Source organism: Massilia sp. IC2-476 (assembly GCF_020707295.1).
GTDB lineage: Bacteria > Pseudomonadota > Gammaproteobacteria > Burkholderiales > Burkholderiaceae_D > Telluria.
Genome location: NZ_JAJFER010000002.1, coordinates 1 through 56,507 on the forward strand (window position 1 = coordinate 1; position 56,507 = coordinate 56,507).

Annotated in this window: 50 protein-coding genes, 2 rRNA genes and 1 pseudogene (1 of these 53 running past the window's edge); 29 read left to right on the forward strand and 24 right to left on the reverse strand. The window is 64.4% G+C overall.

Translation table 11 applies throughout. The annotated features are described in order from the left end of the window. Positions 1 to 1,158, forward strand: a 23S ribosomal RNA gene (locus LK539_RS04805); the annotation flags it as partial. Positions 1,159 to 1,294: 136 nt separating this feature from the next. Then, positions 1,295 to 1,407, forward strand: a 5S ribosomal RNA gene (rrf, locus tag LK539_RS04810). A 98-nt stretch (positions 1,408 to 1,505) separates the two neighbouring features. On the opposite strand, the gene LK539_RS04815 is transcribed toward rrf, so the two are convergent. The 7 genes from LK539_RS04815 to LK539_RS04845 form a co-directional block, all read right to left on the reverse strand. Beyond that, the gene (locus tag LK539_RS04815) at positions 1,506 to 1,898 is read right to left on the reverse strand and encodes a MerR family transcriptional regulator (RefSeq protein WP_227799783.1); all 393 of its coding nucleotides are present in this window, start codon (positions 1,896 to 1,898) and stop codon (positions 1,506 to 1,508) included. A 12-nt stretch (positions 1,899 to 1,910) separates the two neighbouring features. After that, on the reverse strand, positions 1,911 to 2,492 hold the full coding sequence (locus LK539_RS04820; RefSeq protein WP_227799784.1) for a hypothetical protein: 582 nt from the start codon (positions 2,490 to 2,492) through the stop codon (positions 1,911 to 1,913). 152 nt (positions 2,493 to 2,644) lie between these two features. Continuing rightward, complete coding sequence (locus LK539_RS04825; RefSeq protein ID WP_227799785.1) at positions 2,645 to 2,986, reverse strand: DUF1840 domain-containing protein; 342 nt, start codon at positions 2,984 to 2,986, stop codon at positions 2,645 to 2,647. Between the two features lie 72 nt (positions 2,987 to 3,058). Beyond that, complete coding sequence (locus LK539_RS04830; RefSeq protein WP_227799786.1) at positions 3,059 to 4,612, reverse strand: hypothetical protein; 1,554 nt, start codon at positions 4,610 to 4,612, stop codon at positions 3,059 to 3,061. Continuing rightward, positions 4,609 to 5,346 carry an ABC transporter ATP-binding protein gene (locus LK539_RS04835; RefSeq protein ID WP_227799787.1) on the reverse strand — a complete coding sequence of 246 codons (738 nt, stop codon included), beginning with the start codon at positions 5,344 to 5,346 and terminating at the stop codon, positions 4,609 to 4,611. Before LK539_RS04835 ends, LK539_RS04830 begins: the two co-directional genes overlap by 4 nt. Continuing rightward, complete coding sequence (locus tag LK539_RS04840; RefSeq protein WP_227799788.1) at positions 5,343 to 5,831, reverse strand: hypothetical protein; 489 nt, start codon at positions 5,829 to 5,831, stop codon at positions 5,343 to 5,345. Before LK539_RS04840 ends, LK539_RS04835 begins: the two co-directional genes overlap by 4 nt. Before the next feature lie 55 nt (positions 5,832 to 5,886). Beyond that, the gene (locus LK539_RS04845; protein ID WP_227799789.1) at positions 5,887 to 7,413 is read right to left on the reverse strand and encodes a YifB family Mg chelatase-like AAA ATPase; all 1,527 of its coding nucleotides are present in this window, start codon (positions 7,411 to 7,413) and stop codon (positions 5,887 to 5,889) included. A gap of 773 nt (positions 7,414 to 8,186) precedes the next feature. On the opposite strand from LK539_RS04845, the gene LK539_RS04850 reads away from it, so the two are divergent. The 5 genes from LK539_RS04850 (at position 8,187) to LK539_RS04870 (ending at position 15,790) form a co-directional block, all read left to right on the forward strand. After that, positions 8,187 to 9,680 carry a ComEC/Rec2 family competence protein gene (locus LK539_RS04850; RefSeq protein WP_227799790.1) on the forward strand — a complete coding sequence of 498 codons (1,494 nt, stop codon included), beginning with the start codon at positions 8,187 to 8,189 and terminating at the stop codon, positions 9,678 to 9,680. Between the two features lie 279 nt (positions 9,681 to 9,959). Then, the gene (locus LK539_RS04855; RefSeq protein WP_227799791.1) at positions 9,960 to 10,886 is read left to right on the forward strand and encodes an ABC transporter ATP-binding protein; all 927 of its coding nucleotides are present in this window, start codon (positions 9,960 to 9,962) and stop codon (positions 10,884 to 10,886) included. A gap of 9 nt (positions 10,887 to 10,895) precedes the next feature. After that, a complete protein-coding gene (locus LK539_RS04860; RefSeq protein ID WP_227799792.1) occupies positions 10,896 to 14,477 on the forward strand; it encodes a M1 family aminopeptidase in 3,582 nt (1,193 codons plus the stop codon). 85 nt (positions 14,478 to 14,562) lie between these two features. Beyond that, positions 14,563 to 14,970 carry a GNAT family N-acetyltransferase gene (locus tag LK539_RS04865; protein WP_227799793.1) on the forward strand — a complete coding sequence of 136 codons (408 nt, stop codon included), beginning with the start codon at positions 14,563 to 14,565 and terminating at the stop codon, positions 14,968 to 14,970. A 124-nt stretch (positions 14,971 to 15,094) separates the two neighbouring features. Continuing rightward, positions 15,095 to 15,790, forward strand: coding sequence for a hypothetical protein (locus LK539_RS04870; protein ID WP_227799794.1), 696 nt, complete (start codon positions 15,095 to 15,097; stop codon positions 15,788 to 15,790). On the opposite strand, the gene LK539_RS04875 is transcribed toward LK539_RS04870, so the two are convergent. Together LK539_RS04875 and LK539_RS04880 are read right to left on the reverse strand one after the other, a co-directional pair. Beyond that, positions 15,738 to 16,250: an adenine phosphoribosyltransferase gene (locus LK539_RS04875; RefSeq protein ID WP_227799795.1), complete on the reverse strand. Its 513-nt coding sequence runs from the start codon at positions 16,248 to 16,250 to the stop codon at positions 15,738 to 15,740. The genes LK539_RS04870 and LK539_RS04875 overlap by 53 nt on opposite strands. 88 nt (positions 16,251 to 16,338) lie before the next feature. Then, positions 16,339 to 17,100 (reverse strand): SDR family oxidoreductase, encoded by a 762-nt coding sequence (locus LK539_RS04880; RefSeq protein ID WP_227799796.1) that lies wholly within the window; start codon positions 17,098 to 17,100, stop codon positions 16,339 to 16,341. A 137-nt stretch (positions 17,101 to 17,237) separates the two neighbouring features. Here LK539_RS04880 and LK539_RS04885 point away from each other — a divergent pair, with 137 nt between their 5' ends. Beyond that, entirely contained in the window at positions 17,238 to 18,194 is a 957-nt protein-coding gene (locus LK539_RS04885; protein ID WP_227799797.1) for a GlxA family transcriptional regulator, read from the forward strand. On the opposite strand, the gene LK539_RS04890 is transcribed toward LK539_RS04885, so the two are convergent. The 4 genes and pseudogenes from LK539_RS04890 to LK539_RS04905 all read right to left on the reverse strand — a co-directional run. Beyond that, positions 18,179 to 19,834 (reverse strand): glycoside hydrolase family 43 protein, encoded by a 1,656-nt coding sequence (locus LK539_RS04890; protein WP_227799798.1) that lies wholly within the window; start codon positions 19,832 to 19,834, stop codon positions 18,179 to 18,181. The two genes, LK539_RS04885 and LK539_RS04890, sit on opposite strands and share 16 nt — an antisense overlap. Next, the gene (locus tag LK539_RS04895) at positions 19,831 to 21,114 is read right to left on the reverse strand and encodes an MFS transporter (RefSeq protein ID WP_227799799.1); all 1,284 of its coding nucleotides are present in this window, start codon (positions 21,112 to 21,114) and stop codon (positions 19,831 to 19,833) included. The genes LK539_RS04890 and LK539_RS04895 overlap by 4 nt, the downstream gene beginning before the upstream one ends. 82 nt (positions 21,115 to 21,196) lie before the next feature. After that, a complete protein-coding gene (locus LK539_RS04900) occupies positions 21,197 to 23,656 on the reverse strand; it encodes an adenosylcobalamin-dependent ribonucleoside-diphosphate reductase (protein ID WP_227800550.1) in 2,460 nt (819 codons plus the stop codon). Positions 23,657 to 23,810: 154 nt separating this feature from the next. Continuing rightward, positions 23,811 to 24,041 (reverse strand): annotated as a pseudogene (locus LK539_RS04905) (accessory factor UbiK family protein); the annotation flags it as partial. A 272-nt stretch (positions 24,042 to 24,313) separates the two neighbouring features. Here LK539_RS04905 and LK539_RS04910 point away from each other — a divergent pair. The 4 genes from LK539_RS04910 (at position 24,314) to gshA (ending at position 28,241) form a co-directional block, all read left to right on the forward strand. Further along, positions 24,314 to 25,042 carry a TorF family putative porin gene (locus tag LK539_RS04910; RefSeq protein WP_227799800.1) on the forward strand — a complete coding sequence of 243 codons (729 nt, stop codon included), beginning with the start codon at positions 24,314 to 24,316 and terminating at the stop codon, positions 25,040 to 25,042. 14 nt (positions 25,043 to 25,056) lie between these two features. After that, positions 25,057 to 25,395, forward strand: a complete 339-nt coding sequence (gene glnK, locus LK539_RS04915; RefSeq protein WP_036247637.1) for a P-II family nitrogen regulator — start codon at positions 25,057 to 25,059, stop codon at positions 25,393 to 25,395. 10 nt (positions 25,396 to 25,405) lie between these two features. Continuing rightward, complete coding sequence (gene amt / locus LK539_RS04920; protein ID WP_307729086.1) at positions 25,406 to 26,803, forward strand: ammonium transporter; 1,398 nt, start codon at positions 25,406 to 25,408, stop codon at positions 26,801 to 26,803. Positions 26,804 to 26,939: 136 nt separating this feature from the next. Then, positions 26,940 to 28,241, forward strand: coding sequence for a glutamate--cysteine ligase (gene gshA / locus LK539_RS04925; RefSeq protein WP_227799801.1), 1,302 nt, complete (start codon positions 26,940 to 26,942; stop codon positions 28,239 to 28,241). 162 nt (positions 28,242 to 28,403) lie between these two features. On the opposite strand, the gene LK539_RS04930 is transcribed toward gshA, so the two are convergent. Further along, positions 28,404 to 29,117, reverse strand: coding sequence for a class I SAM-dependent methyltransferase (locus LK539_RS04930; protein ID WP_227799802.1), 714 nt, complete (start codon positions 29,115 to 29,117; stop codon positions 28,404 to 28,406). A gap of 179 nt (positions 29,118 to 29,296) precedes the next feature. Here LK539_RS04930 and gshB point away from each other — a divergent pair, with 179 nt between their 5' ends. The 8 genes from gshB (at position 29,297) to LK539_RS04970 (ending at position 36,522) form a co-directional block, all read left to right on the forward strand. Beyond that, positions 29,297 to 30,247, forward strand: coding sequence for a glutathione synthase (gene gshB / locus LK539_RS04935; protein WP_227799803.1), 951 nt, complete (start codon positions 29,297 to 29,299; stop codon positions 30,245 to 30,247). Position 30,248: 1 nt separating this feature from the next. Continuing rightward, positions 30,249 to 30,656, forward strand: a complete 408-nt coding sequence (locus tag LK539_RS04940; protein WP_227799804.1) for a PTS sugar transporter subunit IIA — start codon at positions 30,249 to 30,251, stop codon at positions 30,654 to 30,656. Between the two features lie 45 nt (positions 30,657 to 30,701). Beyond that, complete coding sequence (locus tag LK539_RS04945; RefSeq protein WP_159696553.1) at positions 30,702 to 30,971, forward strand: HPr family phosphocarrier protein; 270 nt, start codon at positions 30,702 to 30,704, stop codon at positions 30,969 to 30,971. Positions 30,972 to 31,000: 29 nt separating this feature from the next. After that, positions 31,001 to 32,779, forward strand: coding sequence for a phosphoenolpyruvate--protein phosphotransferase (gene ptsP, locus LK539_RS04950; RefSeq protein ID WP_227800552.1), 1,779 nt, complete (start codon positions 31,001 to 31,003; stop codon positions 32,777 to 32,779). Positions 32,780 to 32,802: 23 nt separating this feature from the next. Continuing rightward, complete coding sequence (locus tag LK539_RS04955; protein ID WP_227799805.1) at positions 32,803 to 33,954, forward strand: homoserine O-acetyltransferase; 1,152 nt, start codon at positions 32,803 to 32,805, stop codon at positions 33,952 to 33,954. Then, complete coding sequence (gene metW / locus LK539_RS04960; protein WP_229520609.1) at positions 33,951 to 34,580, forward strand: methionine biosynthesis protein MetW; 630 nt, start codon at positions 33,951 to 33,953, stop codon at positions 34,578 to 34,580. The genes LK539_RS04955 and metW overlap by 4 nt, the downstream gene beginning before the upstream one ends. A 95-nt stretch (positions 34,581 to 34,675) precedes the next feature. After that, positions 34,676 to 35,581, forward strand: coding sequence for a M48 family metallopeptidase (locus LK539_RS04965; protein WP_227799806.1), 906 nt, complete (start codon positions 34,676 to 34,678; stop codon positions 35,579 to 35,581). Next, complete coding sequence (locus LK539_RS04970) at positions 35,581 to 36,522, forward strand: pseudouridine synthase (RefSeq protein ID WP_227799807.1); 942 nt, start codon at positions 35,581 to 35,583, stop codon at positions 36,520 to 36,522. Before LK539_RS04965 ends, LK539_RS04970 begins: the two co-directional genes overlap by 1 nt. Here the strand turns inward: LK539_RS04970 and LK539_RS04975 are convergent, their stop codons facing one another. Then, the gene (locus LK539_RS04975) at positions 36,523 to 39,885 is read right to left on the reverse strand and encodes an Ig-like domain-containing protein (protein WP_227799808.1); all 3,363 of its coding nucleotides are present in this window, start codon (positions 39,883 to 39,885) and stop codon (positions 36,523 to 36,525) included. Between the two features lie 195 nt (positions 39,886 to 40,080). After that, complete coding sequence (locus LK539_RS04980; RefSeq protein WP_227799809.1) at positions 40,081 to 40,851, reverse strand: exodeoxyribonuclease III; 771 nt, start codon at positions 40,849 to 40,851, stop codon at positions 40,081 to 40,083. Positions 40,852 to 40,989: 138 nt separating this feature from the next. Here LK539_RS04980 and pyrE point away from each other — a divergent pair, with 138 nt between their 5' ends. Beyond that, positions 40,990 to 41,649 (forward strand): orotate phosphoribosyltransferase, encoded by a 660-nt coding sequence (pyrE, locus tag LK539_RS04985; protein ID WP_227799810.1) that lies wholly within the window; start codon positions 40,990 to 40,992, stop codon positions 41,647 to 41,649. 2 nt (positions 41,650 to 41,651) lie between these two features. After that, on the forward strand, positions 41,652 to 42,353 hold the full coding sequence (locus LK539_RS04990; RefSeq protein ID WP_227799811.1) for a DUF6624 domain-containing protein: 702 nt from the start codon (positions 41,652 to 41,654) through the stop codon (positions 42,351 to 42,353). Here LK539_RS04990 and LK539_RS04995 read toward each other — a convergent pair. Further along, positions 42,350 to 43,000, reverse strand: a complete 651-nt coding sequence (locus tag LK539_RS04995) for a glutathione S-transferase family protein (protein ID WP_227799812.1) — start codon at positions 42,998 to 43,000, stop codon at positions 42,350 to 42,352. The genes LK539_RS04990 and LK539_RS04995 overlap by 4 nt on opposite strands. A gap of 106 nt (positions 43,001 to 43,106) precedes the next feature. Here LK539_RS04995 and LK539_RS05000 point away from each other — a divergent pair, with 106 nt between their 5' ends. Further along, the gene (locus LK539_RS05000; protein WP_227799813.1) at positions 43,107 to 43,706 is read left to right on the forward strand and encodes a TetR/AcrR family transcriptional regulator; all 600 of its coding nucleotides are present in this window, start codon (positions 43,107 to 43,109) and stop codon (positions 43,704 to 43,706) included. A gap of 214 nt (positions 43,707 to 43,920) precedes the next feature. On the opposite strand, the gene LK539_RS05005 is transcribed toward LK539_RS05000, so the two are convergent. The 6 genes from LK539_RS05005 to gatC form a co-directional block, all read right to left on the reverse strand. Next, on the reverse strand, positions 43,921 to 44,511 hold the full coding sequence (locus LK539_RS05005; protein ID WP_227799814.1) for a hypothetical protein: 591 nt from the start codon (positions 44,509 to 44,511) through the stop codon (positions 43,921 to 43,923). Between the two features lie 11 nt (positions 44,512 to 44,522). Beyond that, positions 44,523 to 44,966: a helix-turn-helix transcriptional regulator gene (locus LK539_RS05010; protein WP_227799815.1), complete on the reverse strand. Its 444-nt coding sequence runs from the start codon at positions 44,964 to 44,966 to the stop codon at positions 44,523 to 44,525. After that, positions 44,950 to 45,495 (reverse strand): type II toxin-antitoxin system RelE/ParE family toxin, encoded by a 546-nt coding sequence (locus tag LK539_RS05015; protein WP_227799816.1) that lies wholly within the window; start codon positions 45,493 to 45,495, stop codon positions 44,950 to 44,952. The genes LK539_RS05010 and LK539_RS05015 overlap by 17 nt, the downstream gene beginning before the upstream one ends. A gap of 158 nt (positions 45,496 to 45,653) precedes the next feature. Continuing rightward, entirely contained in the window at positions 45,654 to 47,114 is a 1,461-nt protein-coding gene (gene gatB, locus LK539_RS05020) for an Asp-tRNA(Asn)/Glu-tRNA(Gln) amidotransferase subunit GatB (protein WP_227799817.1), read from the reverse strand. 76 nt (positions 47,115 to 47,190) lie between these two features. After that, entirely contained in the window at positions 47,191 to 48,666 is a 1,476-nt protein-coding gene (gene gatA / locus LK539_RS05025; RefSeq protein WP_227799818.1) for an Asp-tRNA(Asn)/Glu-tRNA(Gln) amidotransferase subunit GatA, read from the reverse strand. Positions 48,667 to 48,703: 37 nt separating this feature from the next. Then, positions 48,704 to 49,003: an Asp-tRNA(Asn)/Glu-tRNA(Gln) amidotransferase subunit GatC gene (gene gatC / locus LK539_RS05030; RefSeq protein ID WP_036247667.1), complete on the reverse strand. Its 300-nt coding sequence runs from the start codon at positions 49,001 to 49,003 to the stop codon at positions 48,704 to 48,706. A gap of 311 nt (positions 49,004 to 49,314) precedes the next feature. On the opposite strand from gatC, the gene LK539_RS05035 reads away from it, so the two are divergent. The 6 genes from LK539_RS05035 (at position 49,315) to LK539_RS05060 (ending at position 56,388) form a co-directional block, all read left to right on the forward strand. Further along, a complete protein-coding gene (locus LK539_RS05035) occupies positions 49,315 to 50,358 on the forward strand; it encodes a rod shape-determining protein (RefSeq protein ID WP_036247668.1) in 1,044 nt (347 codons plus the stop codon). A 116-nt stretch (positions 50,359 to 50,474) separates the two neighbouring features. Further along, complete coding sequence (gene mreC, locus LK539_RS05040) at positions 50,475 to 51,701, forward strand: rod shape-determining protein MreC (protein ID WP_227799819.1); 1,227 nt, start codon at positions 50,475 to 50,477, stop codon at positions 51,699 to 51,701. Continuing rightward, on the forward strand, positions 51,691 to 52,209 hold the full coding sequence (gene mreD / locus LK539_RS05045) for a rod shape-determining protein MreD (RefSeq protein ID WP_227799820.1): 519 nt from the start codon (positions 51,691 to 51,693) through the stop codon (positions 52,207 to 52,209). Before mreC ends, mreD begins: the two co-directional genes overlap by 11 nt. Positions 52,210 to 52,231: 22 nt before the next feature. After that, complete coding sequence (gene mrdA, locus LK539_RS05050) at positions 52,232 to 54,235, forward strand: penicillin-binding protein 2 (protein WP_227799821.1); 2,004 nt, start codon at positions 52,232 to 52,234, stop codon at positions 54,233 to 54,235. 3 nt (positions 54,236 to 54,238) lie between these two features. Continuing rightward, positions 54,239 to 55,354 (forward strand): rod shape-determining protein RodA, encoded by a 1,116-nt coding sequence (gene rodA, locus LK539_RS05055; protein ID WP_227799822.1) that lies wholly within the window; start codon positions 54,239 to 54,241, stop codon positions 55,352 to 55,354. A gap of 65 nt (positions 55,355 to 55,419) precedes the next feature. Beyond that, positions 55,420 to 56,388: a septal ring lytic transglycosylase RlpA family protein gene (locus tag LK539_RS05060; RefSeq protein ID WP_373889514.1), complete on the forward strand. Its 969-nt coding sequence runs from the start codon at positions 55,420 to 55,422 to the stop codon at positions 56,386 to 56,388. 13 nt (positions 56,389 to 56,401) lie between these two features. Here LK539_RS05060 and LK539_RS05065 read toward each other — a convergent pair whose 3' ends face one another. Then, on the reverse strand, positions 56,402 to 56,507 hold the final stretch of the coding sequence (locus tag LK539_RS05065) for a helix-turn-helix transcriptional regulator (protein ID WP_227799824.1). It continues 221 nt past the right edge of the window; the window shows 106 of its 327 coding nt (coding positions 222-327); its start codon lies beyond the right edge, outside the window; the stop codon is at positions 56,402 to 56,404.

The window sequence follows — 56,507 nt, forward strand, 5'->3', positions numbered from 1 at the left end:
GAAGGGTGAAAGGGTTGCAATAAACTGGTGGCTGCGACTGTTTAATAAAAACACAGCACTCTGCAAACACGAAAGTGGACGTATAGGGTGTGACGCCTGCCCGGTGCTGGAAGATTAAATGATGGGGTGCAAGCTCTTGATTGAAGTCCCAGTAAACGGCGGCCGTAACTATAACGGTCCTAAGGTAGCGAAATTCCTTGTCGGGTAAGTTCCGACCTGCACGAATGGCGTAACGATGGCCACACTGTCTCCTCCCGAGACTCAGCGAAGTTGAAATGTTTGTGATGATGCAATCTACCCGCGGCTAGACGGAAAGACCCCATGAACCTTTACTGTAGCTTTGCATTGGACTTTGAACCAATCTGTGTAGGATAGGTGGGAGGCTTTGAAGCGGGGACGCCAGTTCTCGTGGAGCCATCCTTGAAATACCACCCTGGTTTGTTTGAGGTTCTAACCTTGGTCCGTTATCCGGATCGGGGACAGTGCATGGTAGGCAGTTTGACTGGGGCGGTCTCCTCCTAAAGTGTAACGGAGGAGTTCGAAGGTACGCTAGGTACGGTCGGACATCGTGCTAATAGTGCAATGGCATAAGCGTGCTTAACTGCGAGACCGACAAGTCGAGCAGGTACGAAAGTAGGACATAGTGATCCGGTGGTTCTGTATGGAAGGGCCATCGCTCAACGGATAAAAGGTACTCTGGGGATAACAGGCTGATTCCTCCCAAGAGTTCATATCGACGGGGGAGTTTGGCACCTCGATGTCGGCTCATCACATCCTGGGGCTGTAGCCGGTCCCAAGGGTATGGCTGTTCGCCATTTAAAGTGGTACGTGAGCTGGGTTTAAAACGTCGTGAGACAGTTTGGTCCCTATCTGCCGTGGGCGTTGGAAATTTGAAGGGGGCTGCTCCTAGTACGAGAGGACCGGAGTGGACGAACCTCTGGTGTACCGGTTGTCACGCCAGTGGCATTGCCGGGTAGCTAAGTTCGGAAGAGATAACCGCTGAAAGCATCTAAGCGGGAAACTTGCCTTGAGATGAGATTTCCCGGAGCCTTGAGCTCCTTGAAGGGTCGTTCGAGACCAGGACGTTGATAGGCTGGGTGTGGAAGTGCAGTAATGCATTAAGCTAACCAGTACTAATTGCCCGTACGGCTTGTCCCTATAACCTTGGTAGGCTATAGACGAGTCAAGAAATACAGCTGCAGTTTGTTGATACTGCTACCCAAGAACAAAAAGAACGATACTTCTTCCCGGATTGTGAGTGCTGGCCCCAAGCCAACGCTCAGACAAGTCAAAGCCTGATGACCATAGCAAGTCGGTCCCACCCCTTCCCATCCCGAACAGGACCGTGAAACGACTTTGCGCCGATGATAGTGCTGCAACCAGTGTGAAAGTAGGTTATCGTCAGGCTAGTTATATGCAAAGCCCGCTCAGTTAAGACTGAGCGGGCTTTTTGCTTTGTGCTTTCCCTTCAAGGTGAACCATGCCGGCCTGGGTCAACGAGTCAACTATGCGGGTCCACCAGCGCGACGCTGCTGCTCGATGAACGCAAGCCGCGCCGCCGCTTGTTCGCGCAGTGCAACCAGCGAAGCGATGCGTTCGTCCAGTTCCTCGAGCTTTGCGTGGTACAGACGGATCACGTCGCCGCAGACACTGCGGCGCGTCTCGAGCTCCAGGCCAAACACCGAGACCACGGGCTGGATTTGCGCCAGCGTGAAGCCGTTCTTCAACAGGACCTGAATGCGTTTGACGTGCTCCACGGCTGCCGGCATGAAAACGCGATAGCCGGACGCCGTGCGCTGGGCAGGAAGCACACCGATCTGCTCATAGTGGCGCAAGGCGCGCACGCTGACGCCTGTTAGGCGTGACAGTTCTCCGATCGAGTAGTGGTCTGCTTTCATCTGTTTCCTGGATCAATGGACTGGTTCGGCAGGCAGGCGCGCCCAGTCACGTATCGCAACATGGCGCGACGCCTCTCCATCCCAGGTAGCGGACACCACGCACCAACGCTTGCCATCATTTAGCAGCTGAAAGCTGTTGATGCCGTAGGCGTAAGGACGGCCGCCGGGGTGTTCGCTACTGGCATAGGCACTCCACACATGCGCCACGTGCCCGAATTTCTGCGTTTCCTGCCGGAGTTCGACTTCATAAAAACCGCGCTGTCCAAACAGCTTGTCGTTCAGCGCGGCGAACCCTTCCACATTGTAGGTCGTCGCATCGACCCTGTCCCCAACATGTTGAGGAACAGTAATGATCGCTCCAAGAGCGTGCAAGTCGCGCAGACGTGCCCAGTCCTTCCCTTTACCCGGCGGCCCAGAGACGAGGCGGTATAACTCACGCACCACTTCACCCGGCTCTGCATGTCCGGCTGCGTCCTGGACAACGGGGCAGGCCAGGCTGCCCCTGTTGGATACGTCCAGTGTTTCGGCGTGGATGGAGGCGGCCAATGGCAGGCAGGCCATCAGGGGCAGAGAAAGAGTTCTCCAGGAGCTCATGTGTCAGGTCCTTTCGTTGGTTAGTGTGAAAGGACTGTAAAGCCTGACATCAGTGTCAGAGTCAAGCGTTCCATGGAGCTGGGTCAGCGCTGCACCAGCGGATAAAAAAAGCGGGGCTTGCGCCCCGCTCATTCAGCCATTCGTAGAGAGCCTCAAACCCCCCAGAGCACATCCGTATGCTGGTCGCGTGCCGAGCGCAGCATCTCGAGCAGGGGATAGGCCCGCGTGGAGAAGGTGACCACCTCGATCGGCTCGTGTTCGTTGTCTTCGGTTTCACCATGGTGCGCCTGCACGTCGCGCTCGACCTGCTCCGAGATCTGGTGCTTGCGGCTTTCTTCGATTTCGCCCTCGAGCAGCGCCACCGCGCGCGGCGCCTCTTCCGCGGTGATGACACCGCGTTCGATATCCTTATGCAGCAGGTCCAGGATGCGCTTGGCGTGTTCCTGGTACATCAGGACCTCAGGATAGGATTTGCATTTAAATGTAATCAACATAACTATGCCCATTGATCTGTTAGTGACTAAACGATAACACGTCTTGAAAACCCGGTCATCCCGCGCACGCACTTAGGGCTGCGGCCGCCGCAGGAACCAGGACAGTGCGAGCACCACTAGCACCGCCGCGGCCGCGATCCAGGTCGCCACGATCAGCTTGTCGGACGCGCCCGCCACCAGCGCCGACAGCGCCCATGCCAGCCCGCCCCAGGCCAGGCTGTTGAGCATCTCGAGGATCGTGGTCAGCACGTCGCTCTTGCCGCGCGTCTGGAAATCGCTGCGCGATCCCGGCCGCCCGCACCAGTGCACGATCAGCGCCGCCGTGCAGACCGCACCGGTGACGCACAGGACCGTCACCAGGCCGGCCAAGGGCTCGCGCACCAGCAGCCAGGCCAGGGGGATGAGCACCAGCGCGAGTGGTGGCAAGACGGCCGCGCCCAGCTTGGCGAAGCGAATCGTACGTTGTGGCGACGGCGACAGGCGCAGCAGGTCGGGCGCATCTTCGGCCGACACCACGATCCAGGCCAGCGAGGCTGTCAGCGAACTGCACAGCAGCGTCAACCCGGCCCCCAGCGCCGTCAGGCGCAGCTCGCCGCGCTGGAAGATGACGAAGAACAGCGGCAGCAGGTAGATCAGCTGCAGCGCCACCTGCGAAATCAGGTGCGGGTCGCGCAGGATCAGCCGCCACTCCTTGAACAGCACGGTCGCCACCAGCCCGCGCCCGAAGCGATAGCGCACCCCGCCCGCGGGCCTGCGCGCCGCCCTCGACGAGGATGCCGCCTGCTGCAACCCGTGCACAAAGAAGCGGTGCGTACGGCCCGCCGTGAACGTAAAAGCGGCCAGCGCCAGCGCCGCGATCCCGAGCACCGGGAGCGGCTCGCCCAGCAGCGCACGGCCCGGCAGCCACAGCGGGCTGTCGACACCCAGCGGTCCATCGGAGGCGAAGGCCCGTGCAAACGCCGCCATGGCCTGCGCTTCCATGCGCGAGGCGAAGTGCGAGAACAGCTGCGACAGGATGAAGATCATCGCACCGGCCAGGGCGCCGATGATCTGCGCGATGACGCGCGTGCGGCGCGCGCCGATCGTGCGCACCAGGCCGAGCGTCAGCAGCATCGCGGCGCAGGCGATGATGGTCGCGGTGCCCAGCAGGACCGGATAGAGCGCGAGCCAGCCCAGGTGGCCGAGCACGGCCCCCATGTGCGCGAACGGCCCCAGGAAGAACAGGTAGGGCGCCGCCGTCCCCACGGCCACCGTGGCGAGGCGCACGGTGAAGATGCTGCGCGAGGGCAGGGGCGAGGACAGCAACAGGTCCAGGTCGCCGCGTTCGAACAGCACCATCACGCTCGACTTGAGTGCGCTGGAGAGCATGAAGGTCATGAGGCCGAACAGCAGGGCGCTCACCCCCACCATGATGCGCGGGTCGGCCATGCCGATGCCGGCGATCAGCCTGACCGCATACCAGGCCAGCGCATGCAGCGCCAGCCAGACCACGGCAATGGTTGCCAGTCCGGCCGTGCCAGGGCGGCGCGCCGCCTTGCCCGGCTTGCTGGACGCCGCGGCGTTGAACCACAGCAGCCGCAGCTCGTGGCGGAACAGCCAGGGAATGCTTCCCGGGACGCTCATCATGGCTGCGCGGTCAGCTGCAGGAACACGTCTTCGAGGCTCGCGCCGCTGGTGCGTGCGCGCAGCTCGTCGAGCGTGCCTTCCGCGATCAGGCGCCCCTGCCGGATGATGCCGATGCGTTGCGCCAGGCGCTCTGCCACTTCGAGGATGTGGGTGGTGAGGATCACGGTGCCGCCCTTGGCCACGTGCGACAGCAGCAGGTCCTTGACCTGGCGTGCCGCTGCCGCATCCAGGCCGGTGAGCGGCTCGTCGAGGATCAGCAGTTCGGGCTCGTGGATCAGCGCCCCGGCCAGCGCCAGCTTCTGCTTCATCCCGCGCGAAAAGCCTTCCGTCAGCTCGTGTGCGTGCGGGCTCAGGTCCAGCCAGTCGAGCAGTTCGCGCGCGCGCGGTTCGGCCGCCCCTGCATCGACGCCCCACAGTCCCGCCACGAACTCGAGGTACTCCGTCGGCTTGAGCTTCCCGTACAACATCGGATCGTCCGGCAGGTAGGCCATGCGGCGCTTGGCCTCCAGCGGCGCCTCTTCCAGATCGATGCCGAAGACCTCGATGCGGCCGGCGTCCGGCGCCAGCAGGCCGGTCACCATGCGCAGGGTCGTGGTCTTGCCGGCGCCGTTGGGGCCGAGCAGCGCATACAGTTCGCCGCGCCGCACCTGCAGCTCGAGCCCATCGACCGCCGGGCGGCCGAAGGATTTGGAGAGGCCTGCCGTGCGCAGGGCCGGGCTAGGGTCATTCATCATTGCGGCGCGAAGGAAGAAAGGAACTGTTCGGTGTGCTCGGGCGGCATCGCGCCCGGCTTGCCCACCACGATCACCTGGTACATGCGCGCTCCCTTGGCGGCGAAGCGCCCGACCAGGCGCACCGGACCGCCATTGCCCTTGCCGACCGCGTCGACGTCGAGCGTTTCCCCTAGAGGCGCGCTGGCCCCGATATTGCGCAGCAGCGCCTGGCGCATCGCGGGCAGGGTGGCCCGGGCCAGGGCCGCATCCGGCGCCACGGCGGTGCCGACCGCGAAGGTCGTGCCTTCCACTTCGGCGGCGGTCATCGTCATGTCGACCTTGATGCCGCCCAGGTCGATGGGCCGCGTGTGGGTCGAGGGTTTGGCAGGGAACAGGACGCGGAAGCTGCCGTCGCTGCTGGTGTAGTCGCGCCAGTTGTAGGTGGGCGAGCAGCTCGCCAGAGTAAGGACCGCAAGCGCTGCGTACGAGAGTTGTTTGAGGTGCATGCCACGATGGTAGCAGGCGGCGCGTCGAACGCAACCACTACCTGTGACGCATGGCTCAGCCCTCGCGCAGCGCGCGCCGGTACTGGATCGCCTGGGCGATGTGCTCCGCCGCGACATGCTCGCTGGCCGCCAGGTCGGCCACCGTGCGCGCTACCTTGAGCACGCGGTGGTAGGCGCGCGCCGACCAGTGCAGCTGCTGCATGGCCGCGCGCAGCAGGCGCTCGCCGGCCGCATCGGGACGGCAGTAGCGGTCGATGTCGCGCGGCTCCAGGCGCTGGTTCGGCTTGCCCTGGCGCGCCAGCTGCAGCGCATGGGCGCGCGCCACCCGCTCGGCGATCGCACTACTGGCTTCACCATCGGCCTGGCCCGCAATGCTCTCGGCCGGCATGGCCGCCAGCGTCAGCTGGATGTCGATGCGGTCGAGCAGGGGGCCGGAGACGCGGTCCTGGTAGCGTTGCGCGGTTTCCGGCGTGCAGCGGCATTTGCCGGAGGCGTGACCGAGCCAGCCGCAGGGACAGGGATTCATTGCCGCCAGCAGCTGGAAGCGGGCCGGGAAGTCGGCCTGGCGCGCCGCGCGCGAAATCGTGATGCGGCCCGATTCGAGCGGCTCGCGCAGCACCTCGAGCACGCGCCGGTCGAACTCTGGCAGCTCGTCCAGGAACAGAACGCCGTGGTGGGCCAGCGAGACTTCGCCGGGTCGCGGCAGGTTGCCGCCGCCGACCAGGGCGACGCCGGAACTCGTGTGGTGCGGACTGCGAAACGGGCGGCGGCGCCAGCGCTCGGGCGAAAAGCTGCCGGCGATCGACTGCACCGCGGCCGACTCCAGCGCTTCGTCCTGGCACATCGGCGGCAGCAGGCCGGGAAAGCGCGCAGCCAGCATGCTCTTTCCCGCGCCGGGCGGTCCGATCATGAGCACCGAGTGCAGGCCCGCCGCGGCCACTTCGAGTGCGCGCTTGGCGCTCTGCTGGCCCTTCACTTCGGCGAAATCAGGGTAGTCGGTCAGGGCCTGCGGCGCCTGTCCCTGGTGGCGCGACAGCCGCATATTGCCCGCGCCGTGGGCGAAGTGGGCGCACACCTCGAGCAGGGTGCGGGCCGGGTAGATGGCGGCGTCGCTCACCAGCGACGCTTCGTCGGCGTTGGCCAGCGGCAGGATGAAGGCGCGCACCCCGCCACGCCCGCCATCGGCATGGCGGTGCATTGCGAAGGTCATCGCCAGCGCGCCACGGATCGGGCGCAGCTCGCCCGACAGCGACAGCTCGCCCGCGAATTCATAACGCGCCAGGGCCTCGCCCGGGATCTGCTGCGAGGCGGCCAGGATGCCGAGCGCGATCGGCAGGTCGAAACGGCCGGACTCCTTCGGCAGGTCGGCCGGCGCCAGGTTGACCGTGATGCGGCGCGGCGGGATCGTGAAGCCCGAGTTCTGCAAGGCCGCGCGTACGCGGTCCTTGGCTTCGCGCACCTCGGCGTCAGGCAGGCCGACGATGGTCAGCGCCGGTAATCCATTGGCCAGGTGCACCTCGACGTTGACGGCGGGCGCCTCCATGCCGGCCAGGGCCCGGCTTCTCAACACGGCTAGACTCATCGGTTTCTTTCAGGGGACTGGGGCAGATTCGCCACATCTTAAGAAGTATTGAGGAGCTGCGTTTGCGAGCGAGCAGAGGTACGCATCGTGGTGGCGACGGCTACAATCCCGACAACGCAATTTCTGGTCAGAAGAGGGCCAGTTGAGCTGCATTCTCCGCATCGCAGGGGAGGCCTTGGATGTCGATTCCTTGCTGCTTCTCACCCCATTCGCGTTGACGGGACGTGGAAAAAAGGTGAGCCACGCATTTTGAAGAACAGATGCCACATCGATTCCCGGTTCAGCTTTGTCGTCAGCGAAGCCGAGCTGGATGACTTGGCCGGCGTTCAAGAGGCTTGCCTTGATTTCGCGGTCGCACTTGTTGAGGGCGTCGTTTCGCAAACTTCCTATTTGCCGGCAAGCTTCGTGCAGGCTGCGGGAACTGCCGGGATTGGCATAGCGATTTCCCACCACGCGTGCTGATTCCCGACCTGTACCAGATCCACAAGATGGTGCGTCGAGTGAAAGTCCGTTATTGAGCGCTTCCAGCCGTGCGCTGTCCGTGCAGACAGCGCGCTCGAAGCACGCAGTCTGCCTCTGCATAAATTAGTTATTGCAAATACAAATAGTTAAAATTACTATTAACCATTAGTTCATCCCGATGTGATGCGATCAAATGCTGTTGTCACTGTGCTGATCCGGGAAGTCCAATGCGTTGCAGTGGCGTATTCAACTTCGCCCTCCGAACTGTGTAGCGGTTCTACAAACTGAAGTCTTCGCTAAGGAGTCAACAGATGGCCGAATACCTGTACGCGGGATATCCCTCCGCAATTGTGTACGAGCGTGGCGACAGCCTCGATGGGCAGCCCCCTGAAGCACTCTCGCCAATAAAACATTTATTGTGGGGAGATGAACTGACTGTCCTTGATACCAGCGCGGATGGCAAGTACCACTTGGTAAAGGTACGAAAGGTGGAAGGATGGATCCGCGCTATCGACACACAAGCGCATCGCTTGCTGGAAATTGTGTTCGTCGATATCGGGCAGGGCGATGGCGCGCTCGTAGTGACACCTGGGGGCGAGCGCTATGTCGTCGACGCGGGGAAGGGTGACAACATGTACCGCTTCCTGCGCTGGCGCTTCGGCTTCAAGGAGGAGACAGTACTGGATGCGGCAGTGATTTCGCATTCGGACAGCGATCACTATGGCGGCTTCGAATATTTGTTCAAAGCACCCAACATTCGCTTCCGCACCGTGTACACCAACGGTTTGATGGAAAACGTAGCCGGCCGGCGAGCCGGAGTATTGGGCGCAATGAACGAAGCAGGCGACCACAAATACGTGACTGGCCTCGTCCGCAACAAGGATGAATTGCATGAATTCCTCGCCGACGCCGCTACCTCGGCAGGTAAACGATATCCCACGATGCTCCGGAATGCGTTGGACGCAGAAAAGTTCGACGACTTCCTCATGTTGAGCCATTCGGACCACTACATGCCCGGGCACGGCGAGGGAAGCGACTTGGTCATCGAGGTGCTGGGGCCCTATCTAGAAGATGTCGATGGGGAGCCGGGCCTGCGCTGGTTGGGCGACGCGGGCAGGACCAAGAATGGGCATTCGGTCGTGTTGCGGCTAAAGCTGAACAATGTCAGCGTTTTCCTCGGGGGCGATCTCAACATGGAATCGAGTCAGCTTTTGCTCGAGGCGCACACAGGAATCAAGGCGGATCCGTCAAATGCCGGGGAGATCGCTTTGCTCGTGGAAGCGGCGCGACCAATTTTTCAGAGCGATGTCGCGAAGGCATGCCATCACGGCAGCGCAGATACGCTACTGTCGCTTGTGAGGGCGATCAATCCCATCGCCACGGTCATCTCGAGCGGCGATGATGAGCCTTACGGCCACCCTCGTCCAGACGCCCTTGGAGCGATCGCGAAAAACAGCCGAGGCGACCGACCGCTGGTGTTCAGCACGGAACTGGCGAGGTCGACCAAGGAGTCGATCAAGCACCCGTCCGTGCTCAGGGAGCAGTTGAAAGAACTGGCAGCGAAGATCTCCGAGGCGGACACGGATGAGGAAAGAGACCGGGCACAAATCAAGTTCGAGGCACTTGTCGACAAGCTCGATCGCAGCATTGCCGTCTACGGCGCAATCAACCTGAGGACCGACGGCGAACGGGTTGTTCTGGCTTACAAGCTGGAGCGATCGACGCCCGCCAAGGGCTGGGATATCTACAAACTCGAGCCCGACCCGGCAACTGGCCGGCTGGGCTACACCAGCAAATTCGATTAATAGACCAGGTTTGCCGCTCTCCGGCATAAGAAGTTGACTGACAATTTTCGATAAAAGAAAGTCGGTCGGTTTCTCTTCGCCATGCGACTCGGATGAGAAGCGTATGCCATCTGCATGCATCTGGCAAAAACACGTCGTTCATTCCCGGAATCCTGCAGCCGGTCGCAAAAAACCTGGCATTCGCACTCCTTATCTGTACATTATCTTCTGGCAACACTTGCCTCGTTCCGCCGGTGGCGGGCGATTGCATTGATAAACAACGGGACCTGGAGAACACAGATGTTATCGATCAAGCAGCTCAACAAGACGTATGCGAATGGCGTCAAAGCCATCAACGATGTCAGCCTCGAGATTCCGAATGGGATGTTCGGCCTGCTGGGGCCGAACGGCGCCGGCAAATCCTCGCTGATGCGCACCATCGCCACGCTGCAGGATCCCGATAGCGGCAGCATCCATTTCAACGGTCTCGACGTCCTCAAGGACAAGGAAGGGCTGCGCCGCCAGCTCGGCTACCTGCCGCAGGACTTCGGGGTGTACCAGAAGGTCAGCGCCGAGCGCCTGCTGAACCATTTCGCGGTCCTGAAGGGCCTGACCGGCAAGGGCGAGCGCAAGGAAGCGGTCGAGGCCCTGCTGCAGCAGACCAACCTTTGGGAAGCGCGCAAGCGCGCCCTCGGCACCTATTCGGGCGGCATGCGCCAGCGCTTCGGCATCGCCCAGGCCCTGCTGGGTGCGCCGCGCCTGGTGATCGTCGACGAACCCACCGCCGGCCTCGATCCGGACGAGCGCAACCGCTTCCTGAACCTGCTGGCCAAGATCGGCGAGCAGGTGGTCGTGATCCTGTCGACCCACATCGTCGAGGACGTGACCGACCTGTGCCCACGCATGGCGATGATCGCGCGCGGCACCGTGCTGCTGCAGGGCGAACCGCAGGCGGCGATCGATACGCTCAAGAACCGCGTCTGGCGCCGCACCGTCAGCCAGGACGCGCTGGCGGAATACCAGGAGCGCTTCAACGTGCTGTCGACTCGCCTGGTGGCGGGCCGGCCGCAGATCAATGTGTTCGCCGAGTCCCAGCCGGACGAGGGCTTCGTGAGCGTCGAGCCGGACCTCGAAGACGTGTACTTCCTCCAGATCCGCAATGCCAGCCGGGCGCAATCGGCCACGGCAGGCGCCACCGCGCCGTCGGCGGCGATGGTGACTGCGTAAGGAGCGGCCATGTTAAGGGAATTCTTCAAGTTCGAGCTCAGCACCCAACTGCGCCAGCCGCTGTTGTGGGTGTGCGCGCTGATCTTCGGCGCGCTCGCCTTCGGCGCCAGCACCACCGACGCGATCCAGGTCGGCGGCAGCATCGGCAACGTCAACCGCAATGCGCCGGTCGTCGTCGCCCAGATGCTCGGCGTCTTCAGCCTGATGTCAATGTTCGTCGTCACCATCTTCATCGCCGGCACCGTCCTGCGCGACAGCGAAGTCGGGATCTCGGACATGCTGTTCGCCACGCCCATGAAAAAGCGCGACTACCTGGTCGGCCGCTTCGCCGCCGGCCTGCTGGCCTGCCTGGTGATCTTTGCAGGCATCGTGCTCGGCATGATGCTCGGGCCGCTGATGCCCTGGGTCGACGTGCAGCGTGTCGGGCCGTTCCCCGGTGCGGCCTTCCTGTGGGCGCTCGGCGTGCTCGTGGTACCGAACCTGCTGCTGATCGGCGCGCTCCTGCTGCTGCTGGCCGCGACCACCCGCTCGATCATGCTCGTGTACGTCGGCGTGCTCGCCTTCTTCGTGCTGTGGATCGTCGCCGGTACCTTCACCGTGAACATCGACAACGAATGGCTCGCCGTGCTGTCCGACCCGTTCGGCCTGCGTGCATTCTCGCGCTCCACGCGCTACTTCTCCACCGCCGAGTCGAATGCCGGCCTGCCCGACATTGCCGGCTACATACTGGCCAACCGCGCGCTGTGGAGTGCCGTGGCGCTGGTGCTGTTCGGGCTGACGCTGGCCCTGTTCAAGCCGCAGCGCGCCGGCACCGGCAAGCGCCTGTTCGGCAAGGCCAAGCTGCAGGCCCAGGCCGCGCCGGTACCGGCACAGCTCAAGCTGCCGCGCATCGAGCCGCGCTTCGGCGCTTCCACGCGCTGGATCCAGTGCTGGCACATCTTCAAGTTCGACGCGGCGGCCGTGTTCAAGAGCGTGCCCTTCCTCGTCATGTTGCTGTTCAGCGTGCTGAACCTGGTGGGCAGCTCGTCGCAGATGGGCGAAATCTTCGGCACCACCGTCTATCCGATGACCCACCTGATGGTCGAACTGATGAACGGCAGCTTCACCTTCATGCTGCTCATCATCGTCACCTTCTATGCGGGTGAGCTGATCTTCAAGGAACGCCAGGCGCGGATCGCGGACGTCAACGACGCCATGCCGATGCCGAACTGGGCGCCGTTGGTGGCCAAGAGCCTGGCGCTGACCGGCGTGGTACTGGCCTTCCTGTTCACCGGCGTGCTGGCGGCGATTGCGATCCAGCTGTTCAAGGGCGGCGCACCGATCGAGCCGATGGTCTACCTGAAGAGCACCCTGATCGCGGGCTTGCCTTTCATTCTGATGGGTCTCTTTGCCCTGGTGCTGCAGGTCGTGACCAACAACAAGTTCATCGGCTACCTCCTGATGATCCTCTTCATGGTGTGGCAGGTCACCGCCGGCATCCTGCACCTGGATCACAACCTGTACAACATCGCCGGCCTGCCCAGCACCCCGTACTCGGACATGAACGGCTTCGGCCACTTCCTCAAGGGATGGACCTGGTTCGCCATCTACTGGAGCCTGTTCATGGTGGCGGCGCTGATCGTGGCCCAGGCCTTCTGGGTGCGCGGCCTGTCCTTCGCCTGGCGCATCCGCGTGCGTGAAGCAGGGCAGCGCCTGAAAGGCGCTTCGGGTGCGGCGCTGGCCGTGTCCGTCGCTGCATTCGCCGCGACCGGCGGCTGGATCTTCTACAACACCAACACCCTGGCACGGTACGAAGCCGGCGACGTCGCGATGGACAAGCAAGCCCAGTACGAGAAGAACTACCGCAAGTACAAGGACCTGTCGCATGCGAAGGTGATCGACGTGCGTGCCGGTGTGGACATCTATCCGGAAGAGCGCCGACTGGCGATCCGCGGCAGCTACGTGCTGGAGAACCGCACCGGCAAGCCGGTCGACAGCCTGCCGCTGCAGGTCAATTCCGACGCCACCGTCACCTGGACCAGATTGCCGCCGCACCAGGTGGTGGTGAGCGACAAGGAGGCCGGGTTCAGTATCCTCAAGCTGGCGCAGCCGATGCAGCCGGGCGAGCGCATGCCGATCGCATTCACGGTCGACGTGCGCCGTCCGGGCTTCAGCAACGGCGGCAGCCCCGACACGATCAACGTGAACGGCAGCTTCTTCAACAATCGCCAATTCTTCCCGCAGCTGGGCTACCAGAGCGACATGGAACTGCGCGACCGCAACGAGCGCCGCAAGCGCGGCCTCGGCGAGCCGGAGCGCATGCCCAAGCTCGAAGACCAGGCCGCGCGCCGCCACTCGCTGTTCGGGGCGGACGCGGACTGGATCAGCTTCGAGACCACGGTCTCGACCAGCGGCAAGCAGACCGCGCTGGCGCCGGGCTACCTGCAGAAGTCGTGGCAGGCCAATGGCCGCAACTACTACCAGTACAAGATGGACCAGAAGATGATGCCGTTCTTCGCCTACCTGTCGGCCGACTGGCAGGTGAAGAAGGGTGAGTGGAAGGGCATCCCGATCGAGGTCTACCACGATCCGAAGCACACCTACAACGTGGAGCGGATGGTGACGGCCACCCAGAAGGCGCTGGACTACTTCACGACCCAGTTCACGCCCTACCAGCACAAGCAGGTGCGGATCCTGGAGTTTCCGAACTACGCGCGCTTCGCCCAGTCGTTCGCGAACACCATTCCGTTCTCGGAGTCGATCGGCTTCATCGCCGACCTGCGCGACAAGGATTCCATCGACTACGTGTTCTACGTGACGGCGCATGAAGTGGCGCACCAGTGGTGGGGCCACCAGGTGACGGCCGCCGACGTGCAGGGCGCGAGCATGCTGATCGAGTCGCTGTCGCAGTACTCGGCGCTGATGGTGATGGAGAAGGAGTACGGACGCCACCAGATGCGCCGCTTCCTGCGCTATGAGCTCGACCGTTACCTGAGTTCGCGCGGCGGCGAACGGATCGAGGAACTGCCGCTGTACCGCGTGGAGAACCAGGACTACATCCACTACCGCAAGGGCAGCCTGGTGTTCTACCGCCTGCGCGACGAGATCGGCGAAGAGGCCCTGAACCGTGCCTTGAAACGCTTCCTGCAGGACAAGGGCTACCAGGAGTCGCCGTTCACGACCTCGAGCGAGCTGCTGGACTACATCCGCGCCGAGGCGCCGCAGGACAAGCACGCCCTGATCGCCGACCTGTTCGAGAAGATCGTCTTCTACGATAACCGTGTGACGGAGGCGAAAGCCGTCAAGCGCAGCGACGGACAGTGGGACGTGAGCATGAAGCTGCACCTGGCGAAGATGGAGGCCGACGGCCACGGCAAGGAAACGCCGCGCGCCTATGACGAGCCGGTGGAGATCGGTGTCTTCGCGCGCGCTCCCGGCGCCAAGGAGAAGGACGAGCGCGTCCTGCTGCTCAAGAAGCTGGCGCTCACGGGCGACAATCCGGTGGTGACGGTCACCGTGAAGGAGAAGCCCTTCGAGGTCGGTGTCGATCCGTATAACAAGATGATCGACCGCGTCTCGCGCGACAACCGCAAGGAAGTCAGCGTCGACTAAGCGCACCTGGGCGCTTGCAAGGGGGAACCGGTAGCAGTCCGCTGCGCCGGTTCCCGTTTATTTTGTATGAACAGGGAGGAAAGACGTGGACATCGACGTATCGCTGGCGGACAGCATCGAGGAGGAGGAAGTGATCCGCCTGTACCGGGCCAACGGCTGGTCGTCGGCCGAGAAGCCGGCGCAACTGATGGCGGGCCTGCGCGGCTTGCATGCGCTCGTCACCGCGCGCATCGGGGGGCGACTGGTCGGCCTCGGGAATGCCATCTCGGACGGACACCTCGTCGTCTACTTCCCTCACATGCTCGTACATCCTGAGCAGCAGGGGCGGGGAATCGGCCGCCTGATGATGCGTGCCATGCTGGCGCGCTATGCAGGATTCCACCAGATGATGCTGACCGCCGACGGCGACGCGATCGAGTTCTACAAGGCCTTGGGCTTCGAGCGCGCCGGCCGGACGGAACCGATGTGGATCTATGCCGGCGGCGAGCATTGAGGCGGTGTGCGGCAAATAGCCGCAGTTCGTTCCCGGATTCCCGCAACCGGTGACAAACACCAGGACATCCTTCCTCCTGGTTTGTACAGTGGCCCTGATCCGATTCTTCCACACAGGGCCAATCATGACGCTGTCTCCGCCGCACCTGGTCAACCTCGCCGCGCATGTCGGCGCCGGCATTGCCGCCATCGCTATCGGCATGGCGTTGCTGGCCCGGGCCAAGGGAACGCCGCGCCATCGCAGATGGGGGCGGGTGTTCGTCGCATTCACCCTGGTGGTGTGCGCTACCGCGGTCGCCGGTAACCTGCTGTTCCGCTTCATCCCGCTGTTCGCCGTGCTGACCCTGCTGGTCACCTACCAATTGCTGAGTGGCTGGCACGTCCTGTACACCCGCGCCGCCGGTCCCAACCGGGTCGATGTGCTGCTGTGGGGCTGCGCCCTGGCCTGGGCCTTGGGCCTGTTGCCGATGCTGCTGGCAAGGAGCGCCATGCCTGGCGCCACGTCCGGTGTCGTGTATGCGTCGCTGGGGACGCTGGCGCTGCTGCTTGGATACGACCTTGCGCGCTGGTGCTTCCCGCGGCATTGGCATGCCAGGCTTTGGCGCATCGAACACATCTACAAGATGGTGGCCTCGCTGTTCGGCATGCTCTCCTCGGCGGCCGGCAACCTGTTCAGGGACGGGCAGCCCTGGTCTCAGCTGCTGCCTTCCGTGCTGGGCATGTTCGTCATCGCGCTGCTGATCCGGCGCGAGACACGCCCAGGGCGGCTCAGACTTCGCGCAGGCACACCACCGGCATCGTCAGGGAGCGCTTGTCCTTGAAAAAGGCGATGTCGAACAGGGCCGCGGCGCCGACTACCTCCTTGCCGAGCTGGCGCAGCAGGGATGCCGCCGCTTCGATGGTGCCGCCGGTGGCCAGCACGTCGTCGACGATCAGCACGCGCTGCCCCTTGATGCGTTCCGGCTGGATCTCGATGGTGGCGCTGCCGTATTCGCGCTTGTAATCGATGCTGATCGCCTGGCCGGGCAGCTTGCCCGCCTTGCGCGCCATGGCGAAGCCGACCTCGTGGCGGTAGGCGAGGGCGCCGGCGATCATGAAGCCGCGTGCATCCATGGCCAGGATGAAGTCGAAGTGCAGGTTGTCGGTCCGCTCGTGCAGGGTGTCGATGGCAAGGCGCCAGTGCTCGGGCTGGTCGAAGATGCAGCCAACGTCGATGAAGTTAACGCCCGGTTCCGGGTAATCCTGGAAGAACTCCAGCGGAACATTGTTGAAATCGTCCATGGGTATGCGGGAAGCGAATGGTGGAGACGACGATTATCCCCTGTTTCCGGGAAGGCGGCGCGGCGCTCGCCGCGCCGCCCTGTCCGGCTCAGCCTACCGGGATCGGGTTGGCAACGATGGACTCGTTGAAGCCCATGACCAGCGCATGCTCGCCTGCGCCCGGATTGTCGCGCAGCGGACGCACGCTCTCGACCAGCACTTCTTCCGCGTCGGTGGCGAGCGCCGCCATGGTCTGCTCGATGAAGGCGTCGAGCGGCATGGCACGCGGGTCGTCGCCCTTGTAGATCAGGTCCGTGTTGACCCAGGGCGGCGCGATTTCCTGCACCTGGATGTTCGTGTGGCGCAGGGCGAAGCGCTGCGACAGCGTGTACGAGTGCAACCCGGCTTTCAGCGCAGAATACACGGCGTTGGTCGCCAGCGGCAGATAGGCCAGCACCGACGTGTTGTTGATGATGTGGGCGCGCGGCTGCTTCTTGAGGTGTTCGACCAGCGCCGCTGTCATGCGGATCGGGCCGAGCAGGTTGGTATTCACCGACGCCAGCATGGTGTCCTCGTCGATGGCGCCTGCGGGGTCGTCGAAGGGCATGATGCCGGCGTTGTTGACCAGGACGTTCAGCCCCGGGTATTCGCGGATCAGGTGGGCGGCCACGCTGCGGATGTTGTCCGGGTCGGTGATGTCCAGTTCGACCCAGCGCATGCCCGGATTGGCGGCGGTGGCTTCCTCGAGCAGGGCCTTGCGGCGGCCGCTGATGATGACGCGGTTGCCCAGTTTGTGGAAGGCTTCCGCCAGCGCGCGGCCGATGCCCGAGGTGCCGCCGGTGATGAAGATGGTGTTGTCGGTGAGTTTCATGGTGAGCTCCTTCTGTGTGGGTTGATGTGTGCGACAGAAGAAGTATGGCTTTGCCGCGCGAAGTCCGAAATGACATTCTTCCCTCAATTTCGGACAAGCAGGGTACAATCCCGGCACCACCTTCGCATGGAGCCGCCATGGCCAAGCGTATCGCCCTTGTCGTCTTCCCCGGATTCCAGGTCCTCGACTTTTCCGCGCTGACTGCGTTCGAACTGGCGAACCAGGTACATGGCAGCGCCTTCTACGCACTGGAGACCGTCTCCCACAGCGGCGGCACGGTGCGCAGCTCCGCCGGCGTGCCGGTCGAGAGCCGGCCCTTCGGCCGGCGCGCCTTCGATACGCTCCTGATCGCAGGTCCCACGGTCGTCGCGCCGCCCGAGCGCGCGCTGGTGGCAGCCCTGCAAGGAGCGGCCACGCGTACACGCCGCATCGCCTGCCTGTGCACCGGCGCCTTCGTCGCCGCCGAAGCGGGGCTGCTGGCGGGCCGCCGCATTACCACCCACTGGGCCTTGGGGCAGGAGCTGAAGAAGCAGTACCCGGACGTGGAACTAGACGATGACAAGATTTTCGTCAACGATGGTCCGGTCTGGACCTCGGCCGGCATGACGGCCTGCATCGACCTGGCGATCGCGCTGGTCGAGGCTGACCTGGGCACGGCGCTGGCCAAGGCAGTGGCACGCAAGATGGTGGTCTATCACCGCCGGACCGGCGGCCAGTCGCAGTTCTCATCGCTCGCCGAGATGGACGGCGGTTCCGACCGCATCCGCCTGGCGCTGCGCTATGCCAAGGAGAACCTGCACACGCCGCTGTCGGTCGAGCAGCTGGCCGAGCACGTCAACTGGAGCCCGCGCCACTTCAGCCGCGCTTTCCGCGAGCAGACCGGCCATTCGCCGGCCAAGGCGGTTGAAAAACTGCGGCTGGAGGCGGCCCGCTCGCTGCTGGAAGACGGCCATGCCTCGATCGGCAGGGTGGCACGGCAGACTGGCTTTGGCGACGAGGAAAGGATGCGCCGCGCCTTTGTGCGTACCCTGGGCAAGCCGCCCCAGGCCGTGTTGCGCGAAGCGCGTCAGCACGCCGGCTACGACCTGGCCTGATCTGGCAGGAAGCGCGGATCGTCGCCATAGGCGCGCTCGCGGTAGTCGAAATATTCGAAGTCGGCATGCAGGCTTGTTCCCGCCATGTCCTGGCAGGCCATGCCGACGAAGGCCCCGGTGAAATTCGGCTGTCCCGGCGCCACGGCTTCGTCCGACAGGATGCTGGCGTCGAACCCCTGCGGCAGCCATTGCCATTCGCCCCCGTGGAGGCGGTAGCCGAACAGCAGCCGCTCTTCATCGACTTCCACCCGCAGCTCGACCGGCACACCGGCGGGCAGCGGGATGGGCGGGGTAAAGGCGTCGGACTGCACGTGGTTCGGCAGGCTGCTCATCACGCGCAGGTGCTTGCCCAGGTCCTCGTCGTGGCTCAGGTACAGGTAATGGAACTTGGCCGCGCCGTAGTAGCACACCAGGCCGGCCTGCTGCTGGTAGTGCTGCGGCTCGAACTCGACGCGCGTGGCGGCGCTGTAGCAATGCCCGTCCTGCCTGCGCGCGACCAGGGCCTGGCGGAACTGGCTGCCGATCGATTCGCGCCCGAACAGGCGCAAATGGCCCGGGCGTGCGGCCAGGCTGAAGAGTTCCTCCGGCCACGGGGTGCGCAACCACTGGAAGGCGAGCGGCAGCTGCGGGCCGTCGAAGTCTTCGCGCACGGGTTCTGGCGGGAAGGGGTGCTCCTCCAGCTGCGGCGCCTCGGCCTGCAGTTCCGGGGTGCCGCGTCCGTCACGCGTGCGCAGCCAGCCGTCCTCGCCCCACACCACCGGCTGGATCGCCGTCTCGCGGCCCAGCGTGCAGGTGCCGCGGTTGCGCAGCGGGCGCCCGCACAGGTAGACCATATAGGTCTCGCCATCGGGCGTGTCGACCAGGTCCGCATGGCCGGCGCGCTGCAGCTGGGCGTCCGGCCGGTTGCGCGCGCTGAGGATGGTCTGGTCCGGGTGCAGCTCGTAGGGACCGCGCAGTTCGCGCGAGCGCGCCATCGTCACGCCATGGTTCCAGCCGGTGCCGCCTTCCGCCGTCAGCAGGTAGTAATAGCCGTTGCGCCGGTACAGGTGCGGCGCCTCGGTGAGGCCGTGCGGCGTGCCGCGGAAGATATTCTCGCGCTGGCCGACCAGCTTGCGCTCCTCGACCGAATATTCCTGCAGCACGATGCCGGCGAAGCGGGTGCTGCCGGGCCGGTGGTCCCACAGCTGGTTGAGCAGGTACTTGCGCCCGTCCTCGTCGTGGAACAGCGACGGGTCGAAGCCGCTGCTGTTCAGGTACACCGGGTCCGACCAGGGGCCGTCGATGGCGGGGCTGGTGACGAGATAGTTATGAAAGTCGCGCAGCGAGGCGCTGCCCGCCGCGCCGCCGCTGGAGGTGCGGCCGTAGCGCTTGACGTCGGTGTAGATCAGCCAGAACAGGCCGTCGGCCCAGGTCAGGCAGGGCGCCCACACGCCGCAGGAATCCGGGGCGCCCAGCATGTTCAGCTGGCTCGCCCGGTTCAAGGGGCGCGACACCAGCTGCCAGTGCATCAGGTCGCGCGAATGGTGGATCTGCACGCCGGGATACCACTCGAAGGTGGAGGTGGCGATGTAATAGTCCGCGCCGACGCGGACGATGGACGGGTCGGGGTTGAAGCCGCGCAGTATCGGGTTCTGGATCATGCTGGTTCGGTAGCGGGAGTGGGAGTGCGCAGCGGTTCGCGCACGATGGACCACAGCAGCACGGCGGCCACCAGGTCGAGTACGGCCAGGCTGACGAAGAAAGGCGTGTAGCCCACGCTGCTCATCAGGCCGCCGATCAGCAGCGAGAACAGCAGCAGGCCCAGGTTGCCGAGGGTGCCGCACATGCCGGCGACGGTCGCCACTTCGCTGCGGCGGAACAGGTCGGAAGACATGGTGATCACGGTGACCGACAGGGTCTGGTGGGCGAAGCCGGCAAGGCTGAGCAGGGCGATCGCGGCATAGGCGTTGTCCACGAAGCCGACGAAAGCCACGCCCATCATCATGACGGCGCCCAGCGTGAAGGCGCCGCGGCGGGCATTCACCAGGCGCACGCCGCGCTTTTGCAGCCACAGCACCACGGCGGGACCGAACAGGCAGCCCAGGTCCGCCGCGAGGAAGGGCAGCCAGGCGAACATGGCGATCTGCTTCAGGTCGAAGCCGCGCACCGTGGTCAGGTACAGGGGCACCCAGAAGGCCAGCGTGCCCCAGGCCGGGTCGGCGAGAAAACGCGGCAGGGCGATGCCCCAGAAGTTGCGCTGCCTGAGGATGCTGGGCACGGAAGGGCGTTTGCCGTCGCCCTCGAGGTGGCGCTCCTGGCCGGCCGCGATATGCTCCGCCTCGCTTTTTGATAAGCGGCGGTGGCGCGCCGGCGCATCGTACAGCAGCAGCCAGATCGCCACCCACACCAGGCCGAGCGCGCCGGTGATCACGAAGGCGGACTGCCAGTTGTAGTGCAGGATCGCCCATACCACCAAGGGCGGCGCCAGCATCGAGCCGAACGAGGCGCCGATGTTGTAGATGCCGCCGGCCATGCCGCGCTCTTTCGCAGGGAACCATTCGGACACCGCCTTCATCCCGGCCGGATTGGCCGAGCCTTCTGCGAGGCCCAGCAGGCCGCGCAGCACCGCCAGGGTCTGCCAGTTGGTGGCAAAACCATGCAGCATGCAGATCACCGACCATGCGGCCGCAAACATCGCGAAGCCGAATTTCAGTCCGAGCACGTCCAGCACGTAGCCGCACAAGGGCTGCAGCATGATCGCACCCTGGAAGGCCGCCGTGATGTAGGAGTACTCGGCGGTGCTGATCTCGAGTTCCTTCAGCAGGGTGGGCGCGGCCACGGCCAGGGTGCTGCGGGTAAGGTAGTTGATGACCGCGCCCAGCATCACGAGCGCGATCATCCACCAGCGCAGGCCTTTGATCTTGCGGAAGGAAGTGAGCATGTTTGCGCAACCATTGTTGAATGGCTGCCAACGATATCACACTATCTCGGCAATATGTTCGCGCAAACTTTCGGGAGATCCGTCAGCCGCACTCGCCGACGTAGTGGCACTCGCCGCAACGGGTGCAGCCGTCGACCTTGCGCAATGCCCGGGCGCCGCATTCCGGGCACTTGGCGCCGCTGGTGGGAGGCAGGGCGCCGGACGTGGTGGGCGGCTGCGGTTCGGCTTCCGGCGTGAATCCTTCGCAGCGGGCAGCAAAGCTGCGTGCCAGTTCCGGCACCGGCACCTGGTTGCCAAAGGCGTCGAGGAAGCCGCGCCGGATCAGCACGCGCTGCAGCATGAAGGCGATCGCCGCCACTTCCGAGTCATGGTAGACCGGTACCTGGGTGCCGTCTTCGCGGGTCAGCATGCCGCAGCGTACCGGACCTTTTTCCCAGACCACGTCGCGCATGTCGGCCAGCGCCCGCGCGATCGGCCCGCCGGCGCGCGCCACCATCGACAAGAGGCGCATCGAGGCCGTGATCCATTGCTGCCCATCGGTGCGCTGGTTCGAGGGCATGAAGAACTCGAAGGGACGCTCGACCGTCACGGGTTTCCCCTCATGGACGCCGTCGGCGCGGATGAAGCTCACCGTCAGGTAGGCGGTCTTGCGGCCTTCCTGGGTCGAGTATTCGATTTTCGAGGTCACCGATTCCAGTTCGCCCAGCGGGCGGCGCTCGAAGCGCTTGCGCAGCGGGTCGTCGTCAGGCACGGCGGCGGGAGATCCTTGCGGCGCCGTCGACAGCACGCTGCCCAGCACCGTGTTCGGGCGATAGGTCGCCAGGCCCTTCAGGCCCGCATGCCAGGCCTGGCTGTACAGCTCGCGGAAGTCGTCGAAGGGGTAATCCGCGGGCACGTTGACCGTCTTCGAAATCGCGGTGTCGATGAAGGGCTGCACCGCCTGCACCATGCGCAGGTGGTCAAGCGCACGCATCTCGAGGGCGGTCACAAAGGCCGGCGGCAGCGCGCCCGTGTCGTGGCCCATCTGGCGATACAGGCGCCAGGCGTGGTCCTCGACCTCGTAGCTGCGCCAGCTGCCGTCCGGCATGCGCTTCCTGCGCTGGTAGGTCCAGGAATAGGGCGGCTCGATGCCGTTCGAAGCATTGTCGGCAAAGGCGAGCGAGATGGTGCCGGTGGGCGCGATCGACAGCAGGTGCGAATTGCGGATGCCGTACATGCGCACCGCGTCGCGCAGCCAGTCCGGCAGGCGTGCCACGAACTGGCCCTGCAGGTACTGGTCCGCATCGAACAGCGGGAACGCGCCCTTTTCACGCGCCAGCTCGACCGAGGTGGCGTAGGCCGCGTCGCGCAGGGTCTCGGCGATGCGCGCCGCCATGGCGCGGCCTTCGTTCGAATCGTAGCGCAGCCCCAGCATGACGAGGGCGCTGCCCAGGCCCAGGAAACCCAGGCCGATGCGGCGCTTGGCCTGCGACTCGGCTGCCTGCTGCGGCAGCGGCCATTCGGTGGCATCGAGCACCAGGTCGAGCATGCGCACGCCGACGGCGGCGACTTCGCACATGCGCTCGAAGTCGAAGGAGGGACTGGCGCCGAAAGGATCGTCGACGAAGGCGGTCAGGTTGACCGAGCCCAGGTCGCAGCAGCCGTAGGCGGGCAGCGGCTGCTCGCCGCAGGGATTGGTGGCGCGCAGCTCTTCCGCGTACCACAGGTTGTTCTCGGCATTCATGCGGTCCACGAACAGCACGCCCGGCTCGGCATGATCGTAGGTCGAGGCGATGATCTTGTCCCACAGTGCGCGCGCGGAGACCTGGCGGTAGACCCAGCGGCCGTCTTCGCGCAGCCGGGCGCCGCTTTCTTCATCGCCCGGTTCGGCGCGGTGCACCAGCTCGAACATGGCGTCCGCCTCGACCGCACGCATGAAGTCGTCGGTCACGCCGACCGAGATGTTGAAGTTGGTGAGCCCGCCCGCGTCCTTGGCGGCGATGAAGCGTTCGATGTCGGGGTGGTCGATGCGCAGCACGCCCATCTGGGCGCCGCGCCGGGCGCCGGCCGATTCCACCGTGCGGCAGGAGGCGTCGAACACTTCCATATAGGAGACCGGGCCGGAAGCGCGCGAGCGGGTACCGTGCACCTTGCTGCCCATCGGGCGGATGGCGCTGAAGTCGTAGCCGACGCCGCCGCCGCGGCGCATGGTCTCGGCGGCCTCCGCCAGGGCGGTATAGATGCCCGGCAGGCCGTCCTCGGCGCCGGAGATGGAATCGCCGACCGGCTGGACGAAGCAGTTGATGAGGGTGGCCTGCAGGCCGAGGCCGGCGGCCGAATTGATGCGCCCGGCCGGTACGAAGCCCTGTTCCTGGGCCCAGAGGAAGCGTGCTTCCAGTTCGGCGCGCCGCTCCTCGGGTTCAAGCGCGGCGAGGGCGCGCGCCACGCGCCGGCGGACGTCGCCGATGCTGCGTTCTTCGCCCTTGGCGTATTTTTCGCGCAGGACGTCGAGCGAGACCTCCTGCGGCGCCAAGGCGCCGGGCGGCGTATCGGGTGCATTCATGTGCATGAATGCCACCTGAAGTTCATGGCTTGTCGAGGATGACGTGCGGCGCGGACGGGTCGGTGGCGCCCGGAAGCGGCTCGTTGGACGCCGCCGCGGCGCTGGCGGCGGCCAGGCCGGATGCGGCGGATGGGCTGGACGTGCCTTGGGTCGCCAGGCGCGATTCCAGCTCCACCACGCGCAGTTCCAGCGCCTCGAGCTTGGCGCGGGTCTTGGCCAGCACCTGGGCCTGGATGTCGAACTCTTCGCGGGTGACGAGGTCGAGCTTCGAGAAGCCCTGGGTCATCATGGCCTTGACGTTGCGCTCGATGTCCTTGGCCGGGGTGCTCTCCAGCGCCTGGTTGATCTTGCCCTGGATGTCGTTGAAGAAGTTGTTCATGTCCATTTCCTATCTGTCGGAGCGTTGCACCACCACGGTGCGCTGCCATCCGCTTTGGTGCGCGGCGCCGCCGCAAACGCAGGGCGCACGGGTTTTCCTGGTTGTTCGAATCACAAATGGGGCAGATGGCCGAGAAAACAAGCACCCCGATCGCGCTTTTTAGGCTGGCACGCATCCTGCTAAAGAGTTGTCAGGCGTGTAGCAAACAGGATTGTAAACCGCAACAGCCCAAGACACGGTTCAGCCGTGCGCCAACTGTTGAATATAAGGGGAATGTCATGAAGTGCAACACAAGTGCAGCAATCTGGGTCGTCTTCGCGCTGTCGAACGTGCCAGCATTTGCGCAGGAAGCTGCTCCTGAGCATCAAGTCAGCTACAACGCCGCCATCACCAGCGACTACCGTTACCGCGGCCTGTCGCAAACCCGGTTTGATCCGGCGCTGCAGGGCGGCGCCGACTACGTGCATGGCCCGACCGGCCTGTACGTGGGCACCTGGCTGTCCACCATCAAATGGACGAAGGACCTCGGCGGCGACGGCAACATCGAATGGGACATCTACGGCGGCAAGCGCGGCAACCTGGGCGAATCCGTCACCTATGACGTCGGCGGCCTGTATTACTGGTATCCGGACAATGGCCTGAACCCGCGTGCCAATACCTTCGAACTGTATGCGCGGCTCGGTTTCGGCCCGGCCTATGTCAAGTACTCGCACTCGACCACCAACCTGTTCGGCACCGCCGACAGCAAGGGCAGCGGCTACCTCGACGTGGGCGCCGACGTCGATGTCGGCAGCGGCTTCATCCTGAACCTGCATGCCGGCCACCAGAAGGTCGCCCACAACAGCCAGTACTCCTATTCCGACTACAAGGTCGGCGTGACCAAGGACTTGGGCGTGGCGACCCTGTCGCTGGCCTGGATCAAGGCCAACACCGACGCCTACCTCAGTCCGCAGGGCAAGAACCTCGGCAAGTCGGGCGCCATCCTGACCCTGTCCAAAACTTTCTGAAACGAGGCAAGACCATGAAAATGATTACCGCCATCATCAAACCCTTCAAGCTGGACGAAGTGCGTGAAGCGCTGTCGGAGATCAACGTCCAGGGCATGACCGTGACCGAAGTGAAGGGCTTCGGCCGCCAGAAGGGCCACACCGAGCTGTACCGCGGCGCGGAATACGTGGTCGATTTCCTGCCGAAGATCAAGATCGAGGCCGCCGTCGACGACGCCGTGGTCGACCAGGTCATCGACGCCATCTCGGGCGCCGCCCGCACCGGCAAGATCGGTGACGGCAAGATTTTCGTGGCCGACCTCAACCAGGTCATCCGTATCCGTACCGGCGAGACCGGCAACGAAGCACTGTAAGGGAAACCCGATGAAACTCACCACCAAACTCCTCGCCGGTGCAATGGCCGCCGGCCTGGCGCTGCCGGCCCTGGCCGCGCCCACGATCAACAAGGGCGACACCGCCTGGATGTTCGTCGCCACCTTGCTGGTCATCATGATGTCGATCCCCGGCCTGGCCCTGTTCTACGGCGGCCTGGTGCGCGCCAAGAACATGCTGTCGGTGCTGATGCAGGTCTTCATGGTCTTTTCCCTGATCATCGTCCTGTGGTGCCTGTACGGCTACTCGCTGGCCTTCACCCAGGGTAACGCCTTCATCGGCGGCTTCGACCGCGTCTTCCTGAACGGCATCTACGATGCCGCGGCCGGCACGTTCAGCCAGGCCGCTACCTTCAGCAAGGAGACCATGATCCCCGAGTTCATCTTCGTGGCCTTCCAGGGCACCTTTGCCGCCATCACCTGCGGCCTGATCGTCGGCGCCTTTGCCGAGCGCGTGCGCTTCGCAGCGGTGCTGCTGTTCATGGTGCTGTGGTTCACCTTCGGCTATCTGCCGGTGGCCCACATGGTCTGGTTCTGGGCCGGTCCGGATGCGATCACCGACGCCTCGACCCTGGCCACCGTCACCGGCAATGCCGGCTTCCTGTGGCAGAAGGGCGCGCTCGACTTCGCGGGCGGCACCGTGGTGCACATCAACGCCGCGGTGGCCGGCCTGGTCGGCGCCTATGTCATCGGCAAGCGCATCGGCCTGGGTCGCGAATCGATGGCGCCGCACTCGCTCACCATGACCATGATCGGCGCCTCGCTGCTGTGGGTGGGCTGGTTCGGCTTCAATGCCGGTTCGGCGCTGGAAGCGGGCGACATCGCGGCGCTGGCCTTCATCAACACCCTGCTGGCGACCGCCGCGGCCGCCGTGTCGTGGATGTTCGGCGAGTGGATCTTCAAGCGCAAGCCCTCGCTGCTGGGCGCGGTCTCGGGCGCGGTGTCGGGCCTGGTGGCGATCACCCCGGGCTGCGGCTTCGTCGGTCCGATGGGCGCCCTGGTCATGGGCCTGCTGGCCGGTATCATCTGCCTGTGGGGCGTGACCGGCCTGAAGCGCCTGCTGGGCGCCGACGACTCGCTCGACGTGTTCGGCGTGCACGGCGTGGGCGGCATCCTGGGCGCGCTGCTCACCGGCGTGTTCGCCGCGCCGCAGCTGGGCGGGCAGGGCATCTGGGACTACATCGCCAACAAGGGCTCGCCGGACTACTCGATCGCCAACCAGGTCTGGGTGCAGGCCCAGGCGGTCGGCATCACCATCGTGTGGTCGGCGGTGGTCGCCTTCATCGCCTTCAAGCTGGTGGATGTGGTGGTCGGCCTGCGCGTGCCGGCGGACCAGGAGCGCGAGGGCCTGGATATCACCAGCCACGGCGAATCGGCTTACCACGCCTGAGCCTCACTGCTGCTGCAAAGGCGCCCCTCGGGGCGCCTTTTTGCGTTTATGGCAATTCAGACTTTAAATAAGCATATTCGTCCCTATATGAGGCTACCGATATAATTCGAATAAGCCATCACTAGGACGTCACACCATGGTTCCGCACCTCGCCACCGCCCTGACCGGTCCCCTCCTGGACCTGGAAAAGAAGATTCTCGAAGCCACGCCCGCCATTGAGCGCTGGTTCCGCCTCGAGTGGCAGGAGCATACGCCGCCGTTCTACTGCTCGGTCGACCTGCGCAATGCCGGCTACAAGCTGGCGCCGGTCGATACCAACCTGTTCCCGGGCGGCTTCAACAACCTGTCCACCGAGATGCTGCCGCTGGCGGTGCAGGCTGCCATGGCCGCGATCGACAAGTACTGCCCGGACGCGCGCAACCTTTTGATGATCCCGGAAGTCCACACGCGCAACCCGATGTACCTGCAGAACGTGGCGCGCCTGATGCAGATCTTCCGCCAGACCGGCCTGCACGTGCGCCTGGGCTCGCTGTCGCCCGACGTCACCCAGCCGACCCCGCTGGCGCTGCCTGACGGCAATATGCTGGTGGTCGAGCCGCTGGTGCGCTCGCCGAACGGCCGCCGCGTCGGCCTGGCCGACTTCGACCCCTGCACCATCCTGCTCAACAACGATCTCTCGGCCGGCATCCCGTCGATCCTGGAAAACATCCACGAGCAGTCGCTGCTGCCGCCGCTGCACGCCGGCTGGGCGCTGCGCCGCAAGAGCAACCACTTCAAGGCCTTCGACGAGGTGGCCAAGAAGTTCGGCAAGCTGATCGAGATCGATCCCTGGCTGGTCAACCCGCTGCACAGCAAGGTCGGCGAGATCGACCTGCAGGAAGACGTGGGCACCGAGCAGCTGGCCGATGCGGTGTCGGCGCTGCTCTCGAAGATCAAGAAGAAGTACAAGGAATACGGCATGAAGGAGCAGAAGCCCTTCGTGATCGTCAAGCCGGACGCCGGCACCTACGGCATGGGCGTCATGACCGTGAAGGACGCCAGCGAGGTGAAGGACCTGAGCCGCGCCCAGCGCAACAAGATGACGGTCATCAAGGATGGCGTGGCCGTCACCGACATGATCGTGCAGGAAGGCGTGCCGACCTTCGAATCGATCAACGACGCGGTGGCCGAGCCGGTGGTCTATATGATCGACCGCTACGTGGTGGGCGGCTTCTACCGCGTGCATGCCGAGCGCGGCATCGACCAGAACCTGAACGCGCCGGGCTCGCAGTACGTGCCGCTGGCCTTCGCCCAGCAGCACGCGGTGCCGGACCTCAAGGCCAAGCCGGGCACGGCGGCGCCGAACCGCTTCTACGTGTACGGCGTGGTGGCGCGCCTGGGGCTGCTGGCCGCGTCGCTGGAGCTCGAGCGTACCGACCCGAACCCTGAGGTGTACTGAGCGGAGCGCCCAACCGTAGGGTGGGCGGATTTTCCGCCCACGCGTTCAAACAGTGCGGGCGTCGAGACAATCGTGGCCATGGTGGCGCTGGTCGACCGCGTGGGCGCATTTCAGGCCACTGGCCTGAAATGCCCTGCCCACCCTACGGGCTGAGCTGATGCTTCACGCGCCTTTCTGCACCATGTACATGAAGTGCGAGCGCAGCGGCGGCGCCATGGCCGCCAGCAGATCCGAGGCCATCCAGGGCGCCCGTGCCAGCAGCCGGTGGATCGGCGGCGCCAGCATCAGGGTACGGTAGCGGCTGCGTTCGCCCGGCCACCAGGACACCAGCTCGGCGCGCGTCACCTTGCGCACGTTGCGGTTGCGTGGGTTGTCGTAGCGGAAATCGAACACCAGCACCCAGCCGCCCGGACGCAGCGCGCGCCACATCTGGGCGGCCAGCTCGCGCCGCAGGCCATCGTCAAGGATCGAGGAAAACACCGTCTGCGCGCTCACCAGATCCTGGTTGCGCAATCCCATCGCGTCGAGAGTGCCGAGGCGCCAGCTGACTTCGGCGGCGGTATAATGGCGCGCGTAGTCGAGCCGGTCCTGCTGCAGCTCGGTGCCGGTCAGGCGGTCCGGATCGGCGCCCCAGTCGATCAGCTGGCGCAGGAAGCCGCCGGTGCCGCAACCGACGTCGAGCACCTTCAGCGCCGACAGGTCGCCGCCCAGGGTTTCGGAGAGGAGGGCGGCGAAAGCGCGCGAACGCGCCGCCACCTGCTGCAGGATTTCCGGCCGGTGCCAGGCGTAGCGGTCGAGGGCCGCCCCGCCGTGCCAGCGCTGGTAGACCTCCCGGATACGGTCCTGTTCCGCTTGTTTGTCTGTATGCGCGTCCATGAGCCATGGTCGCAGGGCGGGTTGGCGCAAGCCTTGAGGTGGCTCATGCGCCTGGGGTGCGGATGCACAAATGCAATCCGGGCTTGCATCGTGCACCAGGCTGGTGCCGAAAGCAGGGCCCGTCCGCGAACATTTGCGTTTCCGGCTAAAATCAGGGCATTCTCCGCAATGGATTCCCCATGAAGATCGCTTTCCTCGCCGACCCGCTCTCCACCTTCAAGATCTACAAGGATTCGACTTTCGCGATGATGCGCGAGGCCGCGAAGCGCGGCCATGCCGTCTTCGCCTTCGAGCAGCGCGACATGGTGCTGGAAGAGGGCGTGGTCACGGCCCGGGTCACCCGCATCCACCTCACCGGAGAGCAGGACGCCTGGTACCGTGCCGAGGAAGCGGAAAGCGTCGAGCTGTCCTTCTTCGACGCCGTCATCGAGCGCAAGGACCCGCCCTTCGACATGGAATACGTGTACGGCACCTATCTGCTGGAACTGGCCGAGCGCCAGGGCGCGCGCGTGTTCAACCGCCCGGGCGCGATCCGCGACCACAATGAGAAGCTGACCATCGGCCAATTCAGCCAGTACACCTCGCCGACCCTGGTCAGTTCGGACGCGGCGCGCCTGCGCGCCTTCCACGAGAAGCACGGCGACGTGATCTTCAAGCCGCTGGACGGCATGGGCGGCGCCGGCATCTTCCGCGTTAAGGACGATGGCATGAACCTGGGCTCCGTGATCGAGTCGCTCACCGCCAACGGCAGGCACACCATCATGGCCCAGAAGTACATCCCGGCGATCAAGCAGGGCGACAAGCGCGTGCTGGTCATCGACGGCAAGCCGGTGCCGTTCACGCTGGCGCGCATCCCGCAGGGGAACGAAGTGCGCGGCAACCTGGCGGCCGGCGGCCTGGGCGTGGCCCAGCCGATCACGGCGCGCGAGCGCGAGATTGCCGAGGCCATCGGCCCGGAACTGGCGGCCCGTGGCCTGTTGCTGGTAGGATTGGATGTGATCGGCGATTTCCTGACCGAAGTAAACGTGACGAGCCCGACCTGCTTCCAGGAGATCACCGACCAGACCGGATTCGACGTGGCCGCGATGTTCATCGACGCGGTCGAACTGAAAGCAACTGAAAAGCACTGACATGGTAGGCATCCTGCTGATGACCCACGCTCCGCTGGGCCAGGCATTCATCGCGGCGGTGGCCCACGTATTCCGTGGCCCCACCGAGCGTTTCGAGGCGATCGACGTGACCGCCGACCAGGACCTGAGCGAGGTGAACTGCCTCGCCAAGGAGGCGATCGCGCGCCTGGACGAGGGCGACGGGGTGCTGGTCATCACCGACATCAAGGGCGGGACGCCGTCCAACTGCTGCAATTCGCTGGCCGACGCCGGCCACGTGGAAGTCATCGCCGGCATCAGCCTGCCGATGCTGCTGCGTGCGATCACCTACCGCCGCGACACCCTCGACGTGGTGGTGGAGATGGCCCTGGCCGGCGCCCAGAACGGCGCGGTGCGGGTCGATAACCGGATCCGCGTCGGATCGAGCTGAACGAACCTATAACGACAAACCTGGCCACGGGCATATAAAGAGAACATGATTCAACAGGAACTCGAAATCATCAACAAGCTGGGCCTGCACGCCCGCGCCTCCGCCAAGTTCACCCAGCTGGCCGCCAAGTTCAAGAGCGACGTCTGGCTCACCCGTAACGGACGCCGTATCAATGCCAAGTCGATCATGGGCGTCATGATGCTCGCCGCCGGCAAGGGCGCGAAAGTGCTGCTCGAAGCGGACGGCGAGGACGAAGAGGCGTGCATCGCCGCCCTGACGGGCCTGATCAACGACAAGTTCGGCGAAGGCGAGTAATGCCGCAGCCCCGCCCCACGGGACATTCGATGGCATCGTTCACGCTCCACGGCATTCCGGTTTCGCGCGGCATCTCGATCGGCCGCGCACACCTGCTCACGCCGGCCGCGCTCGACGTCAAGCATTACCTGGTGCCGGAAGAGCAGGTCGAGGCCGAGGTCAAGCGCCTGCAGCACGCCATCCTTGAGGTGCACCGCGGCCTGCAGGCCCTGTGGACCGAGCTGCCCAAGGACGCCCCGACGGAGCTGGGCGCCTTCATCGACGTGCATGCGCTGATCCTGTCTGACCCGATGATCTCGGAAGCGCCGCTCGACATCATCCGCTCGCGCCACTACAACGCCGAATGGGCCCTGGTGACCCAGATCGACGAGCTGTCTTCCCAGTTCGACGAGATCGAGGACGAGTACCTGCGCGAGCGCAAGCACGACATCCAGCAGGTGGCCGAGCGCGTGCTGAAGGTCCTGATGGGCACCGCGCTCGAGATCCCGCCGCCGCTCGCCGGCGAAGACAGCGCCGTGCCGCAGATGATCGTGGTGGCCCACGACATCTCGCCGGCCGACATGCTGGCCTTCCGCGACCGCGACGGCGCCGCCCGTTCCTTCGTCGGCTTCGTCACCGACGTCGGCGGCCAGAACTCGCACACCGCGATCGTCGCGCGCTCGCTCGACATCCCGGCGGTGGTCGGCATGAGCCAGGCCTCGCGCCTGGTCGAGCAGGACGACTGGGTGATCATCGACGGCGACGCCGGCGTGGTGATCTGCAACCCGAGCCAGCTGGTGCTGGAACAGTACCGCGCGCGCCAGGCCGCGCTCGGCAAGGCGCGCAAGCGCCTGCTCAAGCTCAAGAAGACCCCGGCAGTAACGAAAGACGGCACCGCGGTCACGCTGCTGGCCAACATCGAACTGCCGGACGACTGCCCTGCCGCGCTCGATGCCGGCGCCGCCGGCGTCGGCCTGTTCCGTTCCGAATTCCTGTTCATGGGCCGCGGCGGGATCGGCACTGCGGCCCTGCGCATCCCGGGCGAGGACGAGCAGTTCGAGCAGTACCGCAAGGCGGTGGTGGCGATGAAGGGCCGCCCGGTCACGATCCGCACCCTGGACGTGGGCGCCGACAAGCCGCTCGACCCGACCGAGCACACGGCCCTGAATCCGGCCCTGGGCCTGCGCGCGATCCGCTACTGCCTGGCCGAACCCCAGCTGTTCCTGACCCAGCTGCGCGCGATCCTGCGCGCCTCCGCGTTCGGCAAGGTGCGGATCCTGATCCCGATGCTGGCGCACGCCTTCGAGATCGACCAGACCCTGTCGATGATCGAGCAGGCCAAGGCGCAGCTGCGCGACGAGGGCATCAAGTACGATCCGGGCGTGGAAGTCGGCGCCATGATCGAGATTCCCGCCGCCGCGCTGGCGCTGCCGATGTTCGTCAAGCGCATGCAGTTCCTGTCGATCGGCACCAATGACCTGATCCAGTACCTGCTGGCGATCGACCGCGTCGACTACGAAGTGGCGCACCTGTACAATCCGCTGCACCCGGCGGTCCTGATGCTGATCGCCCAGACCATCGCGGTCGGCCAGAAGGCCGGGCTGGACGTCGCCGTGTGCGGCGAGATGGCGGGCGACCCCAAGCTCACCCGCCTGCTGCTCGGCATGGGCCTGCGCGAATTCTCGATGCATCCGGCCCAGCTGCTGTCGGTGAAGCAGGAAATCCTGAACAGCGACCTGTCCGCAATCACCACGCGTACGCGCCGCATCCTGCGCTCGATCGAACCGGACGAGATCGCGAACGCCGTCGAACAGCTGCAAACCCTCTGACAAGAAATACCTCCACAGCTTCCATGGGATCGATCGGAAACGTCACACCACAGGCGATGCACTTCGCCGAGCCGCTGCGCCTGCAAAGCGGCGCCAGCATCGGCGACTACACGCTGATGTATGAAACCTATGGCACCCTCAACGCCGACAAGTCGAACGCGGTGCTGATCTGCCACGCCCTGAACGCCTCGCACCACGTGGCCGGCACCTATGCCGGCCAGCCCAAGAGCCAGGGCTGGTGGGACAACATGGTCGGCCCGGGCAAGCCGGTCGACACCAACCGCTTCTTCGTGATCGGCGTGAACAACCTCGGCTCCTGCTTCGGCTCGACCGGGCCGATGCACGCGAATCCGGCCACCGGCAAGCCGTATGGCGCGTCCTTTCCGCTGCTGACGGTGGAAGACTGGGTCACGGCCCAGGCAAGGCTGGCCGACCGTCTCGGCATCGACTGCTTCGCCGCCGTCATGGGCGGCTCGCTGGGCGGCATGCAGGCCCTGTCGTGGAGCATCATGTTCCCCGAGCGCCTGCGCCATTGCATCGTGATCGCCTCCACCCCCAAGCTGTCGGCCCAGAACATCGCCTTCAACGACGTGGCGCGCCAGGCCATCCTCACGGACCCGGACTACCATGGCGGCGATTTCTACGAACACGGCGTGGTGCCGAAGAACGGCCTGAAGGTGGCGCGCATGGTCGGCCACATCACTTACCTGTCGAACGACGACATGGCGGAAAAATTCGGCCGCCGCCTGCGCAACGCGGCCGAGACCAACGACTACGCCTTCGACTTCGGCGTCGACTTCGAAATCGAGTCATATCTGCGCTACCAGGGCGACAAGTTCTCGGAATACTTCGACGCGAATACCTACCTCCTGATCACCAAGGCGCTCGACTACTTCGACCCGGCCGGCCTGCATGGCGGCGACCTGGCCAAGGCGCTGGAGAACACCCGGGCCCAGTTCCTGATCGCGTCCTTCACCACCGACTGGCGCTTCTCGCCCGAGCGCAGCCGCGAGATCGTCGAAGCCCTGCTGTCGAACCGGCGCAAGGTCACCTATGCCGAGATCGACGCGCCGCACGGCCACGACGCCTTCCTGCTGGAAGACCCGCGCTATCTCGGGGTGGTGCGCGCCTACTACGATCGGATCGCCCGCGAGCTGGCAGGGGAGCCCGCATGAACATGAGCGTGCACGAAAATGAGCTGAACGCCCTGCGCCCCGACCTGGCCTTCATCGCCGACTGGGTGCGCGAGCGCGCCCACGTGCTTGACGTCGGCTGCGGCGACGGCGCCATGCTGCGCTACCTGGAGCTGAGCAAGGGCTGCACCGGCTACGGCGTCGAGATCGCCGACGACAAGGTGCTGGAGAGCACCCAGCGCGGCATCAGCGTGATCCAGCACGACATGGAGCAGGGCCTGGACCTGTTCCGCGACAACGCCTTCGACATGGTGCTGTGCCTGTCCTCGCTGCAGATGATGCAGCACGTCGAGGCGCGCCTGCGCGACATCGTGCGCGTCGGCCAGGAAGCCATCGTGTCCTTCCCGAACTTCGCCTACTGGCCGCACCGCGTGGCCCTGATCCGCGGCCGGATGCCGGTCTCGCGCTCGCTGCCTTACCAGTGGTTCGATACGCCCAACGTGCGCTACGCCACCATCCACGACTTCAAGGACCTGGCCGAGAAGTGCGGCCTGGAAGTGCTGGAATTCGTGGCCCTGGCGGAGGGCAAGCCGGTGCGCTTCCTGCCCAACCTGCGCGGCAGCCTGGCAGTGTTTCGTTTGCGCAAGAAAGCCGGCGTCGTGACCTGAGCGCTTATGTGCGGTGGCGGCTTGTCGAGGCGGCTGCCATCCGCGATGATCGCGCTATTGTGTCCTCCTCCAGCTACTTTTCGTGGGTGATGAAAATGACAAAACTTAAGCATCTGGCGGCCTCCCTGTCCCTGTTCGCCGTCGTCGGCACGGTGGGCGTGGGCGACGCCTTCGCGCGCGACGACCGCAACACGACAGTCCAGGATGGCATCGCGGTCAGGCCGCTATCGCGCCTGAGCAAGCTCGTGCCGGCAGAACAGCTCAACCAGGCTGCAGCGCAGCAATACACGCAGATGATGAGCCAGGCGCAACAGAAAGGTGTGCTGCTGCCGCCGTCGCACCCGGAAGTCCAGCGCCTGCGCGCCATCGCCAAACGCATCATTCCGCATACCGCGCGCTGGAACCAGGATGCCAGCCAGTGGCAGTGGCAGGTCAATGTGATCGATTCGAAGGATGTCAATGCCTTCTGCATGCCGGGCGGCCGGATCGGCTTCTTTACCGGCATCCTGACCTCGCTGAAGCTGACCGACGATGAGGCAGCGGCCGTGATGGGGCACGAGATCGCCCACGCGCTGCGCGAGCACAGCCGCGAGAAGATGGCCAAGCAGGGCCTGACCAATGCGGGTGCGCGCATCGGCGGCGCCCTGATCTCGGGCATCTTCGGCATCGATCCCGGCATCACCGGCACCATTGCCAGCTATGGCGCCCAGTTCGCGGGCCTGAAATTCTCACGCGACGATGAGCGCGAGGCCGACCTGGTGGGCCTGGACATCGCCGCCCGCGCCGGCTACGACCCGCGCGCCGGCATCGCCTTGTGGCGCAAGATGGCGGCCCTGGATAAACGCGCGCCCATCGAGCTGCTCTCGACCCACCCGGGCGGCGAGAACCGCATTGCCATCATGGAGCAGCACATGAACGTGCTGTTGCCGGTGTATGCGCGCACCAAGGGCACCACCGCGGGCAGCCTGCCGCCTTACCGGACCAATGTCGCCCTGCGTTGATGGGCAGTAGCAGGAAGGGCCGCCAGGCCGAAGCCAACGCCTACGTGCCGCTGCCGACGCGCGACGGCGTCGCGCCCAGCTACCTGTGGCTGACCGAAACGCGGGCCGGCGGCATGCTGCGCTTCCTGACCGAGCGCTTTCCGGATGTCTCCGAAGCCGCCTGGGCGCGGCGCCTGGCGCGCGGCGAGATCGTCGACGCCAAGGGTATACCGCTGGGCGCAGACAGCCAGGTGCGCCAGGGCATGCGCATCTGGTATTACCGTGAGCTGGAGCAGGCCGAGACGCCGATTCCTTTCCAGGAACAGGTGCTGTTCCAGGACGAGCACCTGCTGGTGGCCGACAAGCCGCACTTCCTGCCGACCATCCCGACCGGGCGCTTCCTGCACGAGACCTTGCTGGTGCGCCTGAAGAAACGCTTCGACTTGCCCCACCTGGTGCCGATCCACCGGCTCGACCGCGAGACCGCGGGCGTGGTGATCTTTTCGCACAATCCGGACTCGCGCGGGGCCTACCAGTCGATGTTCCAGAAGCGGGTGGTGACCAAGGTGTACGAGGCGCTGGCGCGCCCGCTCGAGGGCCGGGAATTCCCCTTTACCTACCGCAGCCGCATGCAGGATGCGGAGCAGTTCTTTGTCAGCGCCGAGGTGCCGGGCGAGCCGAATTCGGAAACGCTGATCGAGCTGATCGAGCAGCGCGGCGAGGTGGCCCATTACCGGCTGCATCCGCACACGGGCCGCAAGCACCAGCTGCGCCTGCACCTCTCAAGCCTCGGGGCGCCGATCCTGAACGACGCGTTCTACCCGGTGGCGCTGCCCTGCAAGGGCGACGACTTCAGCGCGCCGCTGCAGCTGCTGGCGCGCGCGATCAGCTTCGAGGATCCGCTCAGCGGCCAGCCGCGCCGCTTCGAGAGCGGCTTCCGGCTGGCCTGGCCCGGGGAATAATCAGGCCGGCGGGGGCAGGTCGACCACCCATTGCGGTGAGCCGATGATCGCCACGTTGCCGGCCAGGTCCTGTATCGACTCGTTGTTCATCTGCAGGTTGTACAGGCCGGAAACCGAAACCTTGAAGTTCAGGACCGAATCGTGGCCGCCGGATCCGTCGGTCACATACCAGTTGCTGCCGCTGCCACTGCTGCCGCTGAAGGTCAGGAACTCGGTCGCGGCCTGGAACAGCTTGAACATGCCGGTCGGCTTGAACACGATCTGTTCGCTGAAGCCAAGTTGCGCTTCGCGGGTCGAGCTCTTGTTCACAAACGAAGACACGGTCGGGCCGGTCGTGTCGATGACCAGTGTGAACGGATTCGAGGCCTCGCTGACGTTGCCGGCCTTGTCGGTCTGCTTGGCCGTGATCGCGTAGCTGCCGTCGATGGTGAACTTGTCGGCATCCAGTACCGTCAGGTCCCAGTGTCCCGCGCTGTCGGCAACGGTGCTTCCGATCACACGGGTGCCGGCATACAGCACCACCGTCGCGCCGTTTTCCGCACCGGTGCCCTTGAAGGTCGGCGTGGTGTCGGAGGTGATGCCGTCGCTGCTCGAGCTGCCGGTGTCGCTGGATGCGGCCAGCTCCGGGCGGTCCGGCTCGTCGGCGTCGGTATCGACGCGCAGCGTGACGGACGTCGAATAGGGGCTCTTGTTGCCGGCGACGTCGAGCTGCTGGACGGCGATGCTGTGAGTGCCGTCGTGCAGCGCCTTGGCGGCGCCGACCGTGATGCTCCAGTTGCCGGAAGCGTCGCTGACGGTGCGCCCGATCTCTGCTTCATCCGCATAGAGCACGATTTCGCTGTTGATGATTGCGCCTGTACCCGTGAACGTCGGGGTGTTGTCGCTGGTGAGTCCATCGGTCGACGATGCGCCGGTATCGCTGGCGGTCGCAAGTTGCGGCGCCGGCGGCGCGCTGGTTGGGCCGGTGCGATCGACCGTGAAGCTGATCGGCGCCGAATCGGCGCTGGCGTGGCCGGCGGCGTCGATCTGGCGTACCTTGTAGGTGTGCACGCCTTCGTTCAGGGGAGAAGCGAAATTCGCGATCCAATCGCCGTTGGCGTCGCTGCTGCCGATACCCACCACCGCGTCGCCCAGCATGATCTTGATGCTGGCGCCCGGTTCGGCGCCGCTGCCGCGTAGTGCCGCGTAGTTTTCGCGCGTGATGCCGTCACTGGACGAAATCCCGGTATCGGTGGCCAGCACCACCGTGGTCAGGGCGGCCGGCGTGGCGGTGTCGATGACTAGTGTCAGCGGGGACGAGGCGGTGCTGGTATTGCCGGCGCGGTCGGTTTGCTTCACCGTGATGGTGTAGCTGCCGTCGGCCAGTGCAACCGGCGTGCCGAGGGTCTTGGTCCAGACGCCGTCGGCATTGGCCTTGGTCGTCCCGAGCAGGGTGCTCCCGTTGTAGATGGCGATCTCGGCACTGGCTTCGGCGGTGCCGTTCAAGGTTGGCGTATTGTCGTCGGTGATGCCGTCGCCCAGGGCGCCGGAGTCGCTGGCCAGCGCGTCGAGCACAGGAGCATCCGGCGCAGTGGGAGCGATGGTATCCACCTTCACGTCAATCATGTAGCCGTATCCACTGTCGTCGTAGATGCCGCCGAGGACAATGTGAGCGCTGGCCAGCAGGTCGAGCGCGTTGCCGGCCAGATCTTCGACCGTGCCGCCCAGTTCCGCGATGTCCTTGATCTTGAGGCTGGACGAGTCGTCGCCAGCAGCGACGGTGTACTTGAAGACCAGTTCGTCACCGAGGTTGCCCGCGTAGGATGCTTTCTTGTTGTTGCTGAGGGTGATGGAAGGGATGGCTTCGGTGATCACCTTGACGTACTCGTCGAACTGGACGCGGAAGGTGATGACGTCGCCGGCCTTGTAGAAACCGTCGCCCTCCACCACGACCCGTGTCGCGTGCGGGTCCGTGGTATCCGGTTCGCTGCCGCCCTCTGCGGTCCTGAAGTCTATTTCGTAGCCGAAGACGTGATTGCCGGCCAGATCCGTCAGGTTCTCGGGCAGCACCAGCGAGTAGTCGATTCCCGCTTTCATGTTGTGCTCGGCGGCGCTGATGGTCAGTTTCTTTCCACCTTCCGAGAAGTTGGTCTCATCGAGGTAGATTTCGATAATGGATTCGTCACTGCCATACAGGTAAAGCATGTCCGCATCGCTCTCTTCATGGTGCCAGAAGACGGCTTCGTCGAAGGTGACGACCAGGTTCGCGTCGAGGGGGACGTTGGTGGATTCATGAGGCGAGGTGAGGACCTTCGGCTGCGTCGTATCGAGGATGATGGTCTTGCCGACCGCAGTGCTGTAGTGTCCGTCCAGCTTGACGACCCGGGCAGTGATCTCGTTCTCGGTACGGTCGAACACGAGTGGCGGGTCGGCGTCGCCGCCAAGATTGTATGACCATTCGATATAGTCTCCATCGGCCGTTATCTGAATACGGGACTTGTCCACCGTGACATCATTGATGACCAGCTCGATGTATTCGTCCGACGCGAGGCCACCTCGCAAGGTGCCCTTGACGAACTGCGGATTGTCGCCGCTGGCGCCACTGATGTTCGTGATCCCGTCCGTGCTCGATGGACCGCCGTCATTGACTTCCACGATATCGAGCAGATAGGCGTCTACGACGGTGTCGACCAGGTAGTTCCCCGAAGTGAGAACGCCGCTGCCGGACGTGCCGTCCGCGCTGCTCACCTTGCTCATGTCCAGGCGCAGCGCATTGGTCGCCGATTCGATGCTGTCGGCAGCGCTCAGGGTAATGGTCCAGGTGCGGTTATCGGTGCTGTGGGCGATGTTCTTGATGCTGGCATGGTCGGCGCTGATCGCCGCTTCGTCGAGCGACTCCAGGGCTTTCGAGAAGGTGACCGTCACCTTGATGTCGGCGCCGGCCTTTAGTACGCGGTCTTCGACGGTGATGGTGGCACTCAGGCCGGGTGGCGGTGGTACGGTGCCCGGCACGTTGAAGCTGAGTTTCTCGGGCACCGTAATGGCCGGCACCGCCTTGCCGCCGCTAACCAGGGTGCCGGCGGCCATGTACAGGTTCAGCTTCGCGCCCGGCGGCAGGCCGGTGGCGTCGAAGCTCACGTGGGTGCCGCTGATGCCCAGCTTGTCGAGCGTGATTTCCTTGCTGAAGGTGCCGCCGACCACGCGCAGCTTGGGCTGGCCGGTGGCGCGGTCGATCACGGTCTGCACCGCGCCGTCGGTCAGGAAGATCGAACCGCTGCCCGTGGCCATCGCCGCAGCGAAGTTCAGGTCGATGTGGGTCGCCGCGCCAGCACTGCTGACGGTGATGGTCGGGATGGCGGGCGAAGCAGGGGTAGTCGAGGTCATGGCGGCCGTTTATTGATATTCCGTCAACGGAAAATTCTAGTAAGAAAGTTACCAGACGGATAGTATCAATAAACAGGCAATGCCATTTCGCCAAAGAGGGCGAAGTGGTGCTTTTTTACATCAAGCTGATGCCGAATCCCCCCGATGTGGGGGGAAGGGATTCAGAAGTAAACCTAATAAATACCAGGTTTACTATCAGAGATGGTAATCAATGATCAGCGGGGCGTGGTCGCTGAAGCGCTCGTCCTTGTAGATCGAGACCGACTTGGCGCAGGCCGCGATGCCCGGGGTGGCCACGTGGTAGTCGATACGCCAGCCCACGTTCTTCGCGTAGGCCTGGCCGCGGTTGCTCCACCAGGTGTAGTCGGCGGCGTCGGGCGCCACGGCGCGGTGCACGTCCACCAGGCCGATCTCGTCGAAGATGCGCGTCATCCAGGCGCGTTCTTCCGGCAGGAAGCCCGAGTTCTTCTGGTTGCTCTTCCAGTTCTTGAGGTCGATCTCCTTGTGCGCGATGTTCCAATCGCCGCAGATCACCACTTCGCGGCCTTCCGCCTTCAGCTCCTCTAGGTGCGGCAGGAACACTTCCATGAAGCGGAACTTGGCCAGCTGGCGTTCGGGCGAGGAAGATCCGGACGGGCAGTAGACCGAGATCACGGTCAGGTTGCCGAAGTCGCAGCGGGTGTAGCGGCCCTCGGCGTCGAACTCGAGGCAGCCGAAGCCGATGCGCTTGTTGTCGGGGGCGCTGCGGCTGTAGACGCCGGTGCCCGAGTAGCCCTTCTTTTCCGCGTAGTGGAAGTGGCCATGGTAGCCGTGCGGGGAGAGGAATTCCTCGGTCATGTCGGCTTCCTGGGCCTTCAGTTCCTGCACGCAGATGAAGTCTGCAGACTGGGTGGCGAGCCAGTTGAAGAAGCCTTTCTTGTGGGCGGAGCGGATGCCGTTCAGGTTGGCGGAGATAATTCGTGGCATGGGTCTGATCAAGGATGGCGGTGGTGCGGAGGACGACAGTGTAGCGCGTTTTGATGCCGCTTGGCACGATCGGCCGGCGCTCGCCGGGGCAAACAGTGGCGGTTACAATACGGGCTTTCTGATATTCGGGAGGTGCGCGTGAGCGATCTGCGCCAGGAGTTTATTGCATTTTCGGTCAAGGCCGAGGTACTGAAATTCGGTCAATTCACGACCAAGGCGGGACGCCAGTCGCCGTACTTCTTCAACGCCGGCCTGTTCCACGACGGCGCAACCCTGGGCCAGCTGGCGCAGTTCTACGCGCAGACCCTGCTCGATTCCGGCGTCGCCTTCGACATGCTGTTCGGACCCGCCTACAAGGGCATCACGCTGGCATCGAGCACCGCCGTGGCGCTGGCCGCCAAGGGCCGCAACACCTCCTTCGCCTACAACCGCAAGGAAGCCAAGGACCACGGCGAAGGCGGCACCATCGTCGGCGCGAAGCTGGCGGGCAAGGTCGTGATCATCGACGACGTGATCTCGGCCGGCACCTCGGTGCGCGAGTCGGTGGACATGATCCGCGCCGCGGGCGCCGAGCCGGCCGCGGTGCTGATCGCGCTCGACCGCATGGAGCGTTCGGGCAAGGACGGTGCGCTGTCGGAGCATTCGGCGGTGCAGCAGGTCTCGCAGGAATTCGGCATCCCGGTGATCTCGATCGCGAACCTCGACGACCTGTTCACCTACCTGTCGAACGAAGCGGGCGCCGACCTGGGCGCGCACAAGGACGCCGTCGCAGCCTACCGCGCGCGCTACGGAGTGTGAGCATGGCAGTGCAGAACCTGAAGCGCCTCGCGTGTGCGATGGGCGCGGCGCTAGCCTGTGCCGGCGCGGCATCGGCCGCCGGCGACATCGCCAGTACTTGCCCTGGCGCTGCCGCCTGGTACGCCGCGCACCCGAACGACACCGACGAAGCGCTGGCGAAGCGCGACGCCGCACGCAGCTTCACCGACCCGCAACTGCGCGCCGAGCTGGCCGCGCGCGCCGCCCGCGACCAGGCCGCGCGCCTGGCGATGACGAAAGCCGCCCGCAAGGATTGGGGCCCGAAGCGCGAGGTCGCGGCCATCGACGAAGAGAACATCAAGTGGCTGTTCGAACTGGTGCGCAGCAAGGGCTTCCCGAGCGCCGCGCAGGTAGGCGAGCAGGGCGTGCGCGACGCCTGGCTGCTGGCCCTGCACGCCGACCGCGCGCCGAAGTTCCAGCAGCAGCTGGTGCCGGTGCTGGACCAGCGCCGCGTGGACGGCGAGCTCTCAAGCAGCGACATGGCGCGCTTCGTCGACCGCCTGCTGGTCGCCGGCGGCAAGCCCCAGCGCTTCGGGACCCAGGGCAGCGACAACTGGGAGGGCAGCCACTTTGGCCTGGCCAGCGCCGAGATCCTGCGCGACGTCGAAGAAAACCGCCGCCAGTTCGAGCTGATGCCGCTGGCCGACTACGTCTGCATGACGAAGGAAGAGCGCAGCAAACGCTAGGCGACGGCGGGCAGCTGCCGGTACAGGGCCAGCTGGTCGCCCAGTGCCTTGTCGAAGGCGGGGCGGGCCATGCAGCGGGCGCGGTAGGCGGCCAGCCTGTCGAAACGTTCGACCAGCTCCATGCCGTCCAGCAGGCGCAGCACGGTGCACATGAGGATGTCGGCGACGCTGAATTCGCCGGCCAGCCAGTCGCGTCCTTCCAGCCAGTCGTCCAGGTCGCGCAGGCGCTTGAGCGCCATCGCTTCCGCCGAGGGCCGCGCCGCTGCCGCCCAGGCTTCGTCGGCATGGAACAGGGCCAGGCTGACCAGCTCGGCGAAATAGGGCTCCACCGAATTGAGCGCGGCGAACATCCATACCGTCACCTGCGCGCGGGCCTCGGCATCCGCCGGCAACAGGGCAGGGCAGCGCTCGCCCAGGTGCAGCAGGATCGCGCCGGATTCGAACAGGGTCAGCCCGTCGTCCTGCAGCACAGGGATCTGGCTGAAGGGCTGCTCCTTGCGGTAGGCGGGCGTCGCCGCTTCCTCGAACGCGAGCAGGCGCAACGTGTAGGGCAGGCCCGCTTCCTCCAGCGCCCAGCGCACGCGCAGGTCGCGCACGTAGCCGGCCGCGAACGGGGGCACGCTGCGGAAAGTGGTCAGGGTCATCATCTCGTTTCCTCCTTGTGGTGTCGGTGGAAGTCACGATACGCGGGACCATATTATGTTCAAGAACATAATATCGATCGGCGCATAATGGGGCCGGAGGAGGTTCCACATGCCCTATAGTAGCGAGCACAAGGCCCAGACCCGCGAGCGCATCGTCAGCGCCGCGCGCAGGCTGTTCAACCGGCACGGCTTCGAGCAGGTGTCGATCGACCGCGTCATGCTGGAGGCCGGCCTGACCCGCGGCGGCTTCTATCACCACTTCGGCAGCAAGGACGAGCTGTACGCCGCCGCGGTGGCGAGCTTCACCAACTGCAATCCCTTCCGCGCCGATCTCGAGAGCAATCCCATGCCCGCGCCCGGCGAGCTGGCGCGCATGCTGCTCGACGTCTACCTGAGCGACAAGGTGTTCGACAACGTCGACTTCCACTGCCCCCTGTACGCCCTGCCGGGCGACGTGGCGCGCGCCGGGCTGTCGCCGCAGAAGGCCTACACCCAGCTGATCCGCAACCTGACCGCGGTCTACGCCAGCGCACTGGCAGGGGTGCCCGACGGCGAACAGCGGGCCCAGGCCATCGTGTCCCTGTGCGTGGGCGGGATGGTGCTGGCGCGCACGACCGACGACCCGGTATTGCGCCGCTCGCTGCGGGCAGCGGCGCGCAGGCAGGCGCTGGCATTGCTGTCCGTGGCCAGCGATTGCCGCGCCATCTAAGGCTTTTAGCCTTTAGCGCGGTGCATTGGAATTGTTGTAGGTAGTATGGTTGACGCGAAAACTGCGTGATGGATAAGGCTGATGTGTCAAGCAAAAAAAACCGGAGCTCTAGCTCCGGTTATAGTGGTCAGATGATTGCTTTGCCGACGTTTCAGGATTAGGAATAGAACTGTTTATTAGTCATACTCATCATTTCTAGTACGAATGCAGACTTTCACATCTTTTGCTTGGAAATTTGCTCTTCAGAAGCGTCAGGAGCTTTTTTTCTGGCAACCTTGGTCGCTTTTGGTTTTGATTTCGCTATTTTTGCCGCAATAGCCGCTTCCCATTTCTCAAAATCAATAGGAGCGTCAGCCTCTACTCTGCTATTGAAATTGGGAGTAGGCAAAAACCACAGCCCATGAACACTGCGCGCAGTAAAATTCGCAATATGTTCTCTAAATGCGCTATAAACCATCAAATAACCGGTTCCCCGGACTACCTGGAAGCGGCGAAGCCCTTCGTCTTTGCCGCGGAAATTTAAATACGCAGTTCCTTCAATAGTAATTGAATAAGGCAAAATAACGCCATCGACTTGTTTTGATTGCTGAATAGAAAGCTTGAGCGACAAGGTGAAATGTCTGGGATCTTCAAGCTCGTCATCTGGATAGGCGAGATCCGTTCCAAGCTCGATCTGAACTTTGTTAAATTCAAAATCGATTTGCGGGAATACTGCGGGTTGCTCTGGCAAAATGTACTCGGGATTAGCTTCGATATCAAATCGCCGGAATTCGAGTCGTGAGAGCCGGAATACACTAGGATTCATAGGGTTCTCAATTAAGCACATTCAAGAGCGAGACTATTCAACTCCTTAGGCTCTCTAAGGGGAATTTCGCTAAGTTTTCTATAACTGCTGAGCTGTACGACATTGGTGCCCTCGGCACCAATGTCTTCAGTACAATCAAAAAATCCCGTAACGCTTTGCTCATCAAAAGCGTACGTAACGCCAGACTCTTTGTTTCCAAAATCAATCGACATCGGCTCTTCAAGGGCATCTGCGAGCATGTAGAGCGTATCGATCTGAATGTTTTGGTTACCCTTCAAAAGACGTGACACAGCAGCTTCGGTGACTCCCAGTCGCTCAGCCAAATCTTTGTTGAGCAATTCCTTCTGACGCATCAGTCTGCGAACTTGTTGGATCGGCTCAGCTCGGCGAACGGCAGCCCACAGAGCTTTCCTTTCCGAAACTTCAGCAGCAACGATCTCATTTTTTCGCGACATTTTTTTCCTCACAAATTTCAATTTTTCCACGAGAATCCAAAATACTCTTGATATCCTCTTCGCAAATTTCGCTTATCTCCTTTGGTGTCTTTTGGTCCTTTTTGTGATATGCAGTTAATAAAAATAAAGCTTTTCTCCCTTGTGGTAGCCCATCCTTTAGTGGGAAAAAATAAATACGGTCTTTATTGTTGGGCTTTAGCTCCCAGACCTTGTATGTACCTTTTTCGTACTGGAAAGAATGGGCAACTTTGCAACTCACGCCGCTCTCTTCGATTGCAGCCTGATAATCTTCTTCACATACTGCAGCGAACAGTTCACTTAATGCCTTTAGGATCTGAGCCTTTTTTGTGACGTCATCAACGTGCTTTTCAATGCTTTTTGACAGTCTTCCATTTAAAAGTTTGCAATCTTTCACAACAGCAACGATGTCCCATTTCTGGGCAGAAGCAGAAACGAGTTTCGTCCCAGGTGGGATCTTCTTGGCCACCATTTCTAGGGCCTGTTGATGAGTGAGTTTGGCAGCTTTCATGGTATGGGCATTGATCTTAACATAGAAGTTAAGAAAAAGTGTGGCGCGTCTGTGACACGTGAGCATCCCCTAAGAAGGTGTGTGGCTGCCTAGCCATTGTTGAGTGCCAAGCCGAAAAAAAACCGGAGCACGCTCCGGTTTTCTGTGAGTGCGAACCTTTAACTCGCCAGCTTCTTCTTCAGGAGCTCGGTGACCTGGGCCGGATTGGCCTTGCCTTTCGAGGCCTTCATGGTCTGGCCGATCAGCGCATTGATCGCGGCTTCCTTGCCGGCGCGGTACTGCTCCACCGACTTGGCGTTGGCGGCCAGGACTTCGTCCACGATGGCTTCCAGTGCACCGACGTCGGAGGTCTGCTTCAGGTCCTTCTGCTCGATGATCGCGTCGGCCAGGCTGGCGTCATCGGAATTCGCTTCCCACATTGCCGCGAACACTTCCTTGGCCGACTTGTTGTTGATGGTGCCGTCGGCGATGCGCTTGAGCAGCAGGGCCAGTTGCGCGGCTTTCACGGGCGAGTCGGCGATGTCGACGTCGGCGCGGTTCAGGGTCGAGGACACTTCGCCCATCATCCAGTTCGCCGCCGCCTTGGCGTTTTCCTTGCCGGCCGCAGCCACCACGGCTTCATAGTAGGTCGCCATCGCCTTGGACGAGGTGAGCACCAGGCTGTCGTATTCCGGCAGGCCGTAGTCGCCCGTGAAGCGTGCGCGCAGGGCGCCCGGCAGTTCCGGCATGTCCGCCTTCACGCGTTCGATCCAGTCCTGGCCGATCACGAGGGGAGGCAGGTCCGGGTCCGGGAAGTAGCGGTAGTCCTGCGCGTCTTCCTTGGTGCGCATGGAGCGGGTTTCCTTCCTGTCGGGATCCCAGAGACGAGTGGCCTGGATCACCTTGCCGCCGTCTTCGATCAGCTCGATCTGGCGCCGCACTTCGTAGTGGATCGCTTCTTCCATGAAGCGGAAGGAGTTCAGGTTCTTGATCTCGCAGCGGGTGCCGAATTCCTTCTGGCCCATCGGGCGCACCGAGACGTTGACGTCGCAGCGGAAGCTGCCTTCCTGCATATTGCCGTCGCAGACGCCCAGCCACACGACCAGCGAGTGCAGGGCCTTGGCGTAAGCCACGGCCTCGGCCGCGCTGCGCATCTCCGGCTCGGACACGATCTCGAGCAGGGGCGTGCCGGCGCGGTTCAGGTCGATGCCGCTCATGCCGGCATAGTCTTCGTGCAGCGATTTGCCGGCGTCTTCTTCCAGGTGGGCGCGGGTCAGGTTGACGGTTTTCGTCTCCAGCTTGCCGTCCTTCTCGTAGGCGAAGCTGATGGTGCCGCCCTGGACCACCGGATCTTCGAACTGGCTGATCTGGTAGCCCTTCGGCAGGTCGGGGTAGAAGTAGTTCTTGCGGGCGAACACCGACTGCGGCGCGATCCTGGCGCCCACGGCCAGGCCGAAGCGGATCGCGCGCTCGACGGCGCCGCGGTTCAGCACAGGCAGCACGCCCGGCAGCGCCAGGTCGACCGGGCTGGCTTGCGTGTTCGGCTCGGCGCCGAAGCGGATCGAGCTGCCGCTGAAGATTTTCGAGTTGGTCGTGAGCTGCACGTGGTTCTCAAGACCGATGACGACTTCCCATTGCATAGTTGTTCTCTCTCTGTTCTGTGGCTGCGCTGGCGTTAGTTGAACGCGCGGTCGGCGGAGCCGACCACCCTACGATTCAAACACCCTCCGGGGTACGCTGGTGCCAGTCGGTGACCTGCTGGTACTGGTGCGCGATGTTCAGCAGCTTCGCTTCGGCAAAGTAGTTGCCGATGATCTGCAGGCCGACCGGACGCTTGCCGTTCTTCTCGCCCGCGCCGAAACCCACCGGGATCGACATGCCCGGCAGGCCCGCCAGGCTGGTCGACAGGGTGAAGATGTCGGCCAGGTAGTTCGCCACCGGGTCGTTGGCCTTGCTGCCCAGGTCCCAGGCCACGGTCGGGGCCACCGGGCCCATGATCACGTCGCACTTGTCGGCAAACGCGGCCTGGAAGTCGTCCGCGATCAGGCGGCGGATCTTCTGCGCCTGCACGTAGTAGGCGTCGTAGTAGCCGTGGCACAGCACGTAGGTGCCGACCATGATGCGGCGCTGGACTTCGCGACCGAAGCCTTCGGCGCGGGTTTTGCGGTACATGTCTTGCAGATCCTTGTACTCGCTGGCGCGGTGGCCGTAGCGCACGCCGTCGAAGCGCGACAGGTTGGACGAGGCTTCCGCCGGGGCGATGATGTAGTAGGTCGGGATCGACAGCGCGGTCTTCGGCAGCGAGATGTCGACCAGGGTGGCGCCCAGCTTCACGAACTGATCGAGCGCAGCGCGCACGGCCGCTTCCACATCCTGCGCCAGGCCTTCGCCGAAGTATTCCTTCGGCACGCCGATGCGCAGGCCGGCCAGGGGCTGGTTCAGTTCGCGGGTGAAGTCTTCGGGCGCGTTGCCCTGTTCGACGGTCAGGCTGGTCGAGTCGCGTTCGTCGAAGCCGACCATCTCGTTGAGCAGCAGGGCGCAGTCCTCGGCGGTCTGGGCGATCGGGCCGCCCTGGTCCAGCGAGGAGGCAAAGGCGATCATGCCGAAGCGCGACACGCGGCCGTAGGTCGGCTTGATGCCGGTGACGCCGCAGAAGGCGGCCGGCTGGCGGATCGAACCGCCGGTGTCGGTCGCGGTGGCGGCCGGCGCCAGGCGCGCGGCGATCGCGGCGGCCGAGCCGCCCGAGGAGCCGCCCGGCACCGCCAGCGGATCCCAGGGATTCTTCACCGCACCGAAGGCCGAGTTCTCGTTGGCCGAGCCCATCGCGAATTCGTCGAGGTTGACCTTGCCGAGGGTGACCATGCCGGCCTTGCCGAAGCGCTCGACCACGGTGGCGTCGAACGGGCTTTCGTAATTGGCCAGCATCTTCGAGCCGGCCGTGGTGCGCCAGCCACGGGTGACGAAGATATCCTTGTGCGCGATCGGCACGCCGGTCAGCGGGCCGGCATTGCCGGCGGCGATGCGGGCGTCGGCGCTTGCTGCCTGCGCCAGCGTCTGCTGCCGGTCCAGGTGCAGGAAGGCGTTGTGGCTGCTCGCTTCGATGCGGTCGAGGTAGTGCGTGGCCAGTTCGACGCTCGAGACCTGCTTCGATTGCAGGAGCGCGGACAGCTCTTTGATGGTTTTCTTGTGCATGTGCGTGTCGGTTCTTGAATCTGGAAGACGGGTGCGATTACTCGATGACTTTCGGGACCAGGTACAGGCCGTCCTGCGCCTTCGGCGCCGGCGCCTGGTAGTCCTCGCGGCGGTTCTCTTCGGTCACCACGTCGTCGCGCAGGCGCAGGGGCAGGGCCATGATCGCGGCCAGCGGTTGTGACAGCGGCGCGACACCGGTCGTGTCCACCGCCTGCATCTGCTCGGCCAGGGCGAAAATACCGTTCAGCTCGGCCAGTGCGGTTTCGGCATGGGCCTCATCCATCTCGAGCTGGGCCAGGTTGGCGATGCGTTTTACGTCTGAAAGTGTCAGGGACATGGCAAGGGGCGCGGCGCGGGCCGCGTGCAAAAATGTGGTTGGGCTAATAATGAAAGTTGGCAAGAGGTCAGCCAACGGCGCGCTATGGTCGATAAAACCTTGGTAACACCGCCGATCTCACCTCGGAATTGGGGGGTAAAACCGCCCGTTTTCAGCATTTAATCGACAAATTATAAGGTAGAATGGCGGGCTAATGCGCTGTAGGGCTGCATGACCGCCCACCGCAGGAAAGACCGCGATGCAGCATGCATACGCGGCGAGGACAACCCGATCAATTTTTCACGCGCCCTGGATGCGCCATCAGGACACACATGTTTGGTTTCTTACGCAGCTACTTCTCGAATGACCTGGCGATCGACCTCGGTACCGCCAACACCCTGATCTACGTGCGCGGCCTGGGCATCGTGCTGGACGAACCGTCGGTCGTCGCGATCCGCCAGGAGGGCGGCCCGAACGGCAAGAAGACGATCCAGGCCGTCGGCAAGGAAGCCAAGCAGATGCTGGGCAAGGTGCCGGGCAACATAGAGGCGATCCGCCCGATGAAGGACGGCGTGATCGCCGACTTCACCGTCACCGAGCAGATGCTGAAGCAGTTCATCCGCATGGTCCACGATTCCAAGTTCTTCCGCCCGTCGCCGCGCATCATCATCTGCGTGCCCTGCGGTTCGACCCAGGTCGAGCGCCGTGCGATCCGCGAATCGGCGCTCGGCGCCGGCGCCTCGCAGGTCTACCTGATCGAAGAACCGATGGCCGCCGCGATCGGCGCCGGCCTGCCGGTCTCGGACGCCACCGGCTCGATGGTGGTCGACATCGGCGGCGGCACCACCGAAGTGGGCATCATCTCGCTGGGCGGCATGGTCTACAAGGGTTCGGTGCGCGTGGGCGGCGACAAGTTCGACGAAGCCATCGTCAACTACATCCGCCGCAACTACGGCATGCTGATCGGCGAGCAGACCGCCGAAGCGATCAAGAAAGCCATCGGCTCGGCCTTCCCGGGTTCGGAAGTCAAGGAAATGGAAGTCAAGGGCCGCAACCTGTCCGAAGGCATCCCGCGCTCGTTCACCATCTCGAGCAACGAGATCCTGGAAGCCCTGACCGACCCGCTCAACAACATCGTCTCGGCCGTCAAGAACGCCCTCGAGCAGGCCCCGCCGGAACTGGGCGCCGACATCGCCGAGAAGGGCATGATGCTGACCGGCGGCGGCGCGCTGCTGCGTGACCTCGACCGTCTGCTGATGGAAGAGACCGGCCTGCCGGTGCTGGTGGCCGAAGACCCGCTGACCTGCGTGGTGCGCGGTTCGGGCATGGCGCTCGAACGCATGGACAAGCTGGGCTCGATCTTCTCCTACGAATAACAACACTCCACGCGGCGCGGCCGATGGGACAGCGGGCAGGGCGTGCGGTCGAACCGCGCGCATCTGCCCGCGTTGACATTCGTAGCGCGCACCACTAGACAGGACGCCAACAGGGCATGCAATACAGTCCTCCGCCGCTTTTCAAACAGGGAGCCCCGGCACGGGTCAAGGCGATCGTATTCGCGCTGATCTCGGTGGTGCTGCTGGTCGTCGACGCCCGCTACCACACCCTCGGTGCGGTGCGCCAGGTGGCCGCCACCGTCCTGTATCCGCTGCAGATGGCAGCCCTGATGCCGCGCGAGATGCTCGGCAACATGGGCGGCTACTTCTCCTCGCTGTCCACGCTGCAGAAGGAAGTACGCGACCTCAAGACCCAGCAGCTGACGCAGGCGCGCCTGCTGCAGCAGGCCCAGCTCCAGATGGCCGAGAACGCGCAGCTGCGGCGCCTGATGGAAGCGCGCCAGCACCTGCCGGTCAAGGCCCAGATGGCCGAGATCCTGTATGACGCACGCGACCCCTCGACCCGCCGCGTGGTGGTCGACAAGGGCTCGCGCGACGACGTGGTGCTCGGCCTGCCGGTGATCGACCATGCCGGCGTGGTGGGCCAGGTCACGCGCGTGTTCCCGTTCACCTCCGAAGTCACGCTGCTCACCGACAAGGACCAGGCGATTCCGGTGCAGGTGCTGCGCAGCGGCCTGCGCAGCATCGCCTACGGACGCGGCCACTCCGGCCTGCTCGACCTGCGCTTCGTGGTGGCCAACGCCGACATCCAGGTCGGCGACGTGCTGGTCACCTCGGGCCTGGACGGCATGTATCCGGCCGGCCTGGCGGTGGCCAAGGTGGTGCAGGTCGAGAACGTCGCCGCCGGCGCCTTCGGGCGCGTGGTGTGCCAGCCGCTGGCCGGCATCGACCGCAACCGCCAGCTCCTGATCATCATGTCGCAGTCGAACCTGCCGCCCAAGCCGGCACTGGAAGCCCGGGCTCCGGCCACGACCGCGCGCCGCAAGCTGCCCGACATGGCGCCGGTGCCGCCGCTGCCGCTGGCGCCCGCGCCGCTGCCGCCGCAGGGCCAGCCGGCGGTGCAGGGCGGGACGGCGGCGCCGGCCAACGGCGTCGGCGGCGTGCCTGTCCAGGGTGCCGCGCAGGCGCCGCAGGGGGCCGCACAGGCCCCGGCCGCGACGACGCAGCCCGCACGTCCGGCCGCCGCGCCGGCAACGGTCCCGGCGCCGGCAGCGGCCCCGGTCCAGCAGCGCCCGGCCGCGCCAAACGTCCAGAACAACGTCGCCGCACCCGCAGCCACGCCCGTCGCCATCCAACAGGGAGGCTTGACCAATGCCCGGTAACCGCCCGCATTACATCCTGCTGCCCGTCAGCCCGCTGTTCATCACCTTCAGCCTGGTCTGCGCCTTCATGCTCAACCTGCTGCCGCTGGGACGCTGGGTCGGCGCGCCCGACTTCGTCGCGCTGGTGCTGGTGTTCTGGGGCATCCACCAGCCGCGCAAGGTCGGCATCGGCGTCGCCTTCGTCATGGGCCTCCTGATGGACGTGCACGACGCCAGCCTGCTGGGCGAGAACGCGCTGGCCTATACGCTGCTGTCCTACCTGGCCATCATGATCCACCGCCGCGTGCTGTGGTTCAGCATGCTGACCCAGGCCATGCATGTGTTCCCGCTGCTGCTGCTGGCGCAGGCGGTGCAGGCCTTCGTGCACTTCACCGCATCGGGACGCTTCCCGGGCCTGCTGCACTTCGCCGAAAGCGTGGTGGCGGTAGCGCTGTGGCCCCTGATTACCTGGCTGCTGCTGGCGCCGCAGCGCCGCGCCGTCGACCGCGACCATACCCGCCCGATCTGATACCTGAGACCAGAAGCAAGCCGTGACCGAGTTCAAGGACAACGACCGCGAGATCCACCAGTTCCGCCTGCGCCTGACCGCGATGGTGGCCCTCGTCTTCATCTGCTTCGGCCTGCTGGTGGCGCGCTTCGTCTGGCTGCAGGTGATGCAGCACGACAAATTCATGCTCCAGGCCGAGGACAACCGCATCGCGCTGGTGCCGATCGTGCCCAACCGCGGCCTGATCGTGGACCGCAACGGCGTGGTCCTGGCGCGCAACTACTCCGCCTACACGCTCGAGATCACACCGTCCAAGCTGCAGGCCAACCTCGAGTCGGTGATCGACGAGCTGTCCAAGCTGGTCACCATCGAGCCGCGCGACCGGCGCCGCTTCAAGCGCCTGATGGAAGAGTCGCGCACCTTCTCCAGCGTGCCGCTGCGCACCCGCCTGACCGACGACGAAGTGGCGCGCTTCACCGCGCAGCGCTTCCGCTTCCCGGGCGTGGACGTGCAGGCGCGCCTGTTCCGCCAGTACCCGCTGGGCGAGACCGCGTCGCACGTGATCGGCTACATCGGCCGCATCAACCAGAAGGAAGCCGCCCAGCTCGAAGAGGACGGCCTGGACGCCAACTACAACGGCACCGAGCATATCGGCAAGGAAGGCGTGGAGAAGAAGTACGAGAGCTACCTGCACGGCACCACCGGCTACGAGCAGGTCGAGCGCACCGCTTTCGGGCGCGCGATCCGCACCCTGTCGCGCACCGCGCCGACCCCGGGCAGCAACCTGATCCTGTCGATCGACATCGAGCTGCAGAAGGTGGTCGAGGAAGCTTTTGGGGAGAACCGCGGCGCGCTGGTCGCGATCGAACCAAGCACCGGCGACGTGCTGGCTTACGTGTCGCGCCCGGGCTACGACCCCAACCTGTTCGTGGACGGCATCGACAGCCAGAACTGGAACGAGCTCAACACCTCGCTCGACCGGCCGCTGATGAACCGCCCGCTGTCCGGCGGCTACCCGCCGGGCTCGACCTTCAAGCCCTTCATGGCCCTGGCCGCGCTCGAGATGGGCTTCCGCAAGCCGTCGGACGGCATCCGCGACCCCGGCTTCTACATGCTGGGCGGGCACCGCTTCAACGACGACAAGCCGGGAGGGCACGGCTACGTCGACATGTACAAGTCGGTGGTGGAGTCCTGCGACACCTATTACTACCAGCTCGGCAACGAGATGGGCATCGATAACATCTCGAACTTCATGAAGCAGTTCGGCTTCGGCGAACTGAGCGGCATCGACCTCGAGCATGAAAAGGCCGGTGTGCGTCCCTCCAAGGAATGGAAGGCGAACCGCTTCCGCAAGAACCCGCGCGCGGGCAAGTGGGTAGGCGGCGACACCATCTCGATCTCGATCGGGCAGGGGTTCAACACCTATTCGATGATCCAGCTGGCGCACGCGGTCTCGACCCTGGCCAACAACGGCGTCGTGATGAAGCCGCACCTGGTCAAGATCATCGAGGACGGCGCCACCAAACAGCGTTCGCTGACCGTGCCCAAGGAAACCCGGCGCATCCCGCTCAAGCAGGAGAACATCGATTTCATCAAGCACACCATGGTGGGCGTGACCCAGGAGTCCTACGGCACCGGCCACCGTGCCTTTGCCAATGCCGGTTACATCTCGGCAGGCAAGACCGGCACCGCGCAGGTGATCGGCCTGAAGGGCCAGAAGTACAACGCCAGCGCCATCGACGAGCGCCACCGCGACAACGCGCTTTACGTGGCGTTTGCGCCTGCGGACAACCCGAAGATCGCGCTGGCGCTGATCGTCGAGAACGTCGGCTTCGGCGCCTCGTTCGCGGCGCCGATCGCGCGCAAGGCGCTCGACTACTACTTGCTGGGCAAGCGTCCGAAACCGCCGGTGCCGAAGGATCCTGCTGCGCCAGGCGCTGCTCCCGCGCCGGCTGCGCCCAAGGCCACGACGCCTGCCGCGCCCGCCGCGCCGGTCGTCCATGCCGCCGCCGCGGCAGCCGGCCCCCAAGCCACTCGAAAGGAATAAGCCATGGCGCACATTCCAGAACGCCGCTCGCTGCGGCGCCGCCTGCGTCCGTATTTCACGGTCTTCGACTGGCCGCTCGGCATCGTGCTGTTCATCCTGATGATGACCAGTATTATCACGATGACCTCGGCCGGCGCGGAATACCCGGACCGCGTGGAACACCAGATCCGCAACTTCCTGCTGGCCTTCGGCGTGATGTGGATCGCCGCCAACGTGCCGCCCCAGACCCTGATGCGCCTCGCCGTGCCGATCTATACGGTCGGGGTCACGCTGCTGATCGCGGTGGCCCTGTTCGGCATCATCAAGAAGGGCGCGCGGCGCTGGCTGTACGTGGGCGTCGACATCCAGCCTTCCGAGATCCTGAAGATCGCGACACCGCTGATGCTGGCCTGGTACTTCCAGCAGCGCGCCACTGCCGCCAACTGGAAAAACTTCCTGGTCGCCGGGATACTGCTCGCCGTGCCCTTCACCCTGATCGCCAAGCAGCCCGACCTCGGCACCGCGCTGATGGTGGGCGCCTCTGGCTTCTACGTGATCTTCCTGGCCGGCCTGCCGTGGAAGGCGCTGGCAGGCCTGGGCGTGGCCGGCGCCGCCGCGCTGCCGGTGGGCTGGTCGATGATGCACGACTACCAGCGCGAGCGGGTGATGACCCTGATCGACCCGACCACCGACCCGCTGGGCAAAGGCTTCCACATCATCCAGTCCGAGATCGCCATCGGCTCGGGCGGCCTGATGGGCAAGGGCTATGCCAAGGGCACCCAGGGCGCCCTGGAATTCGTGCCCGAGCAGACCACCGACTTCCTGTTCTCGGTGTATTCGGAAGAGTTCGGGCTGATCGGCAACTGCTTCCTGCTGTTCGTCTACCTGATGCTGATTGCACGCGGGCTCATGATCGCGGCCAATGCGCCGAACACCTTCACCCGGCTGCTGGCCGGTGCGATCACGATGATTTTCTTCACTTATGCTTTCGTCAACATGGGCATGGTGAGCGGAATCCTGCCTGTCGTTGGAGTTCCCTTACCTTTCATGAGCTATGGCGGAACTGCGTTTATTACGCTGGGTCTCGGCGCTGGTATATTGATGAGTATTCAAAGACATCGTAAACTAGTGCAGACGTAACAGAACAAGGACCGCGCATGGCCGTTCCAAGAAGACAACTTGCTACGACCATCACCGCGGTCATTGTGTTGGCAAGCCTCGCCACCGGTTGCAGCACCACCGAGACCGGCGAACATAAAAGCCTGATCCCGCTGCCGTGGAAGCATCCCACGGTCAAGCACGACACGCCAAACCTGCCGCCCGCCAATTCCGGCCGCGGCGGCTACTACAAGGACGACGGTCCCGGCGCCAACATCCCGCCCGGCCTGATGGACGTGCCCGACGCGGTCGTCAAGGCCGAGCCCTACGCGAAATGGGCGAACCGCCCGTATTCCGTGTTCGGCCAGTCCTATACCCCGATCCTGCACGAAAACGCCTTCGTCCAGCGTGGCGTGGCCAGCTGGTATGGCGTCAAGTTCCACGGCCAGAAGACCTCGTCGGGCGAGCTGTACGACATGTACAAGATGACGGCGGCCCACCCGACGCTGCCGATTCCCTCGTATGCGCGCATCACCAGCGTCGACAGCGGCAAGTCGGTGGTGGTGCGCATCAACGACCGCGGCCCCTTCCACGCCAGCCGCATCGTCGACGTTTCCTACACGGCGGCCCTGAAGCTCGGCCTGCTGGGCAAGGGCAGCCACCAGGTCGAGATCGAGCGCCTGTTCCCCAACGATCCCCTCCACATGCCCTCAGAGCGCCGCATGCTCGTATCCGAAGCGCAGTCGGCGCCGCCGGAAATCGCGGCCCTGATGCTGGAAGACCGGGTGCGCACCGACAGCGCGGCGCTGGCCCAGGTGGCACCGGTGGCGCCGGTGCAGAAGGCCCAAGCGGGCTTCTATGTGCAGCTGGGCGCCTACAGCCGCAGCGGCACCGCGGAAGCCATGAGCGAGCGCCTGAGCCAGGCCGGCGTCGAACTCGGTACGCTCGAAGTGGTCAAGGCCGGTTCCGTGAACCGCCTGTTTGCCGGCCCCTTCGACAGCCGCGACGATGCGCTCGCGGCGGCACGCTCGGTGCCGGCGGCGTTCGGCCTGAAGCCGATCGTCGTCAAGCGCTGAGCGGGATTTAGTTCTAGGAATCGACCAGCTTGCGCAGCCGCTCCAGGGAAGCATCCCAGTGGCTTGATACGGCATCGAGATAGGCGCGCGCCTCCTGCAGGCGGCGCGCATCGAGCGCG

Excerpts from the sequence above, each read along its gene's own strand:
- LK539_RS04815 (WP_227799783.1), bottom strand. The coding sequence starts at position 1,898 with ATGAAAGCAGACCACTACTCGATCGGAGAACTGTCACGCCTAACAGGC.
- LK539_RS04820 (WP_227799784.1), bottom strand. The coding sequence starts at position 2,492 with ATGAGCTCCTGGAGAACTCTTTCTCTGCCCCTGATGGCCTGCCTGCCA.
- LK539_RS04825 (WP_227799785.1), bottom strand. The coding sequence starts at position 2,986 with ATGTTGATTACATTTAAATGCAAATCCTATCCTGAGGTCCTGATGTAC.
- LK539_RS04830 (WP_227799786.1), bottom strand. The coding sequence starts at position 4,612 with ATGATGAGCGTCCCGGGAAGCATTCCCTGGCTGTTCCGCCACGAGCTG.
- LK539_RS04835 (WP_227799787.1), bottom strand. The coding sequence starts at position 5,346 with ATGATGAATGACCCTAGCCCGGCCCTGCGCACGGCAGGCCTCTCCAAA.
- LK539_RS04840 (WP_227799788.1), bottom strand. The coding sequence starts at position 5,831 with ATGCACCTCAAACAACTCTCGTACGCAGCGCTTGCGGTCCTTACTCTG.
- LK539_RS04845 (WP_227799789.1), bottom strand. The coding sequence starts at position 7,413 with ATGAGTCTAGCCGTGTTGAGAAGCCGGGCCCTGGCCGGCATGGAGGCG.
- LK539_RS04850 (WP_227799790.1), top strand. The coding sequence starts at position 8,187 with ATGGCCGAATACCTGTACGCGGGATATCCCTCCGCAATTGTGTACGAG.
- LK539_RS04855 (WP_227799791.1), top strand. The coding sequence starts at position 9,960 with ATGTTATCGATCAAGCAGCTCAACAAGACGTATGCGAATGGCGTCAAA.
- LK539_RS04860 (WP_227799792.1), top strand. The coding sequence starts at position 10,896 with ATGTTAAGGGAATTCTTCAAGTTCGAGCTCAGCACCCAACTGCGCCAG.
- LK539_RS04870 (WP_227799794.1), top strand. The coding sequence starts at position 15,095 with ATGACGCTGTCTCCGCCGCACCTGGTCAACCTCGCCGCGCATGTCGGC.
- LK539_RS04875 (WP_227799795.1), bottom strand. The coding sequence starts at position 16,250 with ATGGACGATTTCAACAATGTTCCGCTGGAGTTCTTCCAGGATTACCCG.
- LK539_RS04880 (WP_227799796.1), bottom strand. The coding sequence starts at position 17,100 with ATGAAACTCACCGACAACACCATCTTCATCACCGGCGGCACCTCGGGC.
- LK539_RS04885 (WP_227799797.1), top strand. The coding sequence starts at position 17,238 with ATGGCCAAGCGTATCGCCCTTGTCGTCTTCCCCGGATTCCAGGTCCTC.
- LK539_RS04890 (WP_227799798.1), bottom strand. The coding sequence starts at position 19,834 with ATGATCCAGAACCCGATACTGCGCGGCTTCAACCCCGACCCGTCCATC.
- LK539_RS04895 (WP_227799799.1), bottom strand. The coding sequence starts at position 21,114 with ATGCTCACTTCCTTCCGCAAGATCAAAGGCCTGCGCTGGTGGATGATC.
- LK539_RS04900 (WP_227800550.1), bottom strand. The coding sequence starts at position 23,656 with ATGAATGCACCCGATACGCCGCCCGGCGCCTTGGCGCCGCAGGAGGTC.
- LK539_RS04910 (WP_227799800.1), top strand. The coding sequence starts at position 24,314 with ATGAAGTGCAACACAAGTGCAGCAATCTGGGTCGTCTTCGCGCTGTCG.
- glnK (WP_036247637.1), top strand. The coding sequence starts at position 25,057 with ATGAAAATGATTACCGCCATCATCAAACCCTTCAAGCTGGACGAAGTG.
- amt (WP_307729086.1), top strand. The coding sequence starts at position 25,406 with ATGAAACTCACCACCAAACTCCTCGCCGGTGCAATGGCCGCCGGCCTG.
- gshA (WP_227799801.1), top strand. The coding sequence starts at position 26,940 with ATGGTTCCGCACCTCGCCACCGCCCTGACCGGTCCCCTCCTGGACCTG.
- LK539_RS04930 (WP_227799802.1), bottom strand. The coding sequence starts at position 29,117 with ATGGACGCGCATACAGACAAACAAGCGGAACAGGACCGTATCCGGGAG.
- gshB (WP_227799803.1), top strand. The coding sequence starts at position 29,297 with ATGAAGATCGCTTTCCTCGCCGACCCGCTCTCCACCTTCAAGATCTAC.
- LK539_RS04940 (WP_227799804.1), top strand. The coding sequence starts at position 30,249 with ATGGTAGGCATCCTGCTGATGACCCACGCTCCGCTGGGCCAGGCATTC.
- LK539_RS04945 (WP_159696553.1), top strand. The coding sequence starts at position 30,702 with ATGATTCAACAGGAACTCGAAATCATCAACAAGCTGGGCCTGCACGCC.
- ptsP (WP_227800552.1), top strand. The coding sequence starts at position 31,001 with ATGGCATCGTTCACGCTCCACGGCATTCCGGTTTCGCGCGGCATCTCG.
- LK539_RS04955 (WP_227799805.1), top strand. The coding sequence starts at position 32,803 with ATGGGATCGATCGGAAACGTCACACCACAGGCGATGCACTTCGCCGAG.
- metW (WP_229520609.1), top strand. The coding sequence starts at position 33,951 with ATGAACATGAGCGTGCACGAAAATGAGCTGAACGCCCTGCGCCCCGAC.
- LK539_RS04965 (WP_227799806.1), top strand. The coding sequence starts at position 34,676 with ATGACAAAACTTAAGCATCTGGCGGCCTCCCTGTCCCTGTTCGCCGTC.
- LK539_RS04970 (WP_227799807.1), top strand. The coding sequence starts at position 35,581 with ATGGGCAGTAGCAGGAAGGGCCGCCAGGCCGAAGCCAACGCCTACGTG.
- LK539_RS04975 (WP_227799808.1), bottom strand. The coding sequence starts at position 39,885 with ATGACCTCGACTACCCCTGCTTCGCCCGCCATCCCGACCATCACCGTC.
- LK539_RS04980 (WP_227799809.1), bottom strand. The coding sequence starts at position 40,851 with ATGCCACGAATTATCTCCGCCAACCTGAACGGCATCCGCTCCGCCCAC.
- LK539_RS04990 (WP_227799811.1), top strand. The coding sequence starts at position 41,652 with ATGGCAGTGCAGAACCTGAAGCGCCTCGCGTGTGCGATGGGCGCGGCG.
- LK539_RS04995 (WP_227799812.1), bottom strand. The coding sequence starts at position 43,000 with ATGATGACCCTGACCACTTTCCGCAGCGTGCCCCCGTTCGCGGCCGGC.
- LK539_RS05000 (WP_227799813.1), top strand. The coding sequence starts at position 43,107 with ATGCCCTATAGTAGCGAGCACAAGGCCCAGACCCGCGAGCGCATCGTC.
- LK539_RS05005 (WP_227799814.1), bottom strand. The coding sequence starts at position 44,511 with ATGAATCCTAGTGTATTCCGGCTCTCACGACTCGAATTCCGGCGATTT.
- LK539_RS05010 (WP_227799815.1), bottom strand. The coding sequence starts at position 44,966 with ATGTCGCGAAAAAATGAGATCGTTGCTGCTGAAGTTTCGGAAAGGAAA.
- LK539_RS05015 (WP_227799816.1), bottom strand. The coding sequence starts at position 45,495 with ATGAAAGCTGCCAAACTCACTCATCAACAGGCCCTAGAAATGGTGGCC.
- gatB (WP_227799817.1), bottom strand. The coding sequence starts at position 47,114 with ATGCAATGGGAAGTCGTCATCGGTCTTGAGAACCACGTGCAGCTCACG.
- gatA (WP_227799818.1), bottom strand. The coding sequence starts at position 48,666 with ATGCACAAGAAAACCATCAAAGAGCTGTCCGCGCTCCTGCAATCGAAG.
- gatC (WP_036247667.1), bottom strand. The coding sequence starts at position 49,003 with ATGTCCCTGACACTTTCAGACGTAAAACGCATCGCCAACCTGGCCCAG.
- LK539_RS05035 (WP_036247668.1), top strand. The coding sequence starts at position 49,315 with ATGTTTGGTTTCTTACGCAGCTACTTCTCGAATGACCTGGCGATCGAC.
- mreC (WP_227799819.1), top strand. The coding sequence starts at position 50,475 with ATGCAATACAGTCCTCCGCCGCTTTTCAAACAGGGAGCCCCGGCACGG.
- mreD (WP_227799820.1), top strand. The coding sequence starts at position 51,691 with ATGCCCGGTAACCGCCCGCATTACATCCTGCTGCCCGTCAGCCCGCTG.
- rodA (WP_227799822.1), top strand. The coding sequence starts at position 54,239 with ATGGCGCACATTCCAGAACGCCGCTCGCTGCGGCGCCGCCTGCGTCCG.